Origin of the sequence: Sinomonas halotolerans (assembly GCF_039615075.1) — a bacterium.
GTDB lineage: Bacteria > Actinomycetota > Actinomycetes > Actinomycetales > Micrococcaceae > Sinomonas > Sinomonas halotolerans.
Genome location: NZ_JBDFRB010000002.1, coordinates 1 through 54,975, shown reverse-complemented (window position 1 = coordinate 54,975; position 54,975 = coordinate 1). Strand labels below are relative to the sequence as shown.

Sequence of the window (54,975 nt, the reverse complement as noted above, 5' to 3'; positions counted from 1 at the left end):
AGCCCCGTCCCGCACGCCCGCATCCTCGAGTTCGTCAACGAGGAGCTCGCCCCCAAGGCCGGCCTCAAGCTCGAGATCAAGGAGATCGAGGACTACCAGACGCCGAACACGGCGCTCTCGGACGGCTCCCTCGACGCCAACTACTACCAGCACCTGCCCTGGTTCGAGGACCAGGTCAAGACCAAGGGCTACAAGTTCGCCCACGGCGAGGGCGTGCACATCGAGCCGTACGCCGCCTTCTCGGAGAAGGTCAAGGACATCTCGGAGATCAAGGACGGCGCCAAGGTCGCCATCACCAACGATCCGTCCAACCAGGTCCGCGCGCTCAAGGTCCTCGAGACTGCCGGCCTCCTCAAGGACATCCAGGACGACTCCGCCGTGCTGACCCTCACGGACGAGCAGAACCCGAAGAAGCTCGTCTTCTCCGAGAACCAGCCCGAGCTGCTCGTGAACGACCTCAAGGACCCGTCCGTGGACCTCGCGCTCATCAACGGCAACTTCATCCTCGCCGCGGGCCTGAGCACGAAGGACGCCCTCGCGGTCGAGTCGGTGGAGGGCAACCCGTACGCGAACTTCCTCGCATGGCGCGAGGACTCCGCGGGCGATCCCCGCATCGCCAAGCTCGAGGAGCTCCTCCACTCCGATGAGGTCAAGGCCTTCATCGGGAAGGAGTGGCCGAACGGGGACGTCACCCCCGCGTTCTGATCCGCGCGCGGCCCGGCTGCCGCCCGCACACCTGGCGCACGACGGCGGGGTCCCCACTGGGTGGGGACTCCGCCGTCGTCCGTCCCGCCCGATACGGGGTCCCGTGCCCCCCGATATGGGGTCCCGTCCCGCCCGATACCGGGTCCCGTCCCGCCCGATACGGGGTCCCGTGCCCCCCGATACGGGGTCCCGTCCCGCCAGCCGCTACAGCGGCAGCCCCGCATCCCCCTTGAGGTCACGCATGACGATCGTGGAGGTGAGCTTAGCGACGCTCGGGAGCGCGGCGAGGCGCTCGTCGTAGAGCCGCTGGTAGCCGGGCAGGTCCTCGGCCACGCACTTGAGCAGGTAGTCGGGGTCGCCGAAGAGGCGGTAGGCCTCCACGATCTGCGGCTCCGCGGACACGGCCTCCTCGAAGGCCCGCAGGGCGTCCTGAGAGGTCTCGCGCAGGGTGGTGAACACCATGGCCCCGAAGCCGAGACCCACCTTGGCCGGGTCGACGTCCGCGCGGTAGCCACGGATCACCCCGGAGGCCTCGAGGTCCTTGAGCCGCCGGTGGCACGGCGCCACCGTCAGCCCCACCTCCGCGGCGAGGGCGGTGGCCGTCATCCGGCCGTCGGCCTGAAGGGTGCGCAAGATTGTTCTGTCTAGAGCGTCAATCACCGTCAGAATCTAACCCAGTCTGGCTTCAGTGGGCGAGAAAAGGGAAAGCACTTCGCGCGCCATCCTCCGTACTCTTGCGTCCATGGACCTCACGCCGCTGCTCGGCTTCGCCGCGATCTCGCTCGCCCTCGCGCTCACACCGGGCGCGGACTGGGCCTACACCATCTCGGCGGGCCTCCGCCCCACCTCGCCCGCGCCCGCCGTCGCGGGGCTGTGTGCGGGGTATGCCGTCCACACCGCACTCGTCGCCGCGGGTCTGGGCATGGCGCTCGCCGCGCGCCCCGAGATCGTCGCGTGGCTCTCGGCGGCAGGCGCGCTCTACCTCGTGGCGCTCGGGCTCACGACGGCGCGCGGCTGGCGCGCGGCCGGGTTCACCGCAGGCGGGACGCGCCTGGGAGGCGCCCCCGTGGCGTGCGACGCCCCGCTGCCGTCCGGCGCCCCGGTGCGCGACGCCGTCGTGCGCGCCCACGGGCCCGCCGGCGAGTTCCTGCGCGGTCTGGCCACGAGCGGGATCAACCCGAAGGCGCTCCTCCTCTTCGCCACCGTCATGCCGCAGTTCGTCAGGACGGACTCGGCGCTGCCGGTCGCAGCGCAGACTGCGGCGATGGGGCTGACCCACCTCGCGTTCACGGTGGTCGTGTACAGCCTCGTGGCCCTCGCCGCGCGGCGGATCCTGCGGGCGCGCCCGCGGCTCGCGCAGGGCGTGACGCTCGCGAGCGGGCTGCTCATGCTCGGGATCGGCGGCCTCCTGCTCGTGGAGCAGGCAGCGGCTCTGTTCGGCCACGCGCCTGCTTAGACGTGGCCACGCGCCTGGCGGGACGTGGCCACGCGACGGGCTCAGGCGCCCGGGAGGGCTGCCGCCGCGGCCTTCGCGGCCGCCGGGAGGGCGTCCAGGATACGGCCCATCGCAGTGTCGTCGTGGGCGGCGGAGAGGAACCAGGCCTCGAACACGCTCGGGGGCAGGTACACGCCGCTCTCCAGCATCGAGTGGAAGAAGGGCCCGTAGCGGAATGCCTCCTGCGCCTGCGCGTCCGCGTAGTCGCGCACGCCGCGCTGCGAGGTGCCGAAGGCCACGGAGAACAGGTTCCCCGCGCGCTGGACGGTGTGGTCCACGCCCTGGGCGTCCAGGGCGGCAGAGACGGCGCGGGAGAGCTCGAGGGAGCGGTCGTCGATGTGCGCGTAGACGGCGTCGGTGGCGAGCGTGAGGGTCGCGACACCCGCTGCCATCGCCACGGGGTTCCCCGAGAGCGTGCCGGCCTGGTAGACGGGACCGAGCGGGGCGAGCCAGTCCATGACCTCCGCGCGGCCGCCGAGCGCGGCCACGGGCATGCCGCCGCCGATCACCTTGCCGAACGTGAACAGGTCGGGCGCCCATCCCTCGTGCTGGCCCGTGAGCCCCCAGTATCCGGCCGGGCCGGTGCGGAAGCCCGTGAGGACCTCGTCGAGGATGAGGAGTGCGCCGTGCTCGGCCGTGATGCGGCGCAGGCCCGCGTTGAATCCGGCGGCGGGCGTGACCACGCCCATGTTCGCCGGGGCGGCCTCCGTGATGACGGCGGCGATCCTGGGCCCGTGCTCGGCGAACGCGGCCTGAACGGCGGCGAGGTCGTTGTACGGCAGCACGAGCGTCTCGGCCGCGGTCGCCGCGGTCACGCCGGCGGAGCCGGGCAGCGCGAGGGTCGCGACGCCGGAGCCCGCCGCCGCGAGCAGGCCGTCCACGTGCCCGTGGTAGCAGCCGGCGAACTTCACCACGAGGTCGCGGCCCGTGAACCCGCGGGCGAGCCGGATGGCGGTCATGGTCGCCTCGGTGCCGGTGGAGACCATGCGGAGGCGCTCGACGGCGCCCACTCGCCCGATCACGAGCTCGGCCAGTGCCGCTTCATCCGGGGTGGAGGCGCCGAAGGAGAGCCCGCGGTCCACGGCGGCGTGGACGGCGTCGAGCACTTCCGGGACGGCGTGGCCGAGCAGGGCAGGGCCCCACGAGCAGACGAGGTCCACATAGTCACGCCCGTCTGCGTCGTGCACGTACGCGCCCTTCGCCGAGACGAGGAAGCGGGGCGTGCCGCCCACGGAGCCGAAAGCACGCACGGGCGAGTTCACCCCTCCCGGCATGAGGGAGCGGGCACGGGCGAAGAGGTCCTCGGAGGTGGTCATTCCCCCATTCTCCCCCACCGGCCTGGGCGGAGCGTGCCGCCCGGCCGGGCACGCGGCGTCGTGCGCGGGGCCCGGAGGGCGCGCACGACGCCGGGAGGGCACCTAGGCGAGCATGTCCGCCACGAGCGGGGCGACCTTCGTGCCGAAGAGCTCGATGCTGTTCATCATGGCGCTGTGCGGGAGGGTCCCGCTCGAGTACTTGAGGTCGAAGCGCTGGGTTCCCAGCGCCCGGTGCGTGTCCGCGATCTTGCGCGCCACTGTCTCCGGCGAACCGACGTAGAGCGCCCCGGCGCGGGACGCCTGGGCGTTGAACTCGGTGCGGCTGCCCTCGCCCCAGCCGCGCTCCGCACCGAGCCGGTTGCGCATGGCGAGCCAGTGCGGGAAGAGCTCCTCGCGCGCCTGCTCGTCGGTCTCGGCGACATGGCCCGGGGAATGCGTGGCGAGCATCGTGTACTCCTTGCCGAGCTTCTCCAGCGAGCGCCTGTAGAGGTCTGCGAACGGGGCGAACCGGGCCGGTTCCCCGCCGATGATCGCGAAGCTCACGGGGAAGCCGTAGTGCGCCGCGCGGACCACGGACTGGGGCGTCCCGCCCACGCCGATCCACGTGCGCAGGAGGCCGTCCTCGAGGTGCGGGTACGCGGTGAGGCCGCTGATGGGTCCGCGGTGGCGGCCCTCCCACCGCACCGGCCTCTGGGAGCGCACGCGGTCGAACAGCTCGAGCTTCTCCTCGAAGAGGGTCTCGTAGTCCTCGAGGTCGAACCCGAAGAGCGGGAACGACTCGATGAACGACCCCCGTCCCAGGATCACCTCCGCGCGGCCGGAGGAGACGGCGTCGAGCGTGGAGAAGCGCTGGAACACGCGGACAGGGTCATCCGAGGAGAGGACCGTGACGGCCGAGGTGAGGCGGATGCCCTCGGTCCTGGACGCGATCGCCGCAAGGACCACCTCGGGCGCGGAGACAGCGAAGTCCTTGCGGTGGTGCTCCCCCACGCCGAACGCGTGCAGGCCCACCTGGTCGGCGAGGACGGCCTCCTCGACCAGCTCGCGGATCACCTGTGCGTGGGGCTTCGGCGCGCCGTCCGGGCCGAGGCCCACATCGCCGAACGTGTTCAGGCCGAGGAGGACAGGGGACGCGGGGCTGGTGTTTCCATGCACATGCATCCAAACCGCGCCGGCACCGTGATCATTCCCGCAGGCGGCGGCCGGTCAGGACTCCCGGAGCCAGCCCGCGATCTCCGCGGCCCAGTACGTCAGGACCATGTTCGCCCCGGCACGGCGGATGCCGAGCACGGACTCGAGGATGGAGGCCTTCCGGTCGATCCAGCCGTTCGCGGCGGCGGCCTCGACCATCGCGTACTCTCCCGAGATCTGGTACGCGGCCACGGGGACGGGGCTCATGGCGGCGACGTCGGCGAGGATGTCCAGATAGGACATGGCGGGCTTGACCATGACCATGTCGGCGCCTTCCTCGAGGTCCAGCCGGACCTCGAGCATCGCCTCGCGCCGGTTGGCGGCGTCCATCTGGTACGTGCGGCGGTCGCCGGTCAGCTGGGAGTCGACGGCCTCGCGGAAGGGCCCGTAGAACGCGGAGGCGTACTTGGCGGCGTAGGCGAGGACCGCGACGTCCTGGCGACCCGCGGCGTCGAGCGCCTGGCGGATGGCGGCGACCTGGCCGTCCATCATGCCGCTCGGCCCGAGCACGTGCGCGCCCGCCTCGGCCTGCGCCACGGCCATCTGCCCGTAGACCTCGAGGGTCGCGTCGTTGTCCACGCGGCCGTCGGCGTCGAGGACCCCGCAGTGGCCGTGGTCCGTGAACTCGTCGAGGCACACGTCGCTCATGACCACGAGCGAGTCCCCGACCTCCTCGCGCACGGCGCGGATCGCGGCGTTGAGCACGCCGTCCGGGTCCAGCCCGGCCGAGCCTTCCGCGTCGCGCTCCTCGGGCACGCCGAAGAGCATGATGCCGCCGAGGCCCAGCTCGGCGGCCTCGGCCGCCGCGCGGCGCAGCGTTCCGGTGGTGTGCTGCACGACGCCGGGCATGGACTGGATCGCGATCGGCTCGCTCGCACCCTCGCGGATGAAGGCGGGCAGGATCAGCTCGGCCGGGTGCAGGCGCGTCTCGGCGACGAGGCGGCGCAGGGCCGGCGTCTGGCGCAGGCGGCGCGGGCGGTGCTGCGGGAAGCTCATGGTTTCTCCTTCTGAGGCGGGGAGTCGTCGTTGAGGGCGCGCGCCACGGCGTCCACGATGCCGGCCGGCGTCGGGGTCGCGGCGGTCGCGGCCGCGGGGATGCCGAGCGACCGCAGCTCCTCGGCGGTCGGCTCGCCGATCGCGATGAGGCTCGTGGAACCGAGCGGGTCCAGGACGGCGTGGATGCGGCGTGCCGCGCTCGGGGAGGCGGCGACGACGGCGTCGAGCCGTCCCGCGGCCAGCTCGCGGTTCGCCTGGGCAGGCTGGAGCACGACGGCGGGCGCCTCCTGCCCGCTCGGCTCGCCGGCCGCCAGTGGTGCGGTCAGGCGGCGGACAGGGTCCGCGGGGAAGTCCACGGTCCGGTATGCCGTGACGGTCTCCACGCGGTTCCCGGCGGCGGCGATGCCCTCGGCGAGGGTCGGCGCAGCGAGGTCGGACTGAGGGAGCAGCACGCTGGCCCCGCCTCCTTCCCACACCTCGACGAGGCCTTCGGCGGACTGCCTGCCCTCGGGCGCGAGGTCCACACGGAGGCCCTCGGCCTCGAGGACACGGCGGGAGCTGGGCCCTATCGTGGCCACCCGCACACCTCTCGGGACGAGCGCGGGAAGGCCCATACCCTGCGCTGCGGCCGCCTCCTTGAGCGCCCGCACGGTGGTGATGCTGGAGACGACGAGCCAGCCGAAGTCGCCGGCCGCGAGCCGCGCGAGGGCATCAGCGAGGGCGCCCTGGTCCTCGGCCCGCTCGAAGTCGATGAGCGGCAGGAGCAGCGGCTCGGCGCCCGCCTCCGCGAGTGCCGCCGCCATGGCACCGGCGCGGTCGGGACTGCGCGTGAGCAGCACCCGCCGTCCGGCCAACCGCGCGTCGCCCGCGTCGGGGGGATATGGCCCCGCATTCGTGGTACCTGCCCCCGCGTCGCTGGGATGTGACCCCGCGTCGCTTGGATGTGGCCCCGCATTCGTGGTACCTGACCCCGCGTCGCTTGGATGTGACCCCGCATTCGTGGTACCTGACCCCGCGTCGCTTGGATGTGACCCCGCATCGCTGGGACGTGGCCCCGCGTTGCCCGGGGACATCAGGCGCCCAGGTCCGCGAAGTCCGCGGCGCCTTGGGCGAGGAGCTCCTCGGCGAGCTCGATCCCGAGCAGGGTCGCCCCGACCTCGGTGAGCCCGTCGGTGGCCTTCTTGAGCCTGAGGGAGCGCGTGCCGTCCACCGAGCACACCACGGCGTCCAGGTGCAGCATCGAGCCCTTCCGGCGCGCGAGGGCGCCGACGGGAGCCGCGCAGCCGGCCTCGAGGCGGGCCAGCAGGGCACGCTCTGCGGTCACGGCGAGGCGCGTGTCGGCGTCGTCGACGGCCGCGAGGGCCTGGGCGAGGACGCCCTCCCCGGTCGCGTGGCCGCTGCCGCCGGGCTCGCGCACCGGACCGTCCTCGATCCGGCACTCGATCGCCAGCGCCCCCTGCCCGGGAGCGGGGAGCATGACCTCGGGCTCGAAGTACTCGCTCACGACGTCCGTGCGGCCCAGGCGGGTCAGACCGGCGGCGGCCAGGACGACGGCGTCGAGGTCCCCGGGTGCGTCCTGCGCGTTCCCGGGCAGGCCGGGCACGCGGCCGAGCCGGGTGTCGACGTTGCCGCGGATGTCCAGGACCTCGAGGTCGGGGCGGGCGGCGCGCAGCTGGGCGGCGCGCCGCGGAGAGCCCGTGCCGACCTTGGCGCCCGCGGGGAGCTGGGCGAGCGTGAGCCCGTCCCTCGCGCAGAGCACGTCGCGGACGTCTGCGCGCGGGGGGATGGCCGCGATCGTGAGTCCCGGCTGACCGGCAGTGGGGAGATCCTTGAGGGAGTGCACGGCCACGTCGCAGCGGTCCGCGAGCAGGGCGTCCCGCAGCGCCGTGACGAATACGCCCGTCCCGCCGAGGGACGCGAGGGAGCCGGTCTTGACGTCGCCCTCGGTCTTGATGCGGACGAGCTCGGTCGCGAAGCCGCCCACGGCCGCGAGCGTGTCCGCCGTCTGCTGCGTCTGCGTGAGCGCGAGGGCGCTGCCGCGGGTGCCGATGCGCACCGCCATGCTCAGGCCTCCGTCCCGTCAGCCGCGGGAGCAGCCGCTGCATCCACGCCGGCCGCTGCGTCAACGCCTTCGGCGATGACGGGCTTGGCGCCCCGGAAGTTGGCGCAGCACCCCGGGCGGCACACGTCGTACCACGGGCCGAGCCCCGTCACGTGGGGGCGCTCGGCGATGTTCTTCTCGACCGTGCGCTCGCGGATGAGCTGCACGAGCCCCGTGACGAACTCCCGGTGGACACCCGGAGTCGGGACGCGCACAGCCTCGACGCCGAGCTCCCTGCACGTGGCGAGCGCCTCGGTGTCGAGGTCCCACGCGACCTCCATGTGATCGCTCACGAAGCCGAGCGGGACGATCACGACGCCCTTGACCGCCGGACCTCCCTCGGCGGTGCCTCCGGCAATCGCCGCGAGGTGGTCGTTGATGTCCGGCTCGAGCCACGGGACATGCGGGGCGCCCGAGCGGGACTGGTAGACGAGGTCCCAGCCGGGGGCGCCCTCGGCTGACCCGGTCACCGCTTCCATGACGGCACGGGCGTTCGCGAGGTGCTGCGCCGCGTAGGCCGAGGCCTCCTCGAACTCGCGAGGCTCGCCGTCGGAGCGGCCTGCCGCCTCGGCGTCACGTGTGGGAATCGAGTGGGTCGCGAACAGCACGCGGATCTCAGCGTCGCGGGAGCCGTCCGGGGCGCCGAGGGCTTCGCGGACCGTTGCGAGGCCCGCGGCCGTGCCCTCGACGAAGGGGACGACGAAGCCGGGGTGGTCGAAGTACTGCCGAACCTTGTCCACCTCGAGCCTGCCCGTCAGGCCCGTCTCCTCCAGCGCCATGCCGAGGTCCTCGCGGTACTGCCGGCAGCTCGAGTAGCACGAGTAGACGCTCGTGGTGAGGACCAGGACCCTGCGGTGCCCGGCGTCGTACATCTCGCGCAGCGTCTGCGGGATGTACGGGTCCCAGTTGCGGTTGCCCCAGTAGACCGGGAGGTCCAGGCCCTGGGCGGAGAGCTCCGCCTCGAGGGCGGCCTTGAGCGCGCGGTTCTGGGAGTTGATGGGGCTGATGCCGCCGAAGGCGCGGTAGTGGTGGCTGACCTCTTCGAGGCGCTCGTCCGGGATCCCGCGGCCGCGGGTGACGTTGCGGAGGAAGGGGATCACGTCCTCCTGGCCCTCGGGGCCGCCGAAGGAGGCGAGGAGGACGGCGTCGTACGCCTTCGGCGCGAGGCGCCCGGCCTCGGTGACGGGGTTGGCCTCGGTCGAGACCGCGAGCGGGGCCGCGGCGCCGGCGACCACGATCCGGGCGGACTGCTCCCCGCTCACGCGAGGACCTCGGCGACCTCGGCGGGGGTCACGCGCCGGCCCGTGTAGAACGGGATCTCCTCGCGCACATGGTTGCGCGCATCGGTCGCCCGGAGGTGGCGCATGAGGTCCACGAGGTCGACGAGCTCGGGGGCCTCGAGCGCGAGGATCCACTCCCAGTCGCCGAGGGCGAACGAGGAGACCGTGTTGGAGAGGACCTGGGGGAAGTCGCGCCCGAGGAGGCCGTGCTCGCGGAGCATGCGGCCGCGGTCCTCGGCGGGGAGGATGTACCACTCGTAGGAGCGGACGAACGGGTACACGCACAGCCACGCCTCGGGCTCGACCCCGCGGGAGAAGGCGGGCGTGTGGTTCTTGGCGAACTCGGCCTCGCGGTGAACGCCCATCGCCGACCAGACGAGGTCGGTGCCCTCGAAGAGCGCTGAACGGCGGATCCGGCGCACGGCCGCCTGGAGGTCCTCGGGGCGGGCGCCGTGGAGCCACACCATGACGTCCGCATCGGCGCGCATGGCCGAGACGTCGTAAGCACCGCGGAACGTGACGCCGGACTGGGCGAGCTCCGCGACGAGCCCCTCGAACTCGGCCGCGGCGGCGGCATCCGGCGCGTCCTCGCCGGGAACGCGGGCGAACACGGTCCAGAGGGTGAAGAACTGCTCCTGCGCGGCCTCGCCAGCGGCGGCGGGTTTGGTGACAGATTCGGCGGAAGTGTGGCTCATGGTGTCCAGTGTGCTCCTTCGGCTGGGGCAAATCGAATCAGTTGAGTTCTACAGGGCGTAGAAGTGACGAAGGTCACGGGGCTGCGCCTCGGAAGCCGGTGAGGGAGGCGGCAAGCGCAGCCGCCTGCTCGCGGGCGTCCGGCACGACCGCCGCGAGGCCATTCCCGGCGGCCCAGCCGCCGACCACCGCGAGGCCCGGCTGCTCGGACACGAGCGCCCGGACAGCGGCCACGCGCTCCCGGTGCCCCACCGCCGCGAAGGGCAGGGCGCCCTCCCAGCGCACCACGTCCCAGCCGAGCACCTGGTCCGGGCCCAACGGCACCCCGAGGAGGGCCGAGGCGTCCCGGAGGCCCGCCGCGAACAGCGCGTCGTCGGTCTCGGGCTCCCCTGCCCCGGCCGCGCCGGGCTCCTCGGCGCGGCCGTACGAGAGACGCACCACGTGGATCCCGGGTCCGGCCTCCTCGGCCAGCCAGTCCCACTTCGCGGTGGCGTGGGTGAGCGCCTTCGCCTGGACGCCGTCCACCTGGGGCGCCACGAGCATCCCGGTGCCGCGCGGCCGGGACTCCAGCTCGGGGCAGTCCAGGACGAGCGTCACGAGCTTGACCTCGGGGCCGGGCACGGGCTCGTGGCCCGCGAGCGCGGGGACCGCGTCGGAGAGGAGTTCGACGGCGGCGGGCCCGGGGAGCGCGACGACGACGACGTCCGCCTCGTGCGCCGCTCCGCCGGCAGCCTCCACGCGCCACAGGGCCTGGCCCTCCCGTCCCAGGAGCCGCTCGAGCCGCTCGGCGCGCTGGCCGTCGAGCAGGAGCACCCCCTCGGCGGCGAGCCGGTCCACGAGGGCGGCGATGAGCCGGTTCATGCCGCCGCGGATCCCCGCGACGGCGGACCCGGCCTTGGCCCCGTGGCCCACACCCCGCTGGGCTGCCACCGCCGCCGCGAGGGATCCCCTCTCGTGCAGGAGCCGCCGGAGACCGGGGGCCACCATGTCGACATCGAGCAGCGCCGGGTCGGCGGAGTGCACGCCGGCCACGACGGGGGCCACGAGCCGCTCGAGCACGCGGGAGCCCATGCGCGTGCGCACGAGCCGGGCGACGCTCTGCTGTCCGCTCGGGGGCCCTGCGGGCAGCAGGCGGTCCAGAGAGGCCCGCAGCGATCCCCAGAACCCGAGCGCTGCGCGCACCTCCGGGGCCCAGGGCCTCGCCGGGATGCCGAGCACTCCGGTCTTGGGGAGTTCCTGGGGACCGGCGGGCAGGAGCACCCAGGCCCCGGAGCCGTGCGGGAGCACGATCTCCTGGGCGAGGCCGAGCTCCTCGAGGAGCAGGGGGACGGCGTCCGTCCGGGTGGCGAAGGACTCCGCGCCGCTGTCCAGCCGCAGCCCCGCCACCTCGTGCTCGCCGATGCATCCGCCCCACCGGGTGTCCGCCTCGAGCACTGCCACGGACAGCCCAGCGCGGCGCAGCACGAGCGCCGCGACGAGGCCCGACACGCCGCCGCCCACCACGACGGCCCGCGCAGGCGCGTCCGCGCCCGCTGTGTGCCCGCCGGACCGCGTCTGGCCGGAGGGCGGGGTCTCGGTCCGGGACGGGGGCGCGTCAGCCGGTCCATCGTGCGGCATGCGGGCTCCTGGCGTCAGTGCGTGATCGAGTGGACGAGCTCGACGACGCGCGTCAGCACGTCCGGATCCGTCTCGGGCGGGACGCCGTGGCCGAGGTTCACCACGTGGCCGGGCGCGGACGCGCCGGCGCGGACCACCTCGCGCACATGGGATTCGAGGACATTCCAGGGCGCGGAGAGGAATGCGGGGTCGATGTTGCCCTGGAGCACCACGCGGCCGCCGAGGCGGCGGTTGGCCTCGTGGAGCGAGAGCCGGTAGTCGACGCCGACCACGTCGACGCCCACCTCGTACATCGCGCCCAGGAGCTCGGACGTGCCGGTTCCGAAGTGCACGAGGGGGGCGCCGAGGTCGCGCACGTGGTCGAGCGCGCGGGAGGAGAACGGTGCCACGAAGCGGCGGTAGTCCTCGAGGCCGAGCGAGCCCGCCCACGAGTCGAACAGCTGCCCCGCGGAGGCGCCGGCCTCGATCTGCGCACGCAGGAAGCGGCCGGAGGCGTCTGCCGTCCACTCCATGAGCGCGGCCCACGTCCCCGGGTCGCCGTGCATCATGGTGCGCGGGCCGAGGTGGTCGCGCGACGGGCGGCCCTCGACCATGTATGCGGCCACGGTGAACGGCGCTCCCGCGAAGCCGATGAGCGGCGTCGTGCCCAGCTCGGCGACCGTGAGCCGGACGGCCTCGCGGATCGGTTCGAGCGCGGCTTCCTCGAGGCGCGGCAGCGCGGCCACGTCCGCGGCGGTGCGGATCGGGCTCTCGAGCACGGGGCCCACCCCGGGGACGATCTCCACGCCGACGCCGGCGAGCTTGAGGGGGATGACGATGTCCGAGAAGAAGATGCCGGCGTCGACGTCGTGCCGCCGCACGGGCTGGAGCGTGATCTCTGCGGCGAGGTCCGGGCGCAGGCACGACTCGAGCATGCCGATGCCCTCGCGCGCCTGACGGTACTCGGGGAGGGAGCGGCCCGCCTGCCGCATGAACCACACGGGCTTCCGGCTCGGCCTCCCCCCGCGGTATGCGGTGATGAGCGGCGACTGCGCCGTCCGGCCGTCCTTGAGGGGGTGGTCTGCGCTGAGGTTCATAGGGGGATTCTCTCAGAGGGCATCAAGACTCATGGCGACAGCCTGTCTGCGCCCCGCGGGCCGGCGCGGACTCGGGGCAGCGTTTTCTACACGCTGACGAAAAGCTATGATGGGACCGCTGTGGTTGTTTTCTCTCTCGTCGCGACGCACGCGGACATCGATCTGGAGACCGTTGCCCAATTGAGCAACGGCGCTGCTTCCGTGGCCGCTGCCGCCTCCGGGACGCCGGCGGTGTCCGGCACGGTGGTGCTCGCGACCTGCAACCGCTACGAGATCTATGCCGAGGCCCCAACTTCGCAGGACCTCGAGGCAGCCCGCTCCGCCCTCGTGAGCGAGATCAGCGCCCGCAGCGGCCTTCCCGAGCAGACCGTCTCCAGCTCCTTCGCGTACAAGCACGGGAGCGACGTGGCCCGCCACCTCTTCGCCGTGAGCTCCGGGCTCGACTCGGCCGTGGTGGGCGAACGCGAGATCGCCGGCCAGGTGCGCCGCGCGCTCATCTCGGCCCAGCAGGACGGCACCGCGAGCCCCGCGCTCGTCCGCCTCTTCCAGACCGCCTCGAAGACGGCCAAGGACGTCGGCGCCCAGACCGCGCTGGGCAGCAGGGGCCTCTCGATCGTCTCCGTCGCCCTCGACCTCGCCCAGGACCTCGCCGAGGATCCCTCGTGGTCCCGCAAGCGCGCCGTTCTCTTCGGGACCGGCGCCTACGCCGGGGCCACCATGGCCCTCCTGCGCGAGCGCGGGTGCGCCGAGGTTGCCGTCTACTCGTCTTCCGGGCGTGCCGAGGAGTTCGCCGCCGCCCGCGGTGCGCGCGCCCTCACGTCGGAGGAGCTCCCCGGCGCCATCGCCGAGGCGGACCTCCTGATCGGGTGCAGCGGATCCGACACGGCCATGGAGGCCGTCGAGCTCGCGGCGATCCGCGAGGGCGCCGAGCATCCCCTCACGGTCATCGACCTCGCCCTGACCCATGACTTCGACCCCGCGGTCGGAGGGCTCGAGGGGGTCGAGCTCATCACGCTCGAGTCCGTGCGCCTCGCCGCGCCGCAGGAGCAGGCGGAGTCCCTCGCGCAGGCCAGCGCGATCGTGAGCATGGCCGCGGAGGACTTCGAGTCGCAGAGGCAGGCGCGCCAGGCCGACGCCGCGATCGTCGCGCTCCGCCGGCACACCATGGCCGTGCTCGACTCCGAGATCGAGAAGGTCCGTGCCCGCCACGGCTGCACTGCCGCGGCCGAGGAAGTTGAGTTCGCCATGCGCCGCATGGTCCGCCAGCTCCTCCACACCCCCACGGTCCGGGCCCGCCAGCTCGCCTCCGAGGGGCGCGAGGACGAGTACCTCGCCGCGCTCGACGCGCTCTACGGCCTCTCCGTCGAGGTGCCGCACGCCGCGGAAGCCGGCCAGCCGCCGTCGGGCGCCGACTGCCCCGTGGACCACTCCCGGGCCGTCTGACCCGGGCCTCTGCCCACCAGCGTGCCGGCACCGCGTGCCGCACGCCGGCCAGACCGTCTCAGTACACCGGCTTCCCGGGCTCCACGTCCCGGACCCACGCGAGCACCCCGCCGTCGAGGTGCTTGGCCTTCGCGAAGCCCGCATCGAGCGCCGCGGCCAGCACGGCCGCCGACCGGGTCCCGGCCTTGCAGTGGAACACCACCTCGCGCTCGCGCGGCAGCTCGTCCCACGCCTCGCCCGAGAGGAGCCTGCCCTGCGGGATCAGCCGCGCACCGGGGATCCCCACGATCGTGGCCTCGCCCGGCTCGCGGACGTCGACGAGCTCGAAGTCGCGCAGGCCGGCCTCGCGGGCGGCGAGCATGGTCGCGAGCTGGGCGGCGCTCACCGTGCGGTCGGTGCCCGGAGGCTCCGCCGGAGTGACCCCGCAGAAGGCCTCGTAGTCCACGAGTTCCGTGATCGGCGCGGCCTCGGGATCCCTCGCCACACGGATCTCGCGCCAGGTCGCGGTGAGCGCATCGTAGAGCTGCACCCGGCCCAGGAGGGTTCGGCCGACGCCGGTGATGAGCTTGACTGCCTCCGTCACCATGGACGCGCCGATGGTCGCGCACAGCATCCCGTACACGCCCCCCTCGCCGCACGAGGGGACCGACCCGGCGGGCGGGGGCTCCGGGTACAGGTCGCGGTAGGTGGGGCCGTGCTCCTCCCAGAACACGCTCACCTGGCCGTCGAAGCGGAAGATCGATCCCCAGACATAGGGGATGCGGGACAGGGCTGCGGTGTCGTTGACGAGGTAGCGGGTGGCGAAGTTGTCCGTGCCGTCGAGGACGAGGTCGTACCCGTTGAACACCTCGAGGGCGTTGGAGGCGTCGAGGTGGACCTCGTGCAGCCGCACATCCACGTGCGGATTGAGCCTCGCGATCGCGTCGCGGGCGGACTGCGCCTTGGGGCGGCCGACGTCCTCCATGCGGTGGATCACCTGCCGCTGGAGGTTGGTGAGGTCCACGGTGTCGTCGTCGACGATCCCGATGGTGCCGATCCCGGCGGCGGCGAGGTAGAGCAGCGCCGGGGAGCCGAGTCCCCCGGCGCCGATGACGAGGACCTTCGCGTTCTTGAGCCGGCGCTGCCCCAGCTCCCCGATCTCGGGGATGATCACGTGCCGCGAGTACCGCTGGGTCTCCTCGGGCGTGAGCGTCGCCGCCGGCTCCACGAGCGGCGGCAGGGCGGTGGTCTCATCGCGTGCCATGCATCCAACATAGGCCCGCAGACGGCAGGTGACCCAGTCCGGCGGTCCGGCAGGCCCGCCGCGACAGGCAGGGACCGGAGCCTGCGCGCCCTGCAGCGTGTGGCGAGGCTAGAGTGGTAGCAACGTTTGGGCAAGGCTCCACGAGGCCTGAACCCCCAGAGAGGCATGAACCGTGAGCACCGAACCGCGAGCGTCCACACACCGTTCCCCCCGGCTCCCCCGCGACGAGCGGAGGGCCCAGCTCCTGACCGCGGCCCTCGAGGTCTTCGCCGCGAACGGCTACCACGGCGCAGCCATGGACGAGATCGCCGAGGCCGCGCAGGTGAGCAAGCCGGTCCTCTACCAGCACTTCCCCTCCAAGCGCGAGCTGTACCTCGCGCTCCTGGACAGCCACCTCGCCACGCTGACCGACCTCATGCGGGCGGCCCTCGCCTCGACTAGCGACAACCGCGAGCGCGTGCGCGCCGTGATCCACGCGTACTACCAGTTCATCGCGGCGGACGACCAGGCGCACCGGCTCGTCTTCCAGTCGGACCTCCTGAACGACCCGGACGTGGCAGCGCGCCTCGAGACCTTCAACCGGGGGTTCTCGGAGGCGATCGCCGAGGTGATCGCTGCTGACACGAACCTCCCGCTCGTCGAGGCCCAGCTCCTGGGCCGGGCGCTGGCCGGCATGGCGCAGGTGAGCGCGCGCCACTGGCTCGAGCAGTCCTCCTCGCTCGAGCTCGAGGTCGCCGCGGACCTCGTGACGAGGCTCGCGTGGCGCGGGATCTCCCGCTTCCCGAAAGAGGCCTGAGGGAGCATAAGGTACTGGAAGGACGCACGTGCCCCGAGGTCCAGCCCGGGGCCCAGTCGGTGCGACAACGATCCAAGGAGTCTGTTTACGTGGAAATCAAGATCGGCATCCAGAACGTGGCCCGCGAGCTCGTGCTCGAGTCCGAGAAGGACGCGGACGAGGTGTCGAAGCTCGTCGCGGAGGCCGTGTCCTCCGGTTCGCACCTCCGGCTCGAGGACGAGAAGGGCCGTCAGGTGATCGTCCCCGGCGCTGCAATCGCCTACGTCGAGCTCGGCGCGCAGGAGCAGCGCCGCGTGGGCTTCGGCGCGCTCTGAGGCACCGCGCGCGTGGAGACTGTCTGGTCCCTCGTCATCGTGCTGATCGTGGCCGCGTCCGCCGGCTTCATCGTGTGGGCCTCTGACCGGCGGCACCATGCCTACGGGATCATGCTCCCGGTGGGGGCCGCGGTGGCGGCCGCCTCCCTGGCGTGGACCATCGCGGTGGCGGCGGGCGCGGGCTACACGGCCGGCCTGACCTGGATGCCGTGGGTCCTGCCGATGGCGGCGGCGGTGGCGGCCGCCCTCGCCTCTGCCCTCGTGGTGGGGCGTCGGCGGGTCCAGGCGGACACCGAGGCGCTCACCGAGATCCTCAAGCGCTGACCCCTGGCTCAGCCGCCGGCCCCGCCCGCGCCGGGAAGGCGCTCCGGCTGCGCCGTGGCATCGAGCGTCTCGGCGTGCACGAGGCAGCGGTGCGCGGCGGCGGCGTCGAGCGTCGTGATCTTCCCTCCCGCGTCGTGGGTGGCGAAGCGGAGCACCACGCGGTTGTACCGCCAGTCGAGGTCAGGATGGTGGCCGAGCTCCTCGGCCACCTCCCCCACGGCCGCGATGAAGCGCAGGGCCGCTGCCGCGCTCGGCAGCCGGTACACGGCGGCCAGTCCCTCAGGGGTGGCCCTCCACCCGGGGAGCCGTGCGAGCTCGCCTTCGAGCTGCTCGTCGCTGAGGACGTCCATGCTTCCGAGGGTAGCGCTGGCCTGTGTCCCCGTCACCGGCCGGGCAGCACAGGGCTCACAGGAATTCTGCCCTGCCCTCCATGGGGCTCGAGGCGAGCGCGTGCTCGCGGCGCGGGATGCGCCCGGCCCGGGCGGCGAGGCGTCCGGCGACGACCGCGTGACGGAACGCGGCCGCCATCCGCGCCGGGTCCTGGGCACGGGTCACAGCGGTGGCCAGAAGCACCGCATCGCAGCCGAGCTCCATGGCGAGTGCCGCGTCCGAGGCCGTCCCGATGCCGGCGTCCAGGACCACGGGGACGGATGCCCGCGCCACGATGAGCTCGATGTTGTGCGGGTTGAGGATGCCCAGTCCGGTGCCGATGGGGGCGCCGAGGGGCATGACGGCGACCGCGCCGAGCTGCTCGAGCCGCCGCGCGAGCACCGGGTCGTCGTTCGTGTAGGCGAAGACCTTGAAGCCGCGCGCCACGAGCTGCTCCGTCGCGTCGGCGAGCTCGATCGCGTCCGGCAGGAGCGTCGTCTCGTCCGCGATGACCTCGAGCTTGACCCAGTCCGTCTCGAGCGCCTCGCGCGCGAGCTCGGCGGTCAGGACCGCATCCCGCGCCGTGAAGCATCCGGCGGTGTTGGGCAGGACGCGGATGCCCAGCCCGTCCAGGAGCTGGAAGAGCGAGCCCTGCTCGGCGGGCGAGTACCGGCGCATCGCGACCGTGGTGAGCTCGGTGCCGGAGGCCTCGAGCGCGGCGCCGAGGCCCTCGAGGCTCGGCGCGCCGCCGGTGCCCATGATGAGCCGCGAGCCGAGCGCGACCCCGTCGATCACGAGCGCGTCGGCTGCTGCCGGGAGCGTCTCGGCTGCCGTGCCGGCGTGGGGTCCGGTGTCGGACTGGGTCATGTCAGCCTCCCTGCATTGCGGTGACGAGTTCGACGGCGTCTCCCGCCGCGAGCGCGGTGGCGCCCCAGAGCCCTCTGGGCACCACCGCGGAATTGAGGGCGACGGCGACGCCGAGCCTGCCGCCGTCGGCCGGCCGCCCGTCGGGTGCGAGACTGCGGCCCGTCGTCTCGGCGACGAGGGCGAGCACGGTCGCCGGCTCGGGGACTCCGCGGGCCTGCCCGTTGACCGTGATCCCTGTAGTGGTCGTCTCCATCTCACGTCCCTCCGTGTGCGGCGGCGGCCGCGCGTCCTGCAGGTGCGAATCGGTCGGGCAGGAATGCCTCCCACCGGGGGTCGGCGTGCCCGTCGAGGAGCCCGAGGACCACCCGCGCCGCGGCGGGCGCGAGCAGGACCCCGTGGCGGAAGAAGCCCGTGGCGACGATGAGCCCGGGAACGTGTCCCCCGCCGTCGTGCGCCCTCACGCGGCCAAGGAGCGGCGCGTTGTCCGGGGTGCCTGGGCGGGCGCGGGCCGTCGCCTCGAGGAGCTCGAGCTCCGCGACGGCGGGCACGAGCGCCTGGGCGTCCCGGAGCAGCTCGTACACTCCGCCGGCGAGGACTCCCTCGGCGCCGTCCTCGCGCTGGGTCGCCCCGATGACCGCGGTGCCGTCCTCGCGGGGGACGATGTACACGGGGCGTCCGCGCACGAGCCCGCGCACGGTCGAGTCGAGGAGCGGGCGGAGGCGCTCGGGGACGCGCAGGCGCAGGATGTCCCCGTGGACTGGGCGCAGCGGGAGCTCCACGGGCAGGCCGCCGAGGCCGCGGGCCCCGAGGCCGTTGGCTACGACCGTCTCGGGCGCCCGCAGGACGCGCCCGTCCTCGAGCCGCACGCCCGCGATCCCGGTCCCGGGGCCGTCGGCGACGAGCGACTCGGCCCGCGAGCGCAGGACCGCGCCCGGCCCGTGCTCGGCAGTGAGCGCGTCCACGAGGGAGGCGGTGAGCCGGCGCGGGTCCACCTGGTGGTCCGCGGGGATCTCGAAGGCGCCGGCGAGGGACGGGGCGATGAGGGGCTCACGGGTGCGGGCCTCGCGGAGGGACAGTGGCCGTACGTCCAGTCCGTGGGCCTCTTGGACCGCGCGGAGGTCCGCAAGGGCCTGCCGGTCCGCGGGATCGAACGCGAGGCACAGGGTGGGGGTCCCGAGGTAGCCGCATCCCGCCCCCACGCCGTCGGCGAACTCCGGCCAGGCACGGGCGGACTCGAGCATGAGCCCGAGCAGCCCCTCCTCCTGGTAGTGGTACTCGCTCACCGCGGCGAGCATGCCCGCGGCCGCGTGGCTCGCCCCGCTCCCCGGTGCCGGATCCACGACGACGACGCGGCGGCCCGTGCGCGTGGCCTCCCACGCGATAGCCAGTCCGATCACCCCGCCGCCGACCACGATCACGTCGGTGCTGTCCATGGTTCCTTCCCTCCGCCGGCATGACCCGGATCAGGTGTGGCGGTCGGCGCTTGCCCTCTCAGCCCGCCGCCGCGCGCCCGGCAACGGCCGGTCACACTCGCGGGCTCCCGCAGTACTGCGCACTATTCTAGGTCCATGCTTCTGCGCGACGCCCAGCTCTACGTGTGCACCGACGCCCGCAAGGACCGCGGGGACTTCGAGGAGTTCCTCGACGCCGCGTTCTCGGGGGGCGTTGACATCATCCAGCTGCGGGACAAGGGGATCGAGGCGGCCGAGGAGCTCGAGCTGCTCGCGGTGCTCCGCGCCGTGGCCGAGCGGCACGGGAAGCTGTGGTCCGTCAACGACCGCGCGGATATCGCAGTGCTCTCCGGCGCGCCCGTCTTCCACGTGGGCCAGAAGGACCTTCCGCTCGCGGCGCTGCGCCGGATCGTGGACCCCGCCGTGGCCGTGGGGATCTCGACGCACTCCCCCGAGCAGGTCGACGCCGCTCTGGCGGCGGGCGCGCCCGGGAGCCGCCCTGAGGCCGCCGGCCCCGGCGCCCCGCGACTGGACTACTTCTGCACGGGCCCGCTCTGGGCCACCCCGACCAAGCCGGGCCGCGCCGCCGTTGGCCTGGGACTCGTCGAGCATGCGGCGCGCCGTACCCGGGAGTCGCTCGACGCCGCGCAGTCGCCCGGGCAGGCACCCCTGCCCTGGTTCGCGATCGGCGGGATCGACCACGGCAACGTGGGGCAGGTCGTGGACGCGGGGGCGAGCCGCGTCGTCGTCGTGCGCGCGATCACCGACGCGAGCGACCCCGCCGACGCCGCCGCGCGGCTCCGTTCCCAGCTGCCGGCCCTGCCCACGCTGCCGCAGACGGCGCGCGCATGACGACGGTCGCCTACCAGGGCGAGCCAGGCGCCAACTCGCACATGGCCGCGCTCGAGGCCTTCCCCGGGGCGCGCACGCTGGCCTGCGCGACCTTCGAGGACGCGTTCGGTGCCGTCGGCTCGGGCGCGGCCGAGCTCGCGATGATCCCGATCGACAACTCCGTGGCAGGCCGGGTCGCGGACATCCACGTGCTCCTCCCGGACACGAGCCTGCAGATCATCGCCGAGCACTTCCTGCGCATCCGCTTCAGCCTCATGGGGGTCCCCGGCTCGACCCTCGAGGGCGCGCGCGAGGTCCACAGCCATGTCCACGCCCTCGCGCAGTGCCGCGGGTTCATCCGCGCCCACGGCCTCAGGCCCGTCGTCGCCGGGGACACGGCAGGCTCGGCCCGGGAGGTGGCCGAGGCGGGCGACCCGGCACGGGTCTCGATCGCGCCGCCGCTCGCCGCCGAGCGCTACGGCCTCACGGTCCTGGCCGAGGACATCGAGGACGAGAAGCACAACACCACCCGCTTCGTGGTGCTGGCCCCGCCGCGGCCGTTCCCGGAGGCCGGCTCGGAGCAGTTCGTGACGAGCTTCGTGTTCCGCGTCCGCAACCTCCCCGCCGCGCTCTACAAGGCGCTCGGCGGGTTCGCGACGAACGGCGTGAACATGACCCGGCTCGAGAGCTACATGGTGGGCGGGCGCTTCGCCGCGACCATGTTCATGGTGGACGTGGAAGGGCACCCGGACGAGCCGCCGCTCGCGCGGGCCCTCGAGGAGCTCGCCTTCTTCTCGGAGGAGCTGCGCATCCTCGGGGTGTTCCCCGCGCACCCCCGACGCTTCGGGGCACAGCCCTAGCGCTCCTGCGCAGGAGGGCTAGGCTGGCGCTCGTGGCCCACTCTCACCTGACGCCGAAGATCTCCCCCACCGCCCCCGCCGAGCGGCGGGAAGTCCTCGAGAGGGCCTTCACAGCGCTGCGCGAGGAATTCGGGCTCGGGAACGGCTACCCGCAGGATGCAGTGGAGGACGCCGAACGGGCGATCGCGGCGCTCACCCTCCCCGCGGAGGACCTCACCGGGATCGGCTTCGTCACGATCGACCCGCCCACGTCCACGGACCTCGACCAGGCCCTGCATATCGCCCGCGACGGCGAAGGCTACCGGGTGCGGTACGCGATCGCGGACGTGCCGGCGTTCGTCGCCCCGGGCGGGCCCCTCGACGCCGAGACGCGGCGCCGGGGGCAGACCCTGTACACGGTGGACGGCAAGGTCCCCCTGCACCCCGAGCAGATCAGCGACTCGGCGGGCAGCCTGCTCGAGGACCAGGTGCGGGGCGCGTTCGTGTGGGACTTCCGCCTCGACGCGGCGGGCGAGGTGGCCGCCGTCGGCCTCGTGCGGGCCACGGTGCGCAGCCGCGCGAAGATGGCCTACGCCCAGGCGCAGGAGCAGATCGAGGCGGGCACCGCCGTCGAGCCCCTCCTGCTCCTGGCGGAGGTGGGGCGCCTGCGGATCGCGCTCGAGCGGGAGCGCGGCGGGGCGAGCCTGAACCTGCCCGACCAGGAGATCGTCACGGCGGACGGCGGCGGCTACCGCATCGAGGCCGCCCCGCCCCTGCCCGTCGAGGAGTGGAACGCCCAGATCTCGCTCATGACCGGGATGGCGGCCGCCCAGATCATGCTCGAGGGCCGGCTCGGGATCCTGCGCACCATGCCCGCCCCGGACGAGCGCTCCCTGCGCCACTTCCGGCGGCAGACCCACGCGCTCGGCCGGCCGTGGGACGGCGAGATCCCCTACGGCGAGTACCTGCGCACCCTCGACGCCTCGCAGCCGCGCCAGCTCGCGATCCTCCACGCCGCGGCCGCGCTCTTCCGCGGTGCCGGCTACACGCCGTTCGACGGCGAGCTGCCGCAGGAGACGCTGCAGGCTGCCCTGGGTGCCCCATACGCGCACACCACCGCGCCGCTGCGCCGCCTCGTGGACCGGTTCGTCCTCGTCATCTGCCACGCGCTGGCCAACCGCCATGAGGTCCCGGGCTGGGCGCGCGAGGCGCTGCCCGCCCTCCCGGCCCTCATGGCGTCCTCGGACCAGCTCGCCGGGCGCGTGGAGCGCGCGTCCCTCGACCTCGTCGAGGCAGCCCTCCTGGCCCACCGGGTGGGCCACGAGTTCGACGCGGTCGTGATCTCAGGCTCCCGGCCCGCCGCCGGGGAGGGGAACGGCGGCGAGCGCCGGCCCTCCCCGCTGGACCGGATCGCGAGCTCCCAGAACGGGGGGCGCACGCAAGACGGCGGAGCCCGGCCGGCCGCGGACGGGGACCACCCGTCGGCGGGTGACGCTGACGAGGGACAGGGGTCGGGCGCGCGCGAAGGGGCGCCAGCGCGCGGCGAGCGTCCGCCCTTCGGCACCGTGCAGCTCGCCGATCCCCCGGTGACGGCGCGGTGCGACGGCGAGATGGAGTCCGGGACAACCGTGCGCGTGCGGCTCGTCGCGGCGGATGTGATGTCGCGTTCCGTCCGGTTCGAACTCGCCTGAGCCCGCCCACCGGTCCGCCGCATCTCCGCCGGTTCCCCGCATCCCCGCCGGTCCTCTGCATCCCCGCCGGTCCCCCGCATCCCCGCCGGTTCCCCGCATCCCCGCCGGTTCCCCGCATCCCCGCCGGGCAGAACCCCCTCGGATGCAGCGACCCCCCGCGTCCGGCAGAACCCCGCCGCTTTCCCGCATCCCCGCCGGTCCCCAGCCTTCCTGCCGGTCCTCTGCATCCCCGCCGGTCCCCCGCCTTCCCGCCGGTCCTCTGCATCCCCGCCGGTCCCCCGCCTTCCCGCCGGTCCTCTGCATCCCCGCCGGTCCCCCGCCCGCGCATCCCAGTCCGCTTGTCCTCCACAGCCGCATCCTGGGCGAGTCGTCCACATGGGCAGCATTCATCCGCCGCACATCCGTTGCGGCATTCAGACTGCAGGCATGGAAGCTCACCTCCCCGACCTGGCCCAACTCGGTCCCCGGCCCGAGTTCGCCCGCGGACTCTGCACGTCCCGCGAACTCCAGCTCCTGGGCATCGGCGAGCGCGCTGCGGCGGATCTGGTGTCCTCCGGCGCGCTCGTGAGGCTGCGGCGGGGGTGCTTCGCCACCCGTCAGGAGGCAGCACCGCGCGAGCAGGTGCACGAGCAGGACACGGCAGCGCGGCTCCTGAACCTGAGAGGACACGCCTGGCGGAGCTACTCGGCTCTCGGGGGCTGGAACTTCGCCTACGCCTCGGTGAGCGCGGCACTGCTGCACGGACTCGCACTGTGGACTCCCGAGAGGCGTCTCCATGTCGTCCAGGCCTTCGCGTCATCCTCCGGGGACCATGCGGCCGACGTCGTGAAGGCCCAGCGGGCTCCCCTCGACGTGGAATCGGTCACTGGCATGCCCGTCATCCCGGTGGCCGATGCCGTCGTCGACTGCCTGCGCATCCTCGGCTTCGAGTCGGCCATGATCGTCTGCGAATCGGCGCTCGCCCGGGGGCTGGGGCGCGATGAGCTCAACGCCGCACTCGAACGGGCCGCTGGCAGGCGGGGCATCGGCCGCGCCAGGTCCATCGCGGCGTCCGCGAGCTCAGGATCCGAGTCACCGGCCGAGACCAGGGCGCGTCTGCTCCTCCTCGCACTGACGCTGTCCGCGGGCCTCCCCGTGCAGCAGTTCTGGGTGACCGTTGCAGGCCGGAGGTTCCGGCTGGACAACGCATGGCCCGACCTGATGGTTGCACTTGAGGTGGACGGACTCGTCAAGTACGTCGGCCCGGCGCAGACGGCCGAGGTGATCCGTGCGGAGCGGGAACGCGAGAAGGCACTGGCCAACGCCGGTTGGACCATCGTCCGTATCACCTGGTCCGACCTCGACCAGCCGAGGAAGGTAGAGGCCATGCTCGCCCACGCCTTCGAACGGGCCCGCCGGATGCGCGCGGCGTGACGGGTTCCCCCCGGCCGGTGCGCCGATGCGGGAGAACGGCCGCCCGCACGGTACCCTTGAAGGGTTACTGGATGCCCGGTCGTACAGCCGCGATCAGCTTTTTTCCCTGCCGGTGCGTTTCACCGGCGCTCGACAAGCCCGCGATCGGCTTCCGCTGAACGGCCGGCGCGCGCCTCTGCTCCGGATGCTCTGACACGCCGCAAGGCGGTCCGCGTCCGTCGAGCACGAACCCGCTCGGGCCCAGACGGAGGGAACCTACCCCTTGAACGAAGTCCACACCCACGAGCTCCTGACCGACGATTCGGGCACGGAGGTCCTCGAGACCGAAGAGACCATCACCAACGACGCCCCGGTGCGCCAGGAGAGCCAGCAGACGTTCTCCGACTACGGGGTGGCCCCGGAGATCGCGCAGTCCCTCGCGGATGCCGGGATCCTGCACCCCTTCCCCATCCAGTCGATGACGCTCGGCGTGGCCCTCGGCGGCCATGACATCATCGGCCAGGCCAAGACCGGCACGGGCAAGACCCTCGGCTTCGGCATCCCGGCGCTCCAGCGCACGCTCCCCTCAGACCACCCGGACTACGCCAAGCTCCCGGTCCCCGGCGCGCCCCAGGCGCTCATCGTGGTCCCCACCCGCGAGCTCGCCGTCCAGGTGGGCAAGGACCTCCAGACGGCGAGCAAGCGCACGTCGCTGCGCGTCGAGGTCATCTACGGCGGCCGCGCCTACGAGCCGCAGATCGAGGCCCTCCAGCGCGGCGTCGACGTCGTCGTCGGAACCCCCGGCCGCCTCATCGACCTGCACCGCCAGCGCCACCTGAACCTCAAGAACGTCCGCATGATCGTCCTCGATGAGGCCGACGAGATGCTGGACCTCGGCTTCCTCCCGGACGTCGAGACCCTCATGGGCGCGGTCCCGGCGATCCGCCAGACGCTCCTGTTCTCCGCGACGATGCCCGGCCCGGTCGTGGCCATGGCCCGCCGCTACATGAGCCAGCCGACCCACATCCGCGCCTCGGACCCGAACGACGACTCGATCACGAAGAAGGACATCCGCCAGGTCATCTACCGGGCTCACCAGCTGGACAAGGACGAGGTGGTGGCGCGCATCCTCCAGGCGGAGGGCCGCGGCCGGACGATCATCTTCACCAAGACCAAGCGCACGGCCGCGAAGCTGTCCGAGGAGCTCGTGGACCGCGGCTTCGCCGCCGCGGCCCTGCACGGCGACCTGGGCCAGGGCGCCCGCGAGCAGGCCCTGCGCGCGTTCCGCAACGGCAAGGTGGACGTCCTCGTCGCCACCGACGTCGCCGCCCGCGGCATCGACGTCGAGGACGTCACGCACGTGATCAACTTCCAGTGCCCCGAGGACGAGAAGACGTACCTGCACCGTGTGGGCCGCACGGGCCGGGCCGGCAACAAGGGCACGGCCGTGACGTTCGTCGACTGGGAGGACGTGCCACGCTGGGGCCTCATCAACAAGGCCCTCGGCCTCGATGTCCCCGAGCCGGTCGAGACGTACTCGTCCTCGCCGCACCTGTACACGGACCTCACCATCCCTGCGGGGACGAAGGGCCGCCTCCCGCGCCACAAGCGCGTCCTCGAGGGCGTCGACGCGGAGGTGCTCGAGGACCTCGGCGAGCCCGGGCGGAAGAAGGGCGGGCGCGGCCGCCGCGACGAGAAGCCGCGCGGCAGGGGCGCGTCCGCGAAGGAGGGCACCGCCGGCGGCCAGCGCACTGAGGACGGGCAGCGAGCCGAGGACGGCCCGACCGGCGGAGAGAAGCAGCACCGGGAGGGCCGGCGGCGTCGCTCCAAGGGCGCGGCCGACGCCGTTGCTCCCGCCGCCGAGGGTGCCGAGACCGCACCGGCCGACGGTGCCGGCAAGTCGGGCCACGGCCACGGCCGCGCCGACCGCCCGGCTCATTCCGAGCCGACGGGCGAGGGGCGCCGCCGTCGCCGCCGCGGAGGGGCCGGCGGAGGCGAGGCGCAGCAGGAGCAGGCGCCGGTTCGCGCCTCGGCTGCCTCAGCCGTCCAGCTGACGCCCGGCGAGGACGGCACGCGGCCCGACCGCGGGGTCGCGGCAGCGCGCCGTCGCCGGTCGCGCACGCGCCGGGTCGACGGCGAGGTCGTGGCGCGCGGAGAGGCCGAGTAGGCCGCATTGACAGCAATCCCCGGCGCCGGCGGCGCGGGCGGCACGCCACCGCTCCCCGCCGGCGGCCTCTGGGCCCCTGACGGCCCCGACCTCGTGGTGGAGGCGGACAACGCCCGCGTGCTGGCGGCGCTCCCGGACGGGGCGTTCACCATGGTGTACATCGACCCGCCGTTCAACACCGGGCGCGCCCAGAAGCGCCACGAGACCACAGTGGTGCGCGCCGCCTCCGGTGACAGGGTGGGCTTCTCGGGCCAGCGGTACGAGACCATCAAGGGCGCCCTGCACCGGTACGACGACGCGTTCAGCGACTACTGGGCGTTCCTCGAGCCGCGGCTCGTCGAGGCGTGGAGGGTCCTCGCCGAGGACGGCACCCTGTACCTGCACCTGGACTACCGCGAGGTGCACTATGCGAAGGTCATGCTGGACGCGGTCTTCGGCCGGGACTGCTTCCTCAACGAGATCATCTGGGCCTATGACTACGGCGCGCGCACCAAGCGCCGGTGGCCCACGAAGCACGACAACGTGCTCGTGTACGTCAAGGACCCCCAGCGCTACCACTTCGACTCGGAACAGGTGGACCGGGAGCCGTACATGGCGCCGGGCCTGGTCACCCCCGAGAAGCGCGCGCTGGGCAAGCTGCCCACCGACGTCTGGTGGCACACGATCGTCTCCCCCACCGGGCGTGAGAAGACCGGCTACCCGACCCAGAAGCCGGAGGGCCTCCTGCGGCGCATGGTCACCGCCTCGAGCCGGCCGGGCGACTGGGTCCTTGACTTCTTCGCCGGCTCCGGCACGCTGGGAGCCGCCGCGGCGGCGCTGGACCGGCGGTTCGTGTGCGTCGACGAGAACCCCCAGGCGATCGAGGTCATGGCCCGCAGGCTCCCGTCCGCGCGGGTGCTCAGCCTCGGCTAGGGCCAGGGCTTAGGGCTTAGGGCTTAGGGCTTAGGGCTACGGTGCGGACTGGCACCACTGGATGCCGTTGTCCGTCTGGCGCTTGGAGAACGCCACGCCACTCGGGTCGCACACCGCCGAGTTCTCCAGCAGCGCATCCGCGCCGCCGTTCTGGAAGTTGCCGTGGGCGCCGGGAGTCAGCGGGACGGTGCCGGGAGGCACGAAGACCCACACCCCGTACTCCTGGATGAAGGCCCAGTTGCCCTCGATGTGCACGTGGAAGTTGGGGCCGGGAACGAACTGGTAGTCGGTTCCGGTGTACGCGGGCCGGCTCTCATTGACGCAGTGGAGGGCCTGGGCGGGCGCGGCGATGAAGGTCAGCGCGGCTGCGACGCCGAGGGTCGCGAGGGTCTTGCGGAACATGCGGACTCCATCTCGGGTCATGCGAGACCACTGATGCTGCGGCCACCGGCCGTCCCCCAGCACTGGCAAGCGTAGGGCGGTCCCGCTGCGGCCGGAAGGCCTCGCTCAGAAGTCGGCCGGGGGCGCGCGGCGGCGGCGCTGAGCCGGGGGCGCGCGGGTTGACGCTGAGCCGGGGGCCCCGAGCCGGAGGGTGGACGTCTGGCCCGGTCAGGGGCGCACGACGGCGGTCCCCCGCCCTTGGCGCTCGACCTCGGCGAACGCGTCGGGCGAAGTGAGGTTCTCGCCGAGGCGGTTGGGCTTGCCCGCCCCGTGGTAGTCGGACGAGCCGGTCACGAGCAGACCGTGCTCGCGGGCGAGGGCGAGCAGGAACGGGCGCCGCTCCTCGGGATTGTCGCGGTGGTGGACCTCGAGGCCGGCCAGGCCCGCCTCGATCATCTCGAGGTAGACCGCCTCCCCCACGGTCCGGCCCCGCGCGGACGCTACAGGGTGGGCGAACACCGGCACGCCGCCGGCCTCGCGGACGAGCGCGACGGCTAGCGCGGGCTCGGGGGCGTAGTGCTGGACGAAATAGCGCGAGCGTGACGAGAGGATCGTGGCGAACGCCTCGGTGCGGTCCCCGACCAGGCCGGCGGCAACGAGGGCGTCGGCGATGTGCGGGCGCCCGACGGTGGCGCCGGGGGCCACGTGCTGCGTCACGTCGTCCCACGAGAGCGGGTAGTCCTCCGCGAGCAGGGAGACCATGTGCTCGGCACGGGAGAGCCTCGCGTCCTTCGCCTTCGTGATCTCCTCGAGCAGGCCGGGATGCCCCGGGTCGTGGAGGTAGGAGAGCACGTGCACGCTGATGCCCTCGGGGGTGCGGCACGAGACTTCCATGCCGGGGACGAGCGCCACACCGTGCGCCACGGCGGCGGCCGAGGCCTCGTCCCACCCGTCGGTGGAGTCGTGGTCCGTGATGGCGAGGACGTCGAGGCCCGCGCGCGCGGCCGCCGCGACGAGCTCGGCGGGGGTCTCGGTGCCGTCGGAGACGCGCGAGTGGGCATGCAGATCGATCCTCACGCCCCCACCATAGCGCCGGGGTGGACAAGCGGGGGCCCGATGGAAGAATGGCACAGTGACTGTTTCAGATCCCATGGCCGGCGATCCCGGCGTGACCACGAGCGAACCCCAGGACGTGCCGGCGCAGGCGATCGAGGACCGGGTCAACAACCGGTCGCAGCGGCCGTCGTCGGATGCCTTCAAGGCGTTCATGGCCTCCCACTGGGCCCCGGCGGACGGGGCGCTCCCCGCACGGGCAGAGGTCGCTGCACACGCCGAGCGCCGGCGTCGTGCGATCTCCGAGCGCTTCCCCGGCGAGCGCCTCGTGGTCCCTGCGGGCCCGCTCAAGGTGCGCTCCAACGACACGGACTACCGCTTCCGCCCCCACTCCGCCTTCGCGCACCTCACCGGCCTCGGCCTCGACCACGAGCCGGACGCCGTGCTCGTCCTCGAGCCGGTGACGGCAGGCACGGGCGACGGCGGCGGGAACCACGCCTCGACCCTCTACTTCCGCCCGCTCGCCGGCCGGGACACGGCCGAGTTCTACTCGGATGCCCGCTCTGGCGAGTTCTGGGTGGGCGCGCGTCCCACGCTCGCGGCGCTCGAAGCGCTCGTCGGCGTCCCGACCGCCCACCTCGACGGCCTCGAGGTCGCCGTGACGAAGGGCGTCGGCGCCCGCGAGATCGGCGGGCTCTCGGTGCGGCTCGTGCGCAAGGTGGACGAGAACCTCGACGCGCTCGTGGACACGGCCCGCTACAACACGGCCCAGGACCCCGAGTCCCTCGACCTCAGCGTCTTCGACGCGCTCGACGACGAGCTCGCCGAGGCGCTCTCGGAGCTGCGCCTCGTCAAGGACGAGTGGGAGGTGGCGCAGCTGCGCGAGGCCGTGGCCGCGACCGCCGCAGGGTTCGAGGAGATCGTCCGGGTGCTCCCCCGCGCGGTGGCGCACCGCCGCGGCGAGCGCGTGATCGAGACGGCCTTCTTCGCCAAGGCGCGCGAGGAGGGCAACGACCTCGGGTATGACACCATCGCCGCCTCGGGGAACAACGCGACGGTGCTGCACTGGATCCGCAACAACGGCGCAGTGCGGCCGGGCGAGCTCGTGCTCGTGGATGCGGGGGTCGAGGCCGAGTCCCTCTACACCGCGGACATCACCCGCACGCTCCCCGTGGACGGGACGTTCACGGACGTCCAGCGGCGCATCTACCAGGCTGTCCTCGACGCCGCCGACGCCGCGTTCGCCGCCGCCCGCCCCGGGCTGAAGTTCCGCGCGGTCCACGCCGCGGCCATGGAGGTCCTCGCCGCGCGCCTCGAGGAGTGGGGCATCCTGCCCGTCTCCGCCGCCGAGGCGCTCTCCGACGAGGGCCAGCAGCACCGACGCTGGATGCCGCACGGCACGAGCCACCACCTCGGCCTCGACGTCCACGACTGCGCCCAGGCACGCCGCGACCTCTACCTCGACGGCGAGCTCACCCCGGGCATGGTCTTCACGATCGAGCCCGGGCTGTACTTCAAGGCGGAGGACCTCGCGATCCCGGAGGAGTACCGCGGGATCGGCGTGCGCATCGAGGACGACGTCCTCATGACCGAAGACGGAGCGGTCAACCTCAGCGCGGCGCTCCCCCGCACGCCCGAGGACGTCGAAGCCTGGATGGCCTCCCTCCGCTGACCCGCGTTCCGGGTACAGATCGTCGGCCCCTCCCCCCATTCCGGGTACAGATCGTGGGCCCCTCCCGCATTCCGGGTACAGATCGTCGGCCCCTCCCGCATTCCGGGTACAGATCGTCGGCCCCTCCCGCATTCCGGGTACACATGAGCGCCCGGGTTCCGCCCAGGCAAGCACGACGCCGGGCGGCTGGCCCCGCGGGCCGGCCGCCCGGCGTCGTGCGTGCGTCGCCCGCTGCGCCTAGCGGTCCCGGCCGTCCTCAGCGGCATCGTCCGCGCTGTCTCCGCGCGGCTCACCGCCGGCCTCGGGCTGCGCCGGACTGCTCTGGCCCGGCGTCTGCTCGGGGTCGACCCGGACGCCGTACTGCGGCCGGCCGTCCGGAAGGTCCGGGTAGCGGGTCGTGTGCGTGGCAGGAGCCTCCTGGACCGGAGGCTGCTGCCCTGGCTGCTGCGGCTGCGCAGCGGGCGGGGTCTGGCCTCCCGCATTGACGCCGTAGGGGTCAGTCCATCCGGACGGACGCTTCGGCTCGGGCTCCTGGGGCCACGGCTGGCCGTACCCGCTCTGGCCGTGGCCGCCCTGGCCCGGGCTGCCCTGGCCGTAGCCGCTCGGGCCCTGGCCGCCTTGGCCCTGGCCGTACCCGCCGGGCCCATAGCCGTCCTGCCCGTATCCCCCTTGGCCGTATCCCCCTTGGCCGTATCCCCCTTGGGCGGGCCCAGCCCCCCAACCAGCGCGGCCCTGCCCGATCGGCAGCTGGCTCAGGAGGCGCCGTGCGTCATGGGCCACCTCGTGGCCCACCACCACGTCGTAGCTGCTGGCCACCACCTGGCTCGTGGAGGTGAAGTCACGCTTGCCCCGCTGCATCGCGTAGGTCACGATCCCGAAGAGCATGAAGAAGGCCGCACCCATGAGCACGCTCGTGATGATCGAGAAATAGCTGCCCGTCGGGGTGAAGAAGGAGAGGAGCACCCCCACGAAGAGACCGAACCACATGCCGCTCAGGGCCCCGTTGAGGGCCACCCTCGGATAGCTGAGCCGGCCCGTGACCCGCTCGACGAGCTTGAGCTCGTTGCCGACGATCGCCACGAGTTCCACAGGGAACTGCTGGTCGGCCAGATAGTCCACGGCCTTCTGCGCGTCGAGGTAGGACGTGTAGGAGCCCACCGTCTCCCCCTGCGGCAGGGTGCGGGCCTCGTCGAGGGGCTTGGAAGAACCGAAGATGTTGGACATACTCCTATTCTTACCCGCGCGCCTGTGCCATGGCCGGGTTTCAGCTCACAGTGAGCAGGATCCCGCCTGCCCCGGCGCAGCAGCACCGGCCACGTGGCGGCCCGTGTCGGGCGGGCACGGGGCCCCATGGCGCTGGAGTAGCCTAGGGACGTGAGTTCCACCCCGTCCCGCGTCTTCATCGCCAGGCTTCTCGGCCTGGACGTATTCGACCCTGCGGGCGACCGGGTGGGGCGGCTCCGCGACGTTGTGGTCATCCCCCGCGGCCAGCGCCCGCCCCAGGCTGTCGGGATCGTGGTCGAGGTCCCGGGCAAGCGTCGCGTGTTCGTCCCCATGACGCGCGTGACGAGCATGGACCAGTCCCAGATCATCACCACCGGCCTGATCAACCTCCGTCGCTTCGAGCAGCGCGGTGCCGAGCAGCTCGTGCTCGGCGACATCTTCGACCGCCGGGTCACCCTCGTCGAGGACGGCTCCGAGGTCACAGTCGAGGACCTTGCCATGGACCAGCAGCGCACTGGCGACTGGCTCGTGAGCAAGCTGTTCGTGCGCCACGAGCCCGAGCGGCGCGGCTTCCGCAGCCTGCGCAGGGGCCCCGCGCAGCTCGTGGACTGGGAGGAGACCCGTCACGCCACGGGGCAGGTGCGCGGTGCCGCCCACTTCCTCGCGACCCACGACGACCTCAAGCCCGCCGACTTCGCCGATGCGATGCAGGAGATGAGCGACGCGCGCCGCCTCGAGGTGGTCTCCGAGCTCCAGGACGAGCGCCTCGCCGACGTGCTCCAGGAGCTGCCCGAGGACGACCAGGTCGAGATCCTCTCGTCGCTCGACCTCGAGCGCGCCGCCGACGTCCTCGAGGAGATGGACCCCGACGACGCAGCAGACCTCCTCGCCGACCTCCCCGCCGAGAAGGCCGAGGAGCTCCTGCAGCTCATGGAACCCGAGGAGGCGAAGGACGTCCGCCGCCTCCTGCAGTACGACGAGGGCACAGCCGGCTCGGTCATGACCCCGGTCCCGGTGATCCTCCCGCCCGAGGCCACTGTCGCCGAGGCGCTCGCCCACGTGCGGCGCGAGGAGCTGAGCCCTGCCCTTGCCTCCGCGATCTTCATCTGCCGCCCGCCCCTCGAGACGCCCACGGGCCGCTACCTCGGCACAGTGCACATCCAGCAGCTCCTGCGCGCCGCGCCCCCCGAGCAGCTCGGAACGATCGTGGACAAGGCGCTCGACCCGATGCGGGACCTCGACTCGATCAGCGAGGTGGCCCGCACCATGGCCCAGTACAACCTGAACGCCATCGCCGTCGTGAACGCCGACGGCCGCCTCGTGGGGGCGGTGACTGTTGACGACCTCCTCGACCACCTGCTGCCCGACGACTGGCGCGTGCACGAGGATGGCGAACCCGTGAAGAAGTTCGGAGGACGTTTTGGCTGAGCCCCGCAAGCTGCCCGGTCTGGACACTCCCCTCGAGCAGCGCGGGAGGCTCATCCCGCGCTTCAACCCGGACCCCGATGCGTTCGGCCGCTTCGCCGAGCGGTTCGCCCGCTACATGGGCACGCCGCAGTTCCTCTTCTACATGACGCTCTTCTGCATCGTGTGGCTCTCGTGGAACACCCTCGCGCCCGAACACCTCCAGTTCGACCCGAAGGCCCTCAACTACACACTCCTGACGCTCCTGCTCTCGCTGCAGGCGTCCTACGCGGCCCCGCTCATCCTCCTGGCGCAGAACCGTCAGGACGACCGCGACCGCGTCCAGATCGAGCAGGACCGCACCCGCAACGAGCGCAGCCTCGCCGACACCGAGTACCTGACCCGCGAGCTCGCGTCGCTGCGCCTCTCGCTGCGCGAGGTGGCGACCCGAGACTTCGTGCGCGCCGAACTGCGCTCGATCCTCGAGGAGCTCTCCGAGTCCGAGGACTCTGCCGAGCCTGCGCACGCCAAGCGCCGCAAGGACAAGAAGGCCCGGGCCCCGCGCACCCAGCAGATCCCCAGGGTCACTCCCGCGGCGGCCGAGCGCCCCCTCGAGGACGGCAGGGCGTGAGCGCACCGGATCCCGCGGCGGTCCGCGCCGCGCTGCACACTGTGATCGACCCCGAGCTGCGCCGCCCGATCGACGAGCTCGGCATGCTCGAGGACGTGGCGTTCGACGCCGGCCGGGTCAGCGTGCGCGTCCTGCTCACCATCGAGGGCTGCCCCCTGCGCGGCACGATCGACGCCGACGTGCGCGCGGCGCTCGCGCCGGTGCCCGGTGTAGAGGACGTGGACGTCCGGCTCGGGGTCATGACCCCGGAGCAGCGCCGGAAACTGCGCGAGCAGCTCCGGCCCGAGCGCGGCATCCCCTTCAGCCGCCCTGATTCCCTCGCCAAGGTGTACGCGGTGGCCAGCGGCAAGGGCGGCGTCGGCAAGTCCTCGGTGACGGTGAACCTCGCGTGCGAGCTCGCCGCCCGCGGCCTGCAGGTCGGGGTGGTCGACGCCGACGTGCACGGCTTCTCGGTCCCGGCCCTGCTGGGCGTGACGGGCGCGCCGACGCGGGTGGACGAGATGATCCTCCCCCCCGTCGCGCACGGGGTGAAGGTCATCTCGATCGGGATGTTCGTGGACGGCAACCAGCCGGTGGCCTGGCGCGGTCCCATGCTGCACCGAGCCCTCGAGCAGTTCCTCGGGGACGTGTACTTCGGGGACCTTGACGTGCTCTTCCTGGACCTGCCTCCCGGAACGGGGGACGTCGCGATCTCGGTCTCGCAGCTGCTCCCGAACGCCCAGCTGCTCGTGGTCACGACCCCCCAGGCCGCCGCGGCCGACGTGGCCGAGCGGGCGGGCACCGTCTCGGCCCAGACGGGGCAGCGCGTCGCCGGTGTCATCGAGAACATGTCCGGCCTCACGCTCCCGGACGGCACGGTGCTCGACGTGTTCGGAACCGGTGGCGGCGCCCAGGTGGCCGAGCGGCTCGCGGCCGCGCTCGGGACGGACGTGGGCCTTCTCGGCCAGGTGCCGCTCGACGTGGCGTTGCGCGAGGGCGGCGACGCGGGGGTGCCGATCGTCCTCGGAAGCCCGGAGTCGCCGTCGGCCGTTGCGCTCAAGCGCATCGCAGACCGTCTCGCCGCCCAGCCGCGGGGCCTTGCGGGCCGGAGCCTCGGAGTCTCCCCCGCCGGCTGAGGCCACGCCCGCCGGCTGAGGTCAGGTGGCCTCGGTGTCGAAGGGCGCGCGCTCGCCAGCGTCGAGCCGCTCGACTGTCCGTGCCGGGGCGGGCGCCTCCACCGTGGCGGTGGCAGCGACCCCGGCCGTGACTGCGGGCACTCCCGCTGCCGCAGCCGACGCAGCGGCTTCGGTGCCGTCGTCGACGAGCGCATCCCGGATGATCTTGCGCGGGTCGTACTGGCGCGGATCGTACTTGCGCCAGTCCACCTCGTTGAGGTCGACCCCGGTCTCCTCCTTGAGCTGGTCCCGCGCCCCGGAGGCCATGCGGCGCAGCTCCTTGACGAGGTTGGTCAGCTTCTGGGTGTATTCGGGCAGGCGCTGCGGTCCGATGACGAGGATGCCGATGAGCAGCAGCAGGATGAACTCAGGGCCGTTGATACCGAACACGCGAGCAACACTACCTTCTGGCTGTCGACGGCAGCGATTCGCGCCCGGTTCCGGTCACGGCTGGCCCGATGCGCCGAACACGACCCGCAGGCCGCGCGCGATCCGCTCCGCCGGGTCCTCATGCGCGCCCCCGACCAGTACGCCCGGGCCGCCCAGGAGGGCGGTGACGGCCTCCGACGGCGAGGACTCGCCATCGCGGTCCCCGCTGGCGGCGGGCGCGGGGCGGGCACCCGTTGCGGTGCGGACCAGGGATGCGTCCATGGGGCCCTGCGGACTGCGCTGCGGGGCCTCGCCGGCCACGGCGTAGGCCGTCACCGCGAGCGCCGCGGACGCTGCAGCGGCGCCGGCGAGAGCCGAGAGGCCCGCACGGACGGCTTCGCGGCGGCGGCTGCGCTGCGGCCGGACCCCCCCGGTCTCGGCCTGGGCGGCGAGCTGCTGCGTATGGGCGAGCAGACGGGCCTGGAGGGACGTCGGTGCGCACGGCACCTTGGCATCGCGCAGCGCAGCGATGTAGCGCCGGTGGGCCTCGAGGCGGCCGCGGCAGTCAGGGCATTCGAGCGCGTGCCCGGGGGTGCCGGGATGGCGGCGGGCATGGCCCCAGAAACGGGCGAATCGCACGGCGCTGCCCCTCAGCGGAGCCCGCGCGCGACGCGCGGCAGGGCGAGCCGACGGGTCGAGGCAGGCCGGGGGTCGCGGTGGGCGAGCTTCTCGCGCAGCAGGGTCCTTCCGCGGTGGATGCGGCTGCGCACGGTGCCGAGCTTGACCCCGAGCGCGTCCGCGACCTCGTCGTAGGAGAGCCCCTCGAGGTCGCAGAGCACCACGGCGGCGCGGAAGTCCGGCGGGAGCTCCTCGAGAGCGGCCTGGACGTCGAGGTCCAGGTTGTTCATCTCGTAGCTGCGCTCGGGGCCGGGATCCCTGCCGGGCAGGCGGGACTCGGCGTCCTCCGCAAGCGCGTCGAAGCGGATGCGGCTCTTGCGCCGGGCCTGGTCGAGGAAGAGGTTGGTCGTGATCCGGTGGAGCCAGCCGTCGAGCGTTCCCGGCTTGAAGTTCTCGAGCGAGCGGAAGACCCGGACGAAGACCTCCTGGGTGAGGTCCTCGGCGTCGTGCTGGCTGCCTGTGAGGCGGTACGCGAGCCGGTAGACCTTCGCGGAATGCTGGGTGACCACGTCCTCCCACGTGGGCGGCACCCACGCCTGGGCCTCGGGGGCCTCGAACGGGGTCCCGGTGGCTGCCACTGGTCCTGCCGACACCTCGACACACCTGCCTTCACTCCATCGGTGCGGCCTGGCCGGACGGCGTCGGGCCGCTGGGTATCCCAGTCTGACAGGCGAGTCTGGGAATTGCCTGTCCGTTCTGCCCAGAGCGTACGGCCCGGGCGACGGCCGGTACGGTCGGCGAGGCGATAGGCTTGATCAGCCCGGCAACTGCGGGCATCCCGCCGAGACGAAAGCACCGCCCCATGAGCTCCGAGAAGTCCAGCAGCTGGTCCTACACCGAAGGCTTCGCCTCGGAGGACGAGGTGCTGGCGCGGGCCCGCGAGCGGTCCTTCGACCTCGGCATCACGCCCGTCAGCACCGGCGTGGGCGCCGCGCTCACGGTGCTTGCTGCGGCGTCCAAGGCGCACACCGCCGTCGAGGTGGGCACGGGCGCCGGCGTCTCCGGCCTGTGCCTCCTGCGCGGGCTGGCCCAGACCGCGGTCCTGACGACGATCGACCGCGATGTCGAGCACCTCAAGGCCGCGCGGACGGCGTTCGCCGAGGACCGGGTGGCACCCAACCGGGTCCGCGCCATCTCCGGACGGGCGGCGGACGTGCTCCCCCGCCTCACCGACCAGGCGTATGACCTCGTGCTCCTCGACGCGGACAAGGCCGGCGTGCCCGCATACGCCGAGCAGTCTGTGAGGCTCCTGCGCCCCGGCGGTCTCCTCGTGGTCAATGACGCGCTGGACAGGGACCGCGTCTCCAACCCCGCCCAGAGGGACCCCATCACGGCAGCCCTGCGCTCCCTCCACCGGGACCTGCGCTCGGACGACCGGCTCGCGGTCTCCATCCTGCCCTCTGGGGACGGGCTCCTCCTGGCCGTGCGGCGCTGACTTGCCTGGCGCCCGCCCACGGGCGCGGGCGCGGGTGCGCGGGGCCGTGAAGACAGCGAAGGGGCCGGTCCTGGACGGACCGGCCCCTTCTGCGAAGACTCTGATCTCGGGCTACTCGGTGACCCCGACGAGGCACTCCTTGAGCTCCGCGGCCTCCGCCGCGTTGAGCTCGACGACCAGGCGCCCGCCGCCCTCGAGAGGAACCCGCATGATGAGGCTGCGGCCCTCCTTGGTGACCTCCATCGGCCCATCACCGGTCCGCGGTTTCATGGCTGCCATGATCTCTTCCCCTCCAGTCGGTCGCAGGCACCTGTGTGCTGTCCACAACATTACCAGCGCAGAAAGGCTGCCGCCGTCATGCATCGGCACGGGCGTACCGGTGAGGCCTGCCCCCTGCTCGGGCAATCCCACCGGTCACGGGGGCCAGTCGCCACCACCGGGCAGGGGCGTCCAGACCCACAGCCACTGCACCCACACGATCTCCAGCAGCACGAACCCTCCGAGCACCGCCCACCGGTACGCGCGCGAGCGGGAGAGCGCCGCAGCGGCCAGCGCGAGCGGGAACAGGGGCAGGAGCATCCGGAACGTGCTGGTCTGCGGGTGCAGGACCGCGAGCAGGTAGAACGCGTAGGCCGCGCACCACAGCTGCATCTCGGGCCCCAGCGCGCGCACCCGGGCGCTCGTGAACGCGAGCGCGAGCAGCGCCACGAGCACGAGCGCCGCCAACGTCCCGATCCCGGGCCCGAAGAGGTACGCGCCGGTCTCTGCCCACGGCACGAACAGCTCGAGCGGCCCGCCGCGCCACACGGTCTCCGTCTCGGTGTAGGCGGTCGGCTCACCCGTGCCCGCCCAGGCGATCGCCGGCCAGGCAAGTGCTGCGGCACCGCTCACGACGGCGAGCCCTCCGAGCCGGGCCAGCCCGCCCGCCGTCGTACCCTGCTTCCCACTGCCGACGGCGGGCCCCCCGAGCGCGCCCGGCCCGCCCGCCGCCGTGCCCGCCTGGGGGCCGGCCGTGCGGCTCGCGCTCGCGAGCGCGCCCGGGCCGCCACGGTCCCGGCTCAGGTTTGCGACGAGCCGCACGAGGAAGAGGCCCCCCACGGCGAGCGCGAACGGGACGCCGATCGGGCGGGTGAGCGCCATGGCCACCACGACCGGCATCGCCGCGAGGTAGCGGCGCTCGGCCACCCACAGGAGCGCCCACGCGAGCATGAGGAGGCCGAGGGCCTCGGCGTAGGGCACCTGGAGGATCGCCGAGACGGGGAAGAACGCGAGGAACGCGATGCCCCACATCGCGGTCGCGTGCTCGGCCGCGCGCCGGAACAGGCGGTACGCGATGAGTGCCGCGCCGAACCCCGACGCGACCGCGACGATCTGGGCGACCGCCTCCCACGGGAGCCCGGACGCAGCGGCGAGGCCCTTCACGAGCAGGGGGTACACCGGGTAGAACGCCCACGCGTTCTCCTGGACCGCGCCGGACTCCGAGCGCGGGAGAACCGACGGGTAGCCGTCCTGGATGATCCGTCCGTACCACCCGGCGTCCCAGATCCCCACGAAGCGGAAGTAGTCCGGCTGCGGCGCAAACCACGGGTTGACGCCCTGGTGGTAGGCGGCCGCGGCGAAGATGCAGAAGCCCACCGCGCGCGAGGCTGCGAAGACCGCGATGACCTGGGCCCACCACGGGAGCGCCGCGAACCGTGCCGCGGTGGAGGAGGCGAGCCCGGCGAGTGCGGCGTGCACCGCGTACGGCCGCGGCTCAGGCATCGGAGCTGGCGGTCCGGCCCTCGTCCGCCGCGGCGCGCTCGTCAGGGCGGCCGCCGTGGGCAGCCCGGTGCTCGGCGAGCTGGTCCGTGAGGGCCTCGATGAGGGCGGCCTGGACGCCGATCCGGTCCCGCAGGCGGGCGAGGACCTCGTCGACCTGGTCCATGCGGTAGCCGCGGAAGGCGAGGGAGAAGCGCAGGCGGTCCACGTCGTCGGGCGTCGGGTGCTCGGGCAGGAGGACCGGCGGGAGCTGGGCGGGCGGCTCCGCGAAGCCCGCCGCCACCCGCTCGCCCTCGGTGCGCCCGCGCGCGACGCCGGCCGCGAACCACGCGAGTCCGCCCGCCACGGCGATGGCGATGAACACGAGGAAGAGGCTCACGCGCGCTGCCCCGCCTCGCCGGCGGGCGCGCCGCCCTCGTCGAGACCGGGGTCGTCCAGGTCGGTGTCGTCCGCGCTGCCGAACATCCCCCCGCGGCGCGCGTCCGCGCCCAGGCCCGCGAGCGCGAGGCGCACGGTCTCCTCCGCCTCGTCCGAGACCTGGACGAGGTCCATGTCCGCAGCCGAGATCATGCCCTCGCGCACGAGGGTGCTGCGGAGCCAGTCCAGCAGCGGGCCCCAGAACTCGCTGCCCACGAGCACGATCGGGAAGGACGTGACCTTGCCGGTCTGGACCAGCACCATGGCCTCGAAGAGCTCGTCGAGGGTCCCGAGGCCGCCGGGGAGCACCACGAACCCGTGCGCGTACTTGACGAACATGGTCTTGCGCGCGAAGAAGTAGCGGAAGTTGATGCCCAGGTCCACCCACGGGTTGAGGCCCGTCTCGAACGGGAGCTCGATCCCGAGCCCCACCGAGGTCCCGGACCCTTCCACCGCCCCGCGGTTCGCGGCCTCCATGGAGCCGGGGCCTCCGCCCGTGATGACGGCCACGCCCGCCTCGGCGAGGAGCCGGCCGATCTCGACCCCCGTCTCGTAGTACGGGGTGCCGGGGACCGTGCGGGCCGAGCCGAAGACGCTCACGGCCGGGCCGAGCTCGGCGAGGGCGCCGAAGCCTTCGACGAACTCGCTCTGGATGCGCATCACGCGCCAGGGATCCGTGTGGACGAACCTGCCTGCCCCGTGGGTGTCGAGCAGGTGCTGGTCCGCGGTGCCCTGCTGAGCCTGGCGCCGGCGCAGCTCGAGGGGCCCCTTGTGACGGGTGGGGACGTCCCGGGAGGGCCGTGCCGGACCGGGCTCACGCTCTGGGTGCGATTCGGTGCTCATGGTCCCCAAGGCTAGTCTCGCTTCAATCACGATTGGGCCATGCCCCGTCCCGCGTCGGGCCCCGAGCCGTTATGTCCGTTACATTTTCCCTATGACTACCGACGCAACGGCGAGCGCGCTCGTCTCTGTCAAGGACGTGAACAAGCATTACGGCCCACTCCACGTCCTCAAGGACATCAACATGGAGGTGAGCAAAGGCGAGGTCGTCGTCGTCATCGGACCCTCGGGCTCCGGCAAGTCCACGCTGTGCCGCGCGATCAACCGCCTCGAGACGATCGAGGGCGGGGCCATCTACATCGACGGCAAGAAGCTGCCCGAGGAGGGCAAGGAGCTCGCGCACCTGCGTGCCGATGTCGGCATGGTGTTCCAGTCCTTCAACCTCTTCGCGCACAAGACGATCCTCGAGAACGTCACCCTCGGCCCCATCAAGGTCAAGGGCGTGGACAAGGCAACCGCGGAGAAGGAGGCCATGGCCCTCCTGGAGCGCGTCGGCGTGGCCCAGCAGGCACCCAAGCTGCCGGCCCAGCTCTCGGGCGGCCAGCAGCAGCGTGTCGCCATCGCGCGCGCTCTCGCGATGAAGCCCAAGGTGATGCTCTTCGACGAGCCGACCTCCGCACTGGACCCCGAGATGATCAACGAGGTCCTGGACGTCATGGTCCAGCTCGCCAAGGAGGGCATGACCATGATCGTGGTGACCCACGAGATGGGCTTCGCCCGCAAGGCCGCGGACCGCGTGGTGTTCATGGCGGACGGGCAGATCGTGGAGCAGGCCACGCCTGAGGACTTCTTCACCAACCCGCAGAGCAGCCGGGCCAAGGACTTCCTGTCCAAGCTCCTCACCCACTGACGCCGCCCCCACCACGGCACATCCCTGACGACTCGTCACTTCCGCTCGCATCTGGGCCGACCGGCCCATCAAGAAAGGAATGCTCGAATGGCACTCTTCGGAACCAAGAAGGCTGTGCTGACCGCCGCCACCGCGGCGCTCGCACTCGCCCTGTCCGCCTGCGGCGGCTCCGGCGGGGACTCCCCCAAGCCGGCTGACAACCCCAGCTTCGCCGCCGGCACGACCATGGAGAAGCTCTCCAAGGCCGGCAGCATCAAGATCGGCACCAAGTTCGACCAGCCGCTCTTCGGCCAGAAGGGCCTCGACGGCAAGCCGGTCGGCTTCGACGTCGAGATCGGCAAGGCACTCGCGGCGAAGCTCGGCATCGGCGCCGACAAGATCGAGTGGGTCGAGACTGTCTCCGCCAACCGCGAGGCGTTCATCGAGCAGGGCCGCGTGGACATCGTCGTCGCGACCTACACGATCAACGACAAGCGCAAGGAGAAGGTCGCGTTCGCGGGCCCGTACTACGAGGCCGGCCAGGCCCTCCTCGTGAACAAGGACAACGACACGATCACCAAGCCCGAGGACGTCAAGGGCAAGAAGGTCTGCTCGGTCACGGGCTCGACCCCCGCGACGACCATCGTCGAGGAGTACGGCGCCGTGCTCGTCCCGGCGGCCAAGTACTCGGACTGCCTCGAGCCCCTGCGCAACAAGCAGGTCGAGGCCATCACGACCGACAACGTGATCCTCGCCGGCTTCGTGGACAAGGAGCCGGACGCGTTCAAGCTCGCGAGCGACCAGACGTTCACGAAGGAGCCGTACGGCATCGGCCTCAAGAAGGACGACACCGAGTTCCGCAACTGGATCAACGACCAGCTCGAGGCATTCGAGAAGGACGGCACGTACAAGAAGGCGTGGGAGGACACTGCAGGCAAGGTCATCAAGACCGCGCCGTCCCTCCCCGCGATCGACCGCTACTGATCCGGCATCCGTCCAGCTGAATCCGACGCCCGCCCGGCCGGTCCGCCCGGCGCGGGCGGGCGTCGGAGTTCCACCACCCCCCTAGGAAGCCCATGGACGTGATCATCGAAAGCCTCCCGATCTACTGGGACGGCTTCCTCCGCACTCTCTTCCTCGCCGGTGTCTCCGGCATCATCGCCCTCGTGGCGGGCACGGTGCTCGCCGCCATGCGGGTCTCGCCCGTCAAGGCCCTGCGCGGGTTCAGCACGGCGTTCGTCGAGATCGCCCGCAACACCCCGCTCACCATCGTCTTCTTCTTCTGCGCGATCGTCCTCCCCCGGCTCGGGGTCCGCTTCGAGCAGTTCGAGGTCGCCGCGATCATCGCCCTCTCCGGCTACACCTCGGCGTTCGTCGCCGAGGCCGTGCGCTCCGGCGTCAACAGCGTCCCCGTCGGCCAGGCCGAGGCGGCCCGCAGCATCGGCCTCACCTTCAGCCAGGTACTGAACCTCGTGGTCCTGCCGCAGGCCCTGCGCTCGGTGGTGCCGCCGCTCATCAACATCCTGATCGCCCTCGTGAAGAACTCCTCTGTCGCCGGCGCCTTCTTCGTGCTCGAGCTGTTCGGCCACGCGCGCCAGCTCGCGAACGACCGCGGCGACGCGGTCATGTGGGTACTCGTCGGCACGGCGTTCTTCTACCTGCTCATGACTGTCCCCCTGGGCATCCTCGCCCACCGCATCGAGAAGAAGGTGGCGATCGCCCGATGACCTCCGTCCTCTACGATGTCCCCGGGCCCAAGGCCCGCCAGCGTTCCCTGATCGGCTCCGCGATCGGGATCGTCGCGATCGCGGCGGTCCTCGGCTGGGCCGTCTGGATCCTCGCCCAGCAGGGCATCTTCGAAGGCGAGCGCTGGGAAGTCTTCGCCATCCCCGACGTCTGGAACCTGCTCGCCCAGGGAATCTGGGCCACGCTGAGCGCTGCGGCGGTCGCGGCCGTCATCGCCTTCCCGCTGGGCCTCGGGCTCGCGCTCCTGCGCATCTCGGACGTCGCCTGGATCCGGGTTCCCACGCAGGTGGTGCTCGAGTTCCTCCGGGGCATGCCGGTAGTGCTCATGATGTTCTTCGTGCTGCTCGTCTTCGCGACGAACCAGTTCGTGGCCGTCGTCGCAGGCCTCGTGCTCTACAACGCCGCGATCTTCGCCGAGATCATCCGCGCCGGCATCCTCTCGCTGCCCAGGGGCCAGCGCGAGGCAGGCCTCGCGATCGGGCTCACGAGCTTCCAGTCCCGCATGGCGATCGAACTCCCGCAGGCGATCCGGCGCATGCTGCCCTCGCTCGTGGCCCAGCTCGTGGTGCTGCTCAAGGACACCTCGCTCGGCTACATCGTGGCCTACGAGGAGCTCCTGCGGAAGGTGCAGATCATGGCCGACTTCCTCGGCCCGGACTTCCTCTTCCCCGTGTTCTTCGTCGCGGCCGCGATCTACATCGCGGTCAACATCAGCGTCTCGCGCCTCGCCATCTGGATCGAGCGCCGGGGCTCCAAGAAGGCCGCCGGCGGCACGGCACACGTCCCTGCGGCGGGCACCGCTCCCGCGACCACGGGCGAGGACAAGGACGCGTAGCCTCCGCCCACCCGGTCAGGACCGCAACGCCGAAGGCCACCTCCCACGGGAGGTGGCCTTCGGCGTTGCGGGGACCAGATGCGCCCAGCTCAGGCGGCGAGCCAGGCCTCGAGGGCCGCGAGGCACGCTCGCACGGCGGCCGCCGAGACGCGCTCGTCGTCCTTGTGGGCGAGCAGCGCATCGCCCGGGCCGAAGTTCACGGCCGGAACCCCCAGTGCGGAGAACCGTGCAACGTCCGTCCAGCCGTACTTCGGCTTGGGCTCCTGCCCCACGGCAGCGACGAAGGCGGCGGCGGCGGGGTGTGTGAGCCCCGGGCGGGCGCCGGGGGCCCCGTCCGTGCGCACCACGGCGAAGCCGGCCAGCAGCTCGCGCACGTGCGCCTCGGCCTCGTCGATGGTCTTGTCCGGTGCGAAGCGGTAGTTGACCGTCACGGTGCAGCGGTCGGGGATGACGTTGCCCGCGGTGCCGCCGAGGATGCCCACGGCGTTGAGGCTCTCGCGGTAGTCGAGCCCGTCCACGGTCACCGTCGCAGGCTCGTACGCGGCAAGCCGTGCCAGGATCGGCGCGGCGGCATGGATCGCGTTGCTGCCCATCCAGGCCCGTGCCGAGTGCGCGGCCTCTCCCACGGTGGTCGCCTCGACCCGGAGCGTCCCGTTGCACCCGCCCTCCACGGTGCCGTCCGTCGGCTCGAGCAGGATCGCGAAGTCCCCCGTGAGCAGCTCCGGATGGTTGCGGGCGAGCCGGCCCAGACCGCTCTTGGCCGCCTCGACCTCCTCGTGGTCGTAGAACACGAACGTCACGTCCCGCGCAGGCCCTCCTCTGGACGGCGCAGCCGCGGGCCCAGCAGGAGCCGCGGTGGCGGACGACGGCGAGTGCCCGGCGTCGTGCGCGGCCTCGCGTGCCGCCGTGTCACCCGCCGGGAAGAGCCGCGCCGCGAGCGCGAGCTGGACCGCGACGCCGCCCTTCATGTCCGTGGCACCGCGGCCCCACAGGACGCCCTCCCCCGGTGTCCCCAGCCCATCGGCGCTGTCCCACGACGACGGGACGGTGCCGCGCGCGCCCGGGGTGGTGGGCAGCGGGACCGTGTCCAGGTGCCCGGCGAGGATCACGCGCTCGTCGCGTCCGAGGGAGGAGCGGGCGACGACCGAGTCGCCGTCGCGGACCACCTCGAGCGAGGTCTGGACGCGCAGCGCATGCGCGACAGCATCGGCAAGGGCAGTCTCCCCACCTGAGACGCTCGGAATGTCGATGAGCGCCGCGGTCAGCAGCGCGACGTCCTGGGTCAGGTCGAGCAGGATGGGGTGGGCGTCTGCGGTGCGGGAAGTCACCCGCCCAGCATAGTTCGGCGCCGGCGTTCTGGTTCGGCCGGGGTCCGCCCCCGCCGATACACTGGGGGCCATGACTGACGCCCCTGCCGCACCCCGCTCTGCCCACGGCTTCGGCCTCGCCACCATCCACGTTGACGGCGAGACCGCGACCGTCCTCGACGTCTGGTTCCCGGCCCCCGCCCTCGGTGAAGCCGCCGAGCACCTCTCCGACGACGCGATCGTGGACGCAGCCCCGGCGGAGCTCGTCGAGGCCGCGAAGGCCGGCGATGACGCCGACCGCGGCACGCAGCTCAAGGTCGTGTTCGCCCAGATCAACCTGGACGAGGCCCCGGCCGACACCGCAGACGCCTACCTGCGCCTGCACCTGCTCTCCCACCGCCTCGTCAAGCCCAACACCGTCAACCTCGACGGCGTGTTCGGCAGGCTCGCGAACGTCGTGTGGACCAACTTCGGCCCGTGCCTCCCGGCCGGCTTCGAGCTCACGCGCGCGAAGCTGCGCCGGCGCGGGACCGTCACGGTGTACGGCGTGGACAAGTTCCCGCGCATGGTGGACTACGTGGTCCCCGCCGGGGTGCGCATCGCCGACGCCGACCGCGTGCGCCTCGGGGCGCACCTCGCCGAGGGCACCACGGTCATGCACGAGGGCTTCGTGAACTTCAACGCAGGCACGCTGGGCACCTCGATGGTCGAGGGCCGCATCTCCGCCGGTGTGGTGGTGGGCGACGGCACCGACGTGGGCGGCGGCGCCTCGATCATGGGCACGCTCTCGGGCGGCGGCAAGGAGAAGATCACGCTCGGCGAGCGCGTCCTCCTCGGCGCCAACTCCGGCGTGGGCATCTCGATCGGGGACGACTCCGTCGTCGAGGCCGGCCTCTACGTCACGGCCGGGACGCGCGTGCGCATCTCGGGCTTCAAGGACGCGTTCGGGGAGAACGCCGAGAAGGTCGTCAAGGCCATCGAGCTCTCTGGCCAGCCCAACATCCTCTTCCGCCGCAACTCCACCAACGGCCAGGTCGAGGCGCTCGCGCGCAAGGGCCAGACCGTGGAGCTCAACGAGGCGCTGCACGCCAACTGAGGCTCCGGGCGTCGCGCGCCCTGGACCGCACGACGCCGGACGCCCACCGGGGCGCGCACGCCCGCCGCGTGCGCGCCCTTCCCCCTCTGCCCACCCTTCTATCCCAAGGAGCATCCCCGATGGCTCTGGCCCGCAGAGCGCGGCGCGCACTCACGGTCCTCGTCGCACTGGCGCTTGCCGCCGTCGGGATCTACATTGCGTCCGTGGTGCTGAACCGCGGCGAGCGGCCGATCGTGGAGGGCTGCACCGCCCCGCTCGGGGACGCTGAGCAGTCGCTGGCGACCGACCAGGCCGCCAATGCCGCCCTCATCGCCGCCGTCTCCGTGCGGCGGGGCCTTCCGCCACGGGCCGCGACGATCGCGCTGGCCACCGCCATGCAGGAGTCGAAGCTCCGCAACATCAACTACGGCGACACGGCGGGCCCCGACTCGCGCGGCCTGTTCCAGCAGCGCCCCTCGCAGGGCTGGGGCACCGAGCAGCAGATCATGGACCCGGTGTACGCCTCCAACGCGTTCTACGACGTGCTGATCGAGGTGGAGGGCTACGAGGGCCTGCCCATCACGGACGCCGCGCAGAAGGTGCAGCGTTCCGGGTTCCCCCTCGCCTACGCGCAGCACGAGGACCTGGGCCGCGCCTTCGCCTCCGCGCTCACGGGGCAGTCGCGGGCTGCGCTCACGTGCACGCTCCGCGCTCCCGAGGCTGCCGGGGACGTCAAGGCGCTACGGTCCGAGCTCACCCGCGCCTTCGGGGCGATGGAGGCGAGCACGGCCGGGAAGACCGTGAGCCTCACCGCGGAGGGGGAGCTCGGCTGGGCGATCGCTCAGTGGGCCGTCGCGAACGCGAAGGGGCTCGCAGTTACCGAGGTCGACTACGCGGGGAAGTCCTGGGTCCGGGACGGCAACCGCGGCTGGACCGATTCCGCCGCGCCGGACGGGGTCGTCGCGGTCACCGTGGCCGGGGTGCCCTAGGGCGACTCGGGGCCGCGTCCCGTCAAGCCGGGGTCAGACCAGGAGCTCGACGACGGGCTTGAGGTAGCTGCGCACCGCCTCGCGGTCGGAGAGCAGCGACTGGCTCATGATCACCTTGTCCGCGTTGACGAGCCACGCCCGCTCCTCGGCCAGGGGCAGCTCGATGATCGTGAGGGCGAAGTCGCGGGCGGCCGAGCCGACCTCGAGCTGGCGCTCCTCGACGATCTCCCGCAGCACATCGGTGTCACCGCGGCCCTCGCGTTCGCGCTCGAGCCGCTCGTACTCGGCGCGGCGCTCGCGCGCCCACGTGAGGGCATGCCCGAAATGCGCCTGAAGCGTCCGCTGCAGTGCGGGCGCCTCCCGGAAGGAGCTGAACCCCGGCGGCTCCACCGCGGGGCTCATCTCGGGATGGCTCTGGATGAGATGCGCCCACCAGGCCTCCCATTCGCGGCGCAGGGCCGGCAGCCCTCCCACGTGCTGGGTGATCTGGTGGTGGTCCGCCACCCGCACCCTTGGCTCCGCAGGAGCAACGGGCGGCATTCCGGCGCCGGCGAGTCCCGCATTGTCCTTGAGGTAGAGCGCAAGGAGCAGGGGTCCGGACGTGTCCAAGGTGATCCTCCACCCGGGACCTCCAGTGTGGTGCATGGCTGGTTCGCTCCTTGCCTGGCTGCTCTCTCAGTGTATTCCCGCCTGTGCATTCCGTTCCGGGCAGGCGGGCCCTTTCCTTCAGTGCCGGTCGCCGCCTTGCTGGGCGACGGCCGCGCCGGCGATGCCCGCCACCTGGGCGCGGAGCACCGCGAGGCACAGCTCGGCGTCGAGCCACTGCCCGTGGAGCATTGCATGCAGGCCAAGGCCCTCGGCCGTGGCGAGGAGCCGCTCCGCCTCCCGCACGAGCGTCTCCTGCCCAGCGTCCGGCCTGAGCGCGAGGAGGGAGCGCCCCACCGCGGCCGCGACCTCGCGATGGCTCCGCTCTGCGGTGGGAGCGAGCTCGGGGCGCGTGCGGGACGCGAGCCGGAATTCGGCCCACACGCACAGGTCCACGGCCCGCGCCTCGTCGAGCGGGAGGAGACCGCACAGCTGGGCCACAACGCCCTCCTCTCCGGAGGCGGCGCTCTCGCGCACGAGGCGGGCTACGACGTCGTCCACCACCGCCGAGAAGGCGAACACGAGGAGCTCGGTGGACGAGGAGAAGTAGTGGCGCACCGAGCCGACCACCAGGCCGGCCTCGGCAGCGACCTCCCGCAGCGACACCCGCTCGAGGCCGTCCGCGACGACGATGCGCTTGAGGGCGTCGACCACCTCCCGGCGGCGTTCGGCCGGGTCCACGAATCTGGGCACACGTCCTCTCTAGCACACGCGTGCCCCATCGGGCGTGTCATGCACTCGCGCGCGCCGCCGGGCCCAGGGTCTCGTCGCTAGGATGGACACCATGCGCATCCTCGTGACCGGCGGCACCGGGTACATCGGCTCCCACACTGTCCTGACGCTCCTGGAAGCCGGCCACGACGTCGTCGTGGTCGACAACCTCGTGAACTCGAGCCCCGAGGCGCTGCGCCGGGTCGGGGAGCTCGCGGGCCGCGAGGCGGTCCTCGTCGAGGCGGACATCACCGACGAGGCGGCGCTCGACACAGTCTTCAGCGAGCACTCCCCCGAGGCCGTCATCCACTTCGCGGGCCTCAAGGCCGTGGGCGAGTCGGTGCAGATCCCGCTGGACTACTACTTCAACAACGTGGCCGGGACCATCTCCCTCCTGCGGTCCATGGAGCGCCACGGAGTCCGCACCATTGTGTTCTCCTCGTCCGCGACCGTCTACGGCGAGCACAACCCGAGCCCGTACGTCGAGTCCATGGAGATCGGCGCGATGAACCCGTACGGTCGCACCAAGGAGCAGATCGAGGACATCCTCTCGGACCTCGGCGCATCCAACCCGGACTGGCGTATCGCACTGCTGCGCTACTTCAACCCCGTGGGCGCCCACCCGTCGGGCCGGATCGGCGAGGACCCGCAGGGCATCCCGAACAACCTCGTCCCGTTCATCGCCCAGGTGGCCGTGGGACGGCGCGAGAAGCTCATGGTCTTCGGCGGCGACTACGACACCCCCGACGGCACGTGCCTGCGCGACTACATCCACGTCGTCGACCTCGCCGAGGGCCACGTCGCCGCGCTCGGGTACATCGCCGAGCACGGGGGCGTGCACCGCTGGAACCTGGGATCCGGTACTGGCACGAGTGTGCTCGAGATGCACGCGGCCTTCGAGAAGGCCGTCGGCGAGCCGATCCCGTACGAGATCGCGCCGCGCCGCGCGGGTGACCTCCCCGCCTTCTGGGCCGATCCGGCCGCGGCCCTCGCCGACCTCGGCTGGTCCACCACCAAGACCGTGGACGAGATGTGCCAGGACCACTGGCGCTGGCAGAAGGACAACCCGAAGGGCTACAGCCCCGCCTGATGCCGCCCGTTTCGGGTACACATCAGCGCGCCCTTCTGCCCTTTCGGGTACAGGGCCGCGCGCCCTTCTGCCCTTTCGGGTGCAGATCAACGCGCCCCTCTGCCCTTTCGGGTACAGATCAGCGCGCCCTTCTGCCCTTTCGGGTGCAGGGCCGCCCTTCGGCGTTCTCGGTAGCGGTGCTTCCCGACCGCCCCTGCAGAAGCACGACGACGACGGCCGACGCCTTCCGTACGGAGGGCGCCGGCCGTCGTCGTGCTTCATGCGCTCAGCGCGCGTACCCGAAGCGGGCAGGAGTGCCAATTATGCGTACCCGAAACGCCGAAAGCGCGACGAGATGTGTACCCGAAACGGGCTAGCGGACCGGGTACTCGCGCTGCGCCTCGCCCACATAGAGCTGGCGCGGGCGACCGATCTTGGTCTGCGGGTCGTTGATCATCTCGCGCCACTGGGCGATCCAGCCCGGCAGGCGGCCGATCGCGAAGAGGACCGTGAACATCTTCTCCGGGAAGCCCATCGCCTTGTAGATGAGGCCCGTGTAGAAGTCCACGTTCGGGTAGAGCTTGCGCTGGATGAAGTAGTCGTCCGCGAGGGCCTTCTCCTCGAGGCGCATCGCGATGTCCAGGAGCTCGTCGTTCCCGCCGAGCTTGCCGAGGATCTCGTGCGCGGTGGCCTTGATGATCTTCGCGCGCGGGTCGTAGTTCTTGTAGACCCGGTGGCCGAAGCCCATGAGCCGGACGCCGTCCTCCTTGTTCTTGACCTTCTCCATGAAGTCCTCGGGCTTGATGCCCTCGGCCTGGATCCGGCGCAGCATGTTCAGGACGGCCTCGTTCGCGCCGCCATGGAGCGGGCCGAAGAGTGCGTTGATCCCGGCGGAGACGGACGCGAACATGTTCGCGTTGGCGGAGCCGACGAGGCGCACCGTGGAGGTCGAGCAGTTCTGCTCGTGGTCCGCGTGCAGGATGAGAAGCGTGTCGAGAGCCTTCACCACGAGCGGGTCGAGCTCGTACGGCTCGGCCGGGAGGCCGAAGGAGAGGCGAAGGAAGTTCTCCACGAGGTTCATGGAGTTGTCCGGGTACAGGAGCGCCTGGCCGATCGACTTCTTGTGCGCGTACGCGGCGATGACCGGCAGCTTGGCCATGAGGCGGATGGTGGAGAGCTCCACCTGCTCCTCGTTGAACGGGTCCAGGGAGTCCTGGTAGAAGGTCGAGAGCGCCGAGACGGCCGAGGAGAGCACCGGCATGGGGTGCGCGTCCCGCGGGAAGCCGGCGAAGAAGCTCTTGAGCTCCTCGTGCAGCAGCGTGTGGCGGCGGATCCGCTGGTCGAACGCCTCGAGCTCGGCGGCCGAGGGGAGGTTGCCGTAGATGAGCAGGTACGAGACCTCGAGGAAGCTCGAGTGCTGCGCCAGCTGCTCGATCGGGTAGCCGCGGTAGCGCAGGATCCCCTCATCGCCATCGATGTACGTGATCGCCGAGGTGGTGGCGGCGGTGTTCATGAAGCCCGGGTCGAAGGTGACGGCGCCCGTCTCCTTGAGCAGCTTCGAGACATCGTAGCCGTCGTTGCCCTCGACGGCGGGGATGCGGGGAAGCTGCAGGTCTCCCCCTTCATGGCGCAGAACGGCGCCGTTCTTCTCAGACATGGTTCCCCTTCAAGAGGTAGCTCGCAACGTTCCTAAGCTACTCCGTCATACGGCACGGCACTAATCGAGCAGGCCCCGACTGTGACGTGGCCCACTTTCGCTGGACTAGCGGGCGGTGAGCCGTTCCACGGCGGCGTCGATCCGCTCGTCGCTTCCCGTGAGCGCGACGCGCACATGGCCCTGGCCGGCCTCGCCGTAGAACACGCCGGGCCCCACCACGATCCCGAGCTCTGCGAGGCGCCCCACGGTGGCCCACGTGTCCTCGCCGGCGGTGCACCACAGGTACAGGCCCGCCTCGGAATGGGAGAGCGTGAGGCCGAACGCCTCGAGCGCCGGCAGGAGCCGCTCGCGGCGCGAGCGGTACAGGTCCTTCTGCGCCTCGACGTGCGCCGGGTCGCCGAGGGCCACGCGCATCGCCTCCTGCACGGGGTAGGGCATGATCATGCCCGCGTGCTTGCGGCTGTTGACGAGGTTCGGCATGAGCTCGGGCGCGCCCGCGACGAACGCGGCGCGGTATCCGGCGAGGTTGGACTGCTTGGAGAGCGAGTAGACGCTCAGCAGCCCCGTGAAGTCGCCGCCGCTCACGCGCGGGTCGAGCACGGACGGCACCGGCTCGCCGCCGCGCTGCACGTCCCACGCGCCCCAGCCGAGCTCGGCGTAGCACTCGTCGGAGGCGACCACGGCGCCCAGGCCGCGGGCGCGGTCGACGACGTCGCGCAGCTCGTCTGCGTCCCGCACCGCCCCGGTGGGGTTGCCCGGGGAGTTGACCCAGACCAGGCGCACCCGAGCGAGCGTGTCGGCGTCGAGCTCCTCGAGGCTGTCCGCGGCGACGGCCGTGGCACCGGCGAGGCGCGCCCCGATGTCGTAGGTCGGGTATGCCACGCGCGGCCGCACCACGACGTCCCCGGCGCCGAGGCCCAGCAGGAACGGCAGCCAGGCCACGAGTTCCTTGGATCCGATGGTCGGCATGACGGCCTGCTCGTCGAGGCCGGAGACGCCGCGGCGCCGCCCGAACCACTCGACGACGGCCTCGCGCAGCGCGGGCGTGCCGTGGACTGTGGGGTAGCCCGGCGCGTCAGCGGCGGCGCGCAGGGCCTCCTGGACCACCTCGGGGGTCGGGTCGACAGGAGTGCCGATCGAGAGGTTGACCGCGCCGCCGGCGTGCTCGCGTGCCTTGGCCGCGTACGGCGCCATGGCCTCCCACGGGTAGTCCGGCAGGTCCAGCCCGAAACCGGACCTCGCGGAGCTGCGCACGGTCAGTGGTCTTGGTTCTGCGGCGGGAGGACCGCGATGAGCGGGTGGTCCTTGCCCGTGTTGCCGACCTTCGCGGCGCCGCCGGGCGAGCCGAGGTCGTCGAAGAACTCGACGTTGGCCTTGTAGTAGTCCGCCCACTCGTCCGGGACGTCGTCCTCGTAGTAGATGGCCTCGACGGGGCACACGGGCTCGCACGCACCGCAGTCCACGCACTCGTCCGGGTGGATGTACAGGGACCGCTCGCCCTCGTAGATGCAGTCGACCGGGCATTCCTCGATGCAGGCCTTGTCTTTGACATCCACGCACGGCTGCGCGATCACGTATGTCACGGTGCCACCTCTCTCAATCTCCCCGCTGGCCGATCGAGCCTATTATCCCCCGGCGCGCGCGCGCCAATCCACCGGCCCCCGACGACACGTGGCGACATGGACGGCCTAGCATGGAGTGTGCCCGACTCCCCCCTGCCCCCGCCCGCGCGCCGTCTGCTCTCGCTCGCCCCGGGAACGCGCGTGGTGGTCCGGTACCGGATCGAGGGCGGCTTCACGGACGCGCTCGGCGAGCTCGCGGACTGCACCGGACGCGAGGCGAGGGTGCGCACCCGGGGCGGAGTCGCCGTCGTGCGCCTGGAGGACGTGGTGGCCGCCAAGCCCGTGCCGCCTCCCCCGCCCCGCCGCGCCCCGCGCTCCCAGGCGGCGCACGACGCCGGCCCCGTCGCCTGAGCGGGCCCGTCGCGTCGGTGGCGGCGTCAGCGGAGGGAGGCGGCGTCGTCGACCGTGTCGGGGAGCGTGCGCAGGGCGAAGAAGGGGCCGAGCACCACGGGGAGCGAGGCCAGCGCCTGCCCGGCCACTCCGATCCACAGGGCCGGGCCGATCCCCAGGTTCTCCCCGAGCCATCCGCCCGCGAGCGAGCCGAGCGGCATGACGCCCCACACGAAGAAGCGGATCGAGGCGTTCATGCGGCCGAGCAGACCGGTCGGGCACACGCGCTGCCGCATGCTCACCTGCATGACGTTGTAGACCACCACCCCGAACGCCATGAGCGCCTCCGCCGCGCACAGGAGCACGAGCGCGCCCACGCCGCGGACGCCGAGGGAGACCGGGAGCAGCACCGTCGCCGCCGCGCCCATGAGCGCGCCGAGCGGGATGAGCGGACCCTCACCCGCGAGCGCCGCGAGCCTCGGCACGGCGAGCGCCGCCACGATCCCGCCCACCGAGCCCACGGAGAGGATGAGCCCCAGCCCCAACGGGCCGAGGTCCAGCTCGCGGAGCACCACGAGCGGGACGAGGACGAACACGAGGGAGCTGAAGAGGTTGAACCCGGCGGTGGAGAGGGCCACGCGGCGGATGAGCGGGTGCCGCACCACGAACGCCGCCCCTTCCCGGATCTCCGCGGCGAGGCGGCTGCCGGGTGCGCGGGAATGCGGCGTCTCGGAGTCGGTGACGCGCGTGAGGAAGAGCGCCGAGGCGAGGTAGCCGAGCCCCTCGGCGAGGAAGAGGAGCGGCGCGCTCAGCACCGTCAGGAACGCGCCGCCGAGCGCCGGGCCGCCGAGCCGGGCCACCTGGGCGGTCGCCTCGAGGCGTCCGTTCGCCGCAGGCACGAGGGCCGGGGCGACGAGCAGCGGGATGTAGCTCTGGTAGGCAACGTCGAAGAACACGGTCGCGACGCCGAGGACGGCCGCCACGGCGTAGAGGTGCCACAGCTCGAGGACGCCGGCCGCCCAGAGCGCCGGGACCGCGAGCATCGCGGCCATGCGGACAAGGTCCGCCGCGATCATGGTGCGGCGCTTGAGCCAGCGGTCCACCCACGCGCCGGCGGGGAGGCCGATCACGAGGAAGGCCGCCATCGCGGCGGCGTTGAGCATGCCCAGCTCGAGCTCTCCCGCGCCGAGCAGCTGGACGGCGAGGACCGGGAGCGCGATCTGGCCGAGCTGGACGCCCAGCTGGCTGATGCCCTGGCCTGCCCAGAACGCGAGGAAGGGGCGGCTCCGCGTCAGCGCGGCGGGGGCGGACGGGTCCGCAGGGTGGGCCATGCGCTCATGCTCCTGCACTGATTGAACTCTGTCAATCAGTCGCGCGGGCCGGGATAGAGTGGGGGCCATGGCCACGTCCGACGACGCCGCGAAGGCCCGCGCCCTCAGCTCGCCCCTGCGGCTGCGCATCCTGCGCCTGTGCCTGCACCAGGCGCGCACCAACAAGGAGATCGCCGAGCTCCTCGGGATCAACCCGGCGTCGTGCCTGCACCATGTGCGCACCCTCGCCGGCACCGGGTTCCTCGAGGCGCAGCCGGAGCGGCGCGGGACCCGCGGCGCCCGCGAGGTCCCCTACATAGCCACCCGGCGCTCCTGGGGGCAGCGCGTGGACGACGTAGCGCCGATCCTCATCGAGACCTTCGTCCAGGAGACGGCGGCGCTCCCGCCCGAGGACATCGAGGTGTGGCGGCTCGGGCTCAAGCTCAACGCCGAGCACCGGGCGGAGATGATGGACAAGCTCCGGGCCGTCGTCGAGGAGTACCACGCGATGCCCAGCGACCCCGACGGCGCGGCCACCTCGCTCATGATCGCCCACCACCGCGACCCCTCGGCGGACTGACCGCCGCCCCCCGCTCCGGGTACACATAAGTCCGCGTTCTCCCCGTTTCGGGTGCAGATAGGTCCGCGTTCTCCCCGTTTCGGGTACACGGCGCGTCTCGTCGTGCGCTTCGGCGGCCGCCACCTCCCGAAGCGCACGACGACGG

Annotated in this window: 58 protein-coding genes (1 of these 58 only partly in view); 26 read left to right on the top strand and 32 right to left on the bottom strand. The window is 72.4% G+C overall.

Features of this window, described 5'->3' with window-relative positions; translation table 11 throughout:
• On the top strand, positions 1-705 hold the 3' portion of the coding sequence (locus ABCQ75_RS02785; protein WP_345882994.1) for a MetQ/NlpA family ABC transporter substrate-binding protein. 141 nt of this gene lie to the left of the window's left edge; 705 of the gene's 846 nt are visible here — the last part of the coding sequence; the start codon falls outside the window, past its left edge; the stop codon is at positions 703-705.
• A gap of 204 nt (positions 706-909) precedes the next feature.
• On the opposite strand, the gene ABCQ75_RS02780 is transcribed toward ABCQ75_RS02785, so the two are convergent.
• Positions 910-1,365 (bottom strand): Lrp/AsnC family transcriptional regulator, encoded by a 456-nt coding sequence (locus ABCQ75_RS02780; protein ID WP_345882993.1) that lies wholly within the window; start codon positions 1,363-1,365, stop codon positions 910-912.
• Between the two features lie 82 nt (positions 1,366-1,447).
• Here ABCQ75_RS02780 and ABCQ75_RS02775 point away from each other — a divergent pair, with 82 nt between their 5' ends.
• On the top strand, positions 1,448-2,161 hold the full coding sequence (locus ABCQ75_RS02775; RefSeq protein ID WP_345882992.1) for a LysE family translocator: 714 nt from the start codon (positions 1,448-1,450) through the stop codon (positions 2,159-2,161).
• A 41-nt stretch (positions 2,162-2,202) separates the two neighbouring features.
• On the opposite strand, the gene hemL is transcribed toward ABCQ75_RS02775, so the two are convergent.
• From hemL to hemE, 9 genes are all read right to left on the bottom strand, one after another.
• The gene (gene hemL, locus ABCQ75_RS02770) at positions 2,203-3,516 is read right to left on the bottom strand and encodes a glutamate-1-semialdehyde 2,1-aminomutase (RefSeq protein WP_345882991.1); all 1,314 of its coding nucleotides are present in this window, start codon (positions 3,514-3,516) and stop codon (positions 2,203-2,205) included.
• Between the two features lie 102 nt (positions 3,517-3,618).
• Positions 3,619-4,671 (bottom strand): LLM class flavin-dependent oxidoreductase, encoded by a 1,053-nt coding sequence (locus ABCQ75_RS02765; RefSeq protein ID WP_345882990.1) that lies wholly within the window; start codon positions 4,669-4,671, stop codon positions 3,619-3,621.
• A gap of 51 nt (positions 4,672-4,722) precedes the next feature.
• Positions 4,723-5,703 (bottom strand): porphobilinogen synthase, encoded by a 981-nt coding sequence (gene hemB / locus ABCQ75_RS02760; protein ID WP_345882989.1) that lies wholly within the window; start codon positions 5,701-5,703, stop codon positions 4,723-4,725.
• Complete coding sequence (locus tag ABCQ75_RS02755) at positions 5,700-6,542, bottom strand: uroporphyrinogen-III synthase (RefSeq protein WP_345882988.1); 843 nt, start codon at positions 6,540-6,542, stop codon at positions 5,700-5,702. The genes hemB and ABCQ75_RS02755 overlap by 4 nt, the downstream gene beginning before the upstream one ends.
• A gap of 233 nt (positions 6,543-6,775) precedes the next feature.
• Entirely contained in the window at positions 6,776-7,765 is a 990-nt protein-coding gene (gene hemC, locus ABCQ75_RS02750; protein ID WP_345882987.1) for a hydroxymethylbilane synthase, read from the bottom strand.
• A gap of 2 nt (positions 7,766-7,767) precedes the next feature.
• Entirely contained in the window at positions 7,768-9,066 is a 1,299-nt protein-coding gene (locus tag ABCQ75_RS02745; protein ID WP_427916022.1) for a ferrochelatase, read from the bottom strand.
• A complete protein-coding gene (gene hemQ / locus ABCQ75_RS02740; protein WP_345882986.1) occupies positions 9,063-9,779 on the bottom strand; it encodes a hydrogen peroxide-dependent heme synthase in 717 nt (238 codons plus the stop codon). The genes ABCQ75_RS02745 and hemQ overlap by 4 nt, the downstream gene beginning before the upstream one ends.
• 73 nt (positions 9,780-9,852) lie before the next feature.
• Positions 9,853-11,394 (bottom strand): protoporphyrinogen oxidase, encoded by a 1,542-nt coding sequence (hemG, locus tag ABCQ75_RS02735; RefSeq protein WP_345882985.1) that lies wholly within the window; start codon positions 11,392-11,394, stop codon positions 9,853-9,855.
• Between the two features lie 14 nt (positions 11,395-11,408).
• On the bottom strand, positions 11,409-12,470 hold the full coding sequence (gene hemE, locus ABCQ75_RS02730; protein WP_345882984.1) for a uroporphyrinogen decarboxylase: 1,062 nt from the start codon (positions 12,468-12,470) through the stop codon (positions 11,409-11,411).
• A gap of 120 nt (positions 12,471-12,590) precedes the next feature.
• On the opposite strand from hemE, the gene ABCQ75_RS02725 reads away from it, so the two are divergent.
• Entirely contained in the window at positions 12,591-13,913 is a 1,323-nt protein-coding gene (locus ABCQ75_RS02725) for a glutamyl-tRNA reductase (protein ID WP_345882983.1), read from the top strand.
• Positions 13,914-13,971: 58 nt separating this feature from the next.
• Here ABCQ75_RS02725 and moeB read toward each other — a convergent pair whose 3' ends face one another.
• Positions 13,972-15,156: a molybdopterin-synthase adenylyltransferase MoeB gene (gene moeB, locus ABCQ75_RS02720; RefSeq protein ID WP_345882982.1), complete on the bottom strand. Its 1,185-nt coding sequence runs from the start codon at positions 15,154-15,156 to the stop codon at positions 13,972-13,974.
• Between the two features lie 172 nt (positions 15,157-15,328).
• On the opposite strand from moeB, the gene ABCQ75_RS02715 reads away from it, so the two are divergent.
• The 3 genes from ABCQ75_RS02715 (at position 15,329) to ABCQ75_RS02705 (ending at position 16,590) form a co-directional block, all read left to right on the top strand.
• The gene (locus tag ABCQ75_RS02715; RefSeq protein WP_345882981.1) at positions 15,329-15,952 is read left to right on the top strand and encodes a TetR/AcrR family transcriptional regulator; all 624 of its coding nucleotides are present in this window, start codon (positions 15,329-15,331) and stop codon (positions 15,950-15,952) included.
• Positions 15,953-16,041: 89 nt separating this feature from the next.
• Positions 16,042-16,266, top strand: coding sequence for a DUF3107 domain-containing protein (locus ABCQ75_RS02710; protein WP_345882980.1), 225 nt, complete (start codon positions 16,042-16,044; stop codon positions 16,264-16,266).
• 12 nt (positions 16,267-16,278) lie between these two features.
• Entirely contained in the window at positions 16,279-16,590 is a 312-nt protein-coding gene (locus tag ABCQ75_RS02705; RefSeq protein WP_345882979.1) for a hypothetical protein, read from the top strand.
• An 8-nt stretch (positions 16,591-16,598) separates the two neighbouring features.
• Here ABCQ75_RS02705 and ABCQ75_RS02700 read toward each other — a convergent pair whose 3' ends face one another.
• The 4 genes from ABCQ75_RS02700 to thiO are packed head-to-tail and all read right to left on the bottom strand — an operon-like array spanning position 16,599 to position 19,259.
• Positions 16,599-16,940 carry a 4a-hydroxytetrahydrobiopterin dehydratase gene (locus ABCQ75_RS02700; protein WP_345882978.1) on the bottom strand — a complete coding sequence of 114 codons (342 nt, stop codon included), beginning with the start codon at positions 16,938-16,940 and terminating at the stop codon, positions 16,599-16,601.
• 55 nt (positions 16,941-16,995) lie between these two features.
• On the bottom strand, positions 16,996-17,826 hold the full coding sequence (locus tag ABCQ75_RS02695; RefSeq protein ID WP_345882977.1) for a thiazole synthase: 831 nt from the start codon (positions 17,824-17,826) through the stop codon (positions 16,996-16,998).
• Between the two features lies 1 nt (position 17,827).
• Positions 17,828-18,079, bottom strand: coding sequence for a sulfur carrier protein ThiS (gene thiS / locus ABCQ75_RS02690; protein WP_345882976.1), 252 nt, complete (start codon positions 18,077-18,079; stop codon positions 17,828-17,830).
• 1 nt (position 18,080) lies between these two features.
• Positions 18,081-19,259, bottom strand: coding sequence for a glycine oxidase ThiO (gene thiO / locus ABCQ75_RS02685; protein WP_345882975.1), 1,179 nt, complete (start codon positions 19,257-19,259; stop codon positions 18,081-18,083).
• Between the two features lie 135 nt (positions 19,260-19,394).
• On the opposite strand from thiO, the gene thiE reads away from it, so the two are divergent.
• The 6 genes from thiE (at position 19,395) to ABCQ75_RS02655 (ending at position 27,109) form a co-directional block, all read left to right on the top strand.
• Complete coding sequence (thiE, locus tag ABCQ75_RS02680; RefSeq protein WP_345882974.1) at positions 19,395-20,129, top strand: thiamine phosphate synthase; 735 nt, start codon at positions 19,395-19,397, stop codon at positions 20,127-20,129.
• Entirely contained in the window at positions 20,126-20,968 is an 843-nt protein-coding gene (locus ABCQ75_RS02675) for a prephenate dehydratase (RefSeq protein ID WP_345882973.1), read from the top strand. Before thiE ends, ABCQ75_RS02675 begins: the two co-directional genes overlap by 4 nt.
• A gap of 32 nt (positions 20,969-21,000) precedes the next feature.
• Entirely contained in the window at positions 21,001-22,638 is a 1,638-nt protein-coding gene (locus ABCQ75_RS02670; protein ID WP_427916021.1) for an RNB domain-containing ribonuclease, read from the top strand.
• Positions 22,639-23,064: 426 nt separating this feature from the next.
• Complete coding sequence (locus ABCQ75_RS02665) at positions 23,065-24,051, top strand: type IV toxin-antitoxin system AbiEi family antitoxin domain-containing protein (protein ID WP_345882972.1); 987 nt, start codon at positions 23,065-23,067, stop codon at positions 24,049-24,051.
• Positions 24,052-24,313: 262 nt separating this feature from the next.
• Complete coding sequence (locus ABCQ75_RS02660) at positions 24,314-26,197, top strand: DEAD/DEAH box helicase (RefSeq protein WP_345882971.1); 1,884 nt, start codon at positions 24,314-24,316, stop codon at positions 26,195-26,197.
• A gap of 6 nt (positions 26,198-26,203) precedes the next feature.
• Entirely contained in the window at positions 26,204-27,109 is a 906-nt protein-coding gene (locus ABCQ75_RS02655) for a DNA-methyltransferase (RefSeq protein ID WP_345882970.1), read from the top strand.
• Between the two features lie 36 nt (positions 27,110-27,145).
• Here ABCQ75_RS02655 and ABCQ75_RS02650 read toward each other — a convergent pair whose 3' ends face one another.
• On the bottom strand, positions 27,146-27,511 hold the full coding sequence (locus tag ABCQ75_RS02650; protein WP_345882969.1) for a hypothetical protein: 366 nt from the start codon (positions 27,509-27,511) through the stop codon (positions 27,146-27,148).
• A 207-nt stretch (positions 27,512-27,718) separates the two neighbouring features.
• Positions 27,719-28,567 carry a PHP domain-containing protein gene (locus tag ABCQ75_RS02645; RefSeq protein WP_345882968.1) on the bottom strand — a complete coding sequence of 283 codons (849 nt, stop codon included), beginning with the start codon at positions 28,565-28,567 and terminating at the stop codon, positions 27,719-27,721.
• A 73-nt stretch (positions 28,568-28,640) separates the two neighbouring features.
• Between ABCQ75_RS02645 and ABCQ75_RS02640 the strand changes: the two genes are divergently transcribed.
• On the top strand, positions 28,641-30,215 hold the full coding sequence (locus ABCQ75_RS02640) for an aminopeptidase P family protein (RefSeq protein WP_345883226.1): 1,575 nt from the start codon (positions 28,641-28,643) through the stop codon (positions 30,213-30,215).
• Positions 30,216-30,452: 237 nt separating this feature from the next.
• Here the strand turns inward: ABCQ75_RS02640 and ABCQ75_RS02635 are convergent, their stop codons facing one another.
• Positions 30,453-31,439 (bottom strand): YflT domain-containing protein, encoded by a 987-nt coding sequence (locus ABCQ75_RS02635; protein WP_345882967.1) that lies wholly within the window; start codon positions 31,437-31,439, stop codon positions 30,453-30,455.
• A 150-nt stretch (positions 31,440-31,589) separates the two neighbouring features.
• On the opposite strand from ABCQ75_RS02635, the gene ABCQ75_RS02630 reads away from it, so the two are divergent.
• Genes ABCQ75_RS02630 through ABCQ75_RS02620 form a run of 3 tightly spaced genes read left to right on the top strand, consistent with a single transcriptional unit; the run spans position 31,590 to position 34,589 of the window.
• On the top strand, positions 31,590-32,867 hold the full coding sequence (locus tag ABCQ75_RS02630) for a magnesium transporter MgtE N-terminal domain-containing protein (RefSeq protein WP_345882966.1): 1,278 nt from the start codon (positions 31,590-31,592) through the stop codon (positions 32,865-32,867).
• The gene (locus ABCQ75_RS02625; protein WP_345882965.1) at positions 32,860-33,474 is read left to right on the top strand and encodes a DUF1003 domain-containing protein; all 615 of its coding nucleotides are present in this window, start codon (positions 32,860-32,862) and stop codon (positions 33,472-33,474) included. Before ABCQ75_RS02630 ends, ABCQ75_RS02625 begins: the two co-directional genes overlap by 8 nt.
• The gene (locus ABCQ75_RS02620) at positions 33,471-34,589 is read left to right on the top strand and encodes an Mrp/NBP35 family ATP-binding protein (RefSeq protein WP_345882964.1); all 1,119 of its coding nucleotides are present in this window, start codon (positions 33,471-33,473) and stop codon (positions 34,587-34,589) included. Before ABCQ75_RS02625 ends, ABCQ75_RS02620 begins: the two co-directional genes overlap by 4 nt.
• A gap of 21 nt (positions 34,590-34,610) precedes the next feature.
• Here the strand turns inward: ABCQ75_RS02620 and ABCQ75_RS02615 are convergent, their stop codons facing one another.
• From ABCQ75_RS02615 to sigE, 3 genes are read right to left on the bottom strand one after another with little or no spacing between them, the layout of a single operon-like run.
• Positions 34,611-35,018 carry a twin-arginine translocase TatA/TatE family subunit gene (locus tag ABCQ75_RS02615; RefSeq protein WP_345882963.1) on the bottom strand — a complete coding sequence of 136 codons (408 nt, stop codon included), beginning with the start codon at positions 35,016-35,018 and terminating at the stop codon, positions 34,611-34,613.
• Between the two features lie 54 nt (positions 35,019-35,072).
• A complete protein-coding gene (locus ABCQ75_RS02610; RefSeq protein ID WP_345882962.1) occupies positions 35,073-35,636 on the bottom strand; it encodes a hypothetical protein in 564 nt (187 codons plus the stop codon).
• 11 nt (positions 35,637-35,647) lie between these two features.
• Positions 35,648-36,253 (bottom strand): RNA polymerase sigma factor SigE, encoded by a 606-nt coding sequence (sigE, locus tag ABCQ75_RS02605; RefSeq protein ID WP_345882961.1) that lies wholly within the window; start codon positions 36,251-36,253, stop codon positions 35,648-35,650.
• A 224-nt stretch (positions 36,254-36,477) separates the two neighbouring features.
• Between sigE and ABCQ75_RS02600 the strand changes: the two genes are divergently transcribed.
• Entirely contained in the window at positions 36,478-37,110 is a 633-nt protein-coding gene (locus ABCQ75_RS02600) for an O-methyltransferase (protein WP_345882960.1), read from the top strand.
• Between the two features lie 111 nt (positions 37,111-37,221).
• On the opposite strand, the gene ABCQ75_RS02595 is transcribed toward ABCQ75_RS02600, so the two are convergent.
• The 4 genes from ABCQ75_RS02595 to ABCQ75_RS02580 form a co-directional block, all read right to left on the bottom strand.
• Positions 37,222-37,389 carry a DUF3117 domain-containing protein gene (locus ABCQ75_RS02595; protein WP_136609553.1) on the bottom strand — a complete coding sequence of 56 codons (168 nt, stop codon included), beginning with the start codon at positions 37,387-37,389 and terminating at the stop codon, positions 37,222-37,224.
• A 135-nt stretch (positions 37,390-37,524) separates the two neighbouring features.
• Positions 37,525-38,871, bottom strand: a complete 1,347-nt coding sequence (locus ABCQ75_RS02590; protein ID WP_345882959.1) for a hypothetical protein — start codon at positions 38,869-38,871, stop codon at positions 37,525-37,527.
• A complete protein-coding gene (locus ABCQ75_RS02585) occupies positions 38,864-39,247 on the bottom strand; it encodes a DivIVA domain-containing protein (protein WP_345882958.1) in 384 nt (127 codons plus the stop codon). The genes ABCQ75_RS02590 and ABCQ75_RS02585 overlap by 8 nt, the downstream gene beginning before the upstream one ends.
• Positions 39,244-40,128: an LOG family protein gene (locus ABCQ75_RS02580; protein ID WP_345882957.1), complete on the bottom strand. Its 885-nt coding sequence runs from the start codon at positions 40,126-40,128 to the stop codon at positions 39,244-39,246. The genes ABCQ75_RS02585 and ABCQ75_RS02580 overlap by 4 nt, the downstream gene beginning before the upstream one ends.
• A gap of 91 nt (positions 40,129-40,219) precedes the next feature.
• Between ABCQ75_RS02580 and ABCQ75_RS02575 the strand changes: the two genes are divergently transcribed.
• The 4 genes from ABCQ75_RS02575 (at position 40,220) to ABCQ75_RS02560 (ending at position 43,535) form a co-directional block, all read left to right on the top strand.
• Complete coding sequence (locus ABCQ75_RS02575) at positions 40,220-40,975, top strand: amino acid ABC transporter ATP-binding protein (RefSeq protein WP_345882956.1); 756 nt, start codon at positions 40,220-40,222, stop codon at positions 40,973-40,975.
• Positions 40,976-41,062: 87 nt separating this feature from the next.
• Entirely contained in the window at positions 41,063-41,938 is an 876-nt protein-coding gene (locus tag ABCQ75_RS02570) for a glutamate ABC transporter substrate-binding protein (RefSeq protein ID WP_345882955.1), read from the top strand.
• Between the two features lie 92 nt (positions 41,939-42,030).
• On the top strand, positions 42,031-42,681 hold the full coding sequence (locus ABCQ75_RS02565) for an amino acid ABC transporter permease (RefSeq protein ID WP_345882954.1): 651 nt from the start codon (positions 42,031-42,033) through the stop codon (positions 42,679-42,681).
• Positions 42,678-43,535: an amino acid ABC transporter permease gene (locus ABCQ75_RS02560; protein ID WP_345882953.1), complete on the top strand. Its 858-nt coding sequence runs from the start codon at positions 42,678-42,680 to the stop codon at positions 43,533-43,535. The genes ABCQ75_RS02565 and ABCQ75_RS02560 overlap by 4 nt, the downstream gene beginning before the upstream one ends.
• An 89-nt stretch (positions 43,536-43,624) precedes the next feature.
• Here ABCQ75_RS02560 and dapE read toward each other — a convergent pair whose 3' ends face one another.
• Positions 43,625-44,863 (bottom strand): succinyl-diaminopimelate desuccinylase, encoded by a 1,239-nt coding sequence (gene dapE, locus ABCQ75_RS02555; protein ID WP_345882952.1) that lies wholly within the window; start codon positions 44,861-44,863, stop codon positions 43,625-43,627.
• Between the two features lie 70 nt (positions 44,864-44,933).
• On the opposite strand from dapE, the gene dapD reads away from it, so the two are divergent.
• The gene (gene dapD / locus ABCQ75_RS02550; protein WP_345882951.1) at positions 44,934-45,938 is read left to right on the top strand and encodes a 2,3,4,5-tetrahydropyridine-2,6-dicarboxylate N-succinyltransferase; all 1,005 of its coding nucleotides are present in this window, start codon (positions 44,934-44,936) and stop codon (positions 45,936-45,938) included.
• 119 nt (positions 45,939-46,057) lie between these two features.
• Positions 46,058-46,906, top strand: a complete 849-nt coding sequence (locus ABCQ75_RS02545; RefSeq protein ID WP_345882950.1) for a transglycosylase SLT domain-containing protein — start codon at positions 46,058-46,060, stop codon at positions 46,904-46,906.
• A gap of 33 nt (positions 46,907-46,939) precedes the next feature.
• Here ABCQ75_RS02545 and ABCQ75_RS02540 read toward each other — a convergent pair whose 3' ends face one another.
• Both ABCQ75_RS02540 and ABCQ75_RS02535 read right to left on the bottom strand, forming a co-directional pair.
• Complete coding sequence (locus ABCQ75_RS02540; protein WP_345882949.1) at positions 46,940-47,551, bottom strand: hypothetical protein; 612 nt, start codon at positions 47,549-47,551, stop codon at positions 46,940-46,942.
• Between the two features lie 81 nt (positions 47,552-47,632).
• Positions 47,633-48,244, bottom strand: a complete 612-nt coding sequence (locus ABCQ75_RS02535) for a TetR/AcrR family transcriptional regulator (RefSeq protein ID WP_345882948.1) — start codon at positions 48,242-48,244, stop codon at positions 47,633-47,635.
• Positions 48,245-48,335: 91 nt separating this feature from the next.
• On the opposite strand from ABCQ75_RS02535, the gene galE reads away from it, so the two are divergent.
• Positions 48,336-49,352: a UDP-glucose 4-epimerase GalE gene (gene galE, locus ABCQ75_RS02530; RefSeq protein WP_345882947.1), complete on the top strand. Its 1,017-nt coding sequence runs from the start codon at positions 48,336-48,338 to the stop codon at positions 49,350-49,352.
• Between the two features lie 352 nt (positions 49,353-49,704).
• Here the strand turns inward: galE and ABCQ75_RS02525 are convergent, their stop codons facing one another.
• The 3 genes from ABCQ75_RS02525 to fdxA all read right to left on the bottom strand — a co-directional run bounded on the left by ABCQ75_RS02525 (position 49,705) and on the right by fdxA (position 52,571).
• Complete coding sequence (locus ABCQ75_RS02525) at positions 49,705-50,988, bottom strand: citrate synthase (protein ID WP_345882946.1); 1,284 nt, start codon at positions 50,986-50,988, stop codon at positions 49,705-49,707.
• Positions 50,989-51,093: 105 nt separating this feature from the next.
• Positions 51,094-52,242: a succinyldiaminopimelate transaminase gene (gene dapC / locus ABCQ75_RS02520; protein ID WP_345882945.1), complete on the bottom strand. Its 1,149-nt coding sequence runs from the start codon at positions 52,240-52,242 to the stop codon at positions 51,094-51,096.
• 2 nt (positions 52,243-52,244) lie between these two features.
• Positions 52,245-52,571 (bottom strand): ferredoxin, encoded by a 327-nt coding sequence (gene fdxA / locus ABCQ75_RS02515; protein ID WP_077489981.1) that lies wholly within the window; start codon positions 52,569-52,571, stop codon positions 52,245-52,247.
• Between the two features lie 117 nt (positions 52,572-52,688).
• Here fdxA and ABCQ75_RS02510 point away from each other — a divergent pair, with 117 nt between their 5' ends.
• On the top strand, positions 52,689-52,961 hold the full coding sequence (locus ABCQ75_RS02510; protein ID WP_345882944.1) for a putative acetyltransferase: 273 nt from the start codon (positions 52,689-52,691) through the stop codon (positions 52,959-52,961).
• Between the two features lie 26 nt (positions 52,962-52,987).
• Here ABCQ75_RS02510 and ABCQ75_RS02505 read toward each other — a convergent pair whose 3' ends face one another.
• Positions 52,988-54,271: an MFS transporter gene (locus tag ABCQ75_RS02505; protein ID WP_345882943.1), complete on the bottom strand. Its 1,284-nt coding sequence runs from the start codon at positions 54,269-54,271 to the stop codon at positions 52,988-52,990.
• A gap of 67 nt (positions 54,272-54,338) precedes the next feature.
• Between ABCQ75_RS02505 and ABCQ75_RS02500 the strand changes: the two genes are divergently transcribed.
• Complete coding sequence (locus ABCQ75_RS02500) at positions 54,339-54,830, top strand: helix-turn-helix domain-containing protein (RefSeq protein ID WP_345882942.1); 492 nt, start codon at positions 54,339-54,341, stop codon at positions 54,828-54,830.
• The last annotated feature ends 145 nt before the right edge of the window (positions 54,831-54,975 follow it).

What these genes read in the sequence shown, in the direction of transcription:
- moeB (WP_345882982.1), bottom strand. Translation starts at nt 15,156, where the DNA reads ATGGCACGCGATGAGACCACCGCCCTGCCGCCGCTCGTGGAGCCGGCG.
- ABCQ75_RS02595 (WP_136609553.1), bottom strand. Translation starts at nt 37,389, where the DNA reads ATGGCAGCCATGAAACCGCGGACCGGTGATGGGCCGATGGAGGTCACC.
- hemG (WP_345882985.1), bottom strand. Translation starts at nt 11,394, where the DNA reads ATGCCGCACGATGGACCGGCTGACGCGCCCCCGTCCCGGACCGAGACC.
- ABCQ75_RS02560 (WP_345882953.1), top strand. Translation starts at nt 42,678, where the DNA reads ATGACCTCCGTCCTCTACGATGTCCCCGGGCCCAAGGCCCGCCAGCGT.
- ABCQ75_RS02500 (WP_345882942.1), top strand. Translation starts at nt 54,339, where the DNA reads ATGGCCACGTCCGACGACGCCGCGAAGGCCCGCGCCCTCAGCTCGCCC.
- hemC (WP_345882987.1), bottom strand. Translation starts at nt 7,765, where the DNA reads ATGGCGGTGCGCATCGGCACCCGCGGCAGCGCCCTCGCGCTCACGCAG.
- ABCQ75_RS02590 (WP_345882959.1), bottom strand. Translation starts at nt 38,871, where the DNA reads ATGCCTGAGCCGCGGCCGTACGCGGTGCACGCCGCACTCGCCGGGCTC.
- ABCQ75_RS02775 (WP_345882992.1), top strand. Translation starts at nt 1,448, where the DNA reads ATGGACCTCACGCCGCTGCTCGGCTTCGCCGCGATCTCGCTCGCCCTC.
- ABCQ75_RS02565 (WP_345882954.1), top strand. Translation starts at nt 42,031, where the DNA reads ATGGACGTGATCATCGAAAGCCTCCCGATCTACTGGGACGGCTTCCTC.
- ABCQ75_RS02580 (WP_345882957.1), bottom strand. Translation starts at nt 40,128, where the DNA reads ATGAGCACCGAATCGCACCCAGAGCGTGAGCCCGGTCCGGCACGGCCC.
- ABCQ75_RS02675 (WP_345882973.1), top strand. Translation starts at nt 20,126, where the DNA reads ATGACGACGGTCGCCTACCAGGGCGAGCCAGGCGCCAACTCGCACATG.
- hemL (WP_345882991.1), bottom strand. Translation starts at nt 3,516, where the DNA reads ATGACCACCTCCGAGGACCTCTTCGCCCGTGCCCGCTCCCTCATGCCG.
- thiO (WP_345882975.1), bottom strand. Translation starts at nt 19,259, where the DNA reads ATGGACAGCACCGACGTGATCGTGGTCGGCGGCGGGGTGATCGGACTG.
- ABCQ75_RS02650 (WP_345882969.1), bottom strand. Translation starts at nt 27,511, where the DNA reads ATGTTCCGCAAGACCCTCGCGACCCTCGGCGTCGCAGCCGCGCTGACC.
- ABCQ75_RS02540 (WP_345882949.1), bottom strand. Translation starts at nt 47,551, where the DNA reads ATGCACCACACTGGAGGTCCCGGGTGGAGGATCACCTTGGACACGTCC.
- hemQ (WP_345882986.1), bottom strand. Translation starts at nt 9,779, where the DNA reads ATGAGCCACACTTCCGCCGAATCTGTCACCAAACCCGCCGCCGCTGGC.
- galE (WP_345882947.1), top strand. Translation starts at nt 48,336, where the DNA reads ATGCGCATCCTCGTGACCGGCGGCACCGGGTACATCGGCTCCCACACT.
- ABCQ75_RS02545 (WP_345882950.1), top strand. Translation starts at nt 46,058, where the DNA reads ATGGCTCTGGCCCGCAGAGCGCGGCGCGCACTCACGGTCCTCGTCGCA.
- thiS (WP_345882976.1), bottom strand. Translation starts at nt 18,079, where the DNA reads ATGGAGACGACCACTACAGGGATCACGGTCAACGGGCAGGCCCGCGGA.
- ABCQ75_RS02600 (WP_345882960.1), top strand. Translation starts at nt 36,478, where the DNA reads ATGAGCTCCGAGAAGTCCAGCAGCTGGTCCTACACCGAAGGCTTCGCC.
- ABCQ75_RS02525 (WP_345882946.1), bottom strand. Translation starts at nt 50,988, where the DNA reads ATGTCTGAGAAGAACGGCGCCGTTCTGCGCCATGAAGGGGGAGACCTG.
- hemE (WP_345882984.1), bottom strand. Translation starts at nt 12,470, where the DNA reads ATGAACCTCAGCGCAGACCACCCCCTCAAGGACGGCCGGACGGCGCAG.
- ABCQ75_RS02570 (WP_345882955.1), top strand. Translation starts at nt 41,063, where the DNA reads ATGGCACTCTTCGGAACCAAGAAGGCTGTGCTGACCGCCGCCACCGCG.
- thiE (WP_345882974.1), top strand. Translation starts at nt 19,395, where the DNA reads ATGCTTCTGCGCGACGCCCAGCTCTACGTGTGCACCGACGCCCGCAAG.
- ABCQ75_RS02665 (WP_345882972.1), top strand. Translation starts at nt 23,065, where the DNA reads ATGGAAGCTCACCTCCCCGACCTGGCCCAACTCGGTCCCCGGCCCGAG.
- ABCQ75_RS02575 (WP_345882956.1), top strand. Translation starts at nt 40,220, where the DNA reads ATGACTACCGACGCAACGGCGAGCGCGCTCGTCTCTGTCAAGGACGTG.
- dapD (WP_345882951.1), top strand. Translation starts at nt 44,934, where the DNA reads ATGACTGACGCCCCTGCCGCACCCCGCTCTGCCCACGGCTTCGGCCTC.
- ABCQ75_RS02635 (WP_345882967.1), bottom strand. Translation starts at nt 31,439, where the DNA reads ATGTCCAACATCTTCGGTTCTTCCAAGCCCCTCGACGAGGCCCGCACC.
- ABCQ75_RS02695 (WP_345882977.1), bottom strand. Translation starts at nt 17,826, where the DNA reads ATGACCCAGTCCGACACCGGACCCCACGCCGGCACGGCAGCCGAGACG.
- hemB (WP_345882989.1), bottom strand. Translation starts at nt 5,703, where the DNA reads ATGAGCTTCCCGCAGCACCGCCCGCGCCGCCTGCGCCAGACGCCGGCC.
- ABCQ75_RS02505 (WP_345882943.1), bottom strand. Translation starts at nt 54,271, where the DNA reads ATGGCCCACCCTGCGGACCCGTCCGCCCCCGCCGCGCTGACGCGGAGC.
- ABCQ75_RS02700 (WP_345882978.1), bottom strand. Translation starts at nt 16,940, where the DNA reads ATGGACGTCCTCAGCGACGAGCAGCTCGAAGGCGAGCTCGCACGGCTC.
- ABCQ75_RS02640 (WP_345883226.1), top strand. Translation starts at nt 28,641, where the DNA reads ATGGCCGGCGATCCCGGCGTGACCACGAGCGAACCCCAGGACGTGCCG.